Source organism: Pectobacterium carotovorum (genome assembly GCF_900129615.1).
In the GTDB taxonomy this organism is placed as follows: domain Bacteria; phylum Pseudomonadota; class Gammaproteobacteria; order Enterobacterales; family Enterobacteriaceae; genus Pectobacterium; species Pectobacterium carotovorum.
Genome location: NZ_FQWI01000004.1, coordinates 57,672 through 115,342 on the forward strand (window position 1 = coordinate 57,672; position 57,671 = coordinate 115,342).

A 57,671-nucleotide genomic window follows, 5' to 3' on the forward strand; every position below is an offset into this window, starting at 1 on the left:
TCCGCGTGCTGCTGCTGGCAGCCACCACAGCGGGTAAAATGCGGGCACGGCGGCGTAACGCGCTGCGGGCTAGGCGTCAGCAGGCGTTTAAGTTTTGCATGCGAAAACTGACGCTTCTCTTCCGTCAGTTGGATCTCGGCCTGCTCTCCCGGCAGTACACCCGTGACAAACACCGTCTTGCCTTCGTGACGCGCCACCCCCTGCCCAAACGGATCAAGCGACGTGACCGTAACAGTGAGGTTCTTAGCAGGAATTGCTTTCCGGGTCGTCACACGCCGGTTTGGAGAGTAGAATTGCGCCATAATGTACTATCGATTGATCTCTTGAGTTGAACGGCTGTAACCGGTACATGCAGTACCCGATAACTAATTACATCATTGGGTGCTCAGCATCCTCTAATTCTCCCACATTGGAACCCCATGACCAAATACAGTCTTCGTGCACGGATGTTGATACTGATTTTGGCACCGACGTTGATGATCGGGCTGCTGCTTAGTTCGTTCTTCGTCATCCATCGTTACAATCAGTTGCAGTCGCAATTGGCCGATTCGGGCACCAGCATCATTGAGCCGCTGGCGACCATCAGCGCTTATGCCATTACTCATCGCCAGATGGACACAATTCCCGCGTTAATCAATACGCTTCATCGCCGTCACTCCGCGATTATTCGTACCATTAGCGTGTTCGATGCGCGTAATCAGCTCCTCGCCACCACCAACGTCCGCAACAATGTAACCTTACAGTCGCTCAGCAGCGATGCGCTTGCACACAATAAGCTGCACCTGCATCACACGAATGACGCGCTGATTCTGCACATGCCGATCGTCACTGACAGCGAATTCATGCAGGGCGGAACAACGCCCGTGCTGCCCGGCACCGCGACACCTCTCGGCTATCTGGTGATCGAGCTGGATACCAGCACCATTCGGCTTCAGCAGTATCAGGAAATTTTCATTGCCGCGCTCTTGCTGCTGTTATCTTTGGGCGCCGCCGTCATCTTTGCCTATCGTCTAATGCGGGATGTCACCACCCCGATTCGCAATATGGTGGATACCGTCGATCGCATTCGTCGTGGGCAGTTGGATAGCCGGGTCGAAGGTTACATGCTCGGCGAGCTGGATATGCTGAAAAACGGCATCAACTCGATGGCGATGTCGCTGACCGCCTACCACGAAGAAATGCAGCAAAATATCGATCAGGCAACCTACGATCTGCGGGAAACGCTGGAGCAGATGGAGATCCAGAATGTCGAGCTGGATCTGGCTAAAAAACGCGCGCAGGAAGCCGCCCGCATCAAGTCTGAATTTCTGGCGAATATGTCGCACGAACTGAGAACGCCGCTGAATGGCGTGATCGGTTTCACCCGCCAGACGTTGAAAACGCCGCTGAACACGACACAGACGGACTATCTGCTCACCATCGAGCGGTCCGCCAATAACTTGCTGAATATTATTAACGATGTGCTGGATTTCTCGAAGCTAGAAGCAGGAAAGCTGGTGCTGGAGGATATTCCGTTCTCGCTGCACAACACGCTGGACGACGTTGTGATGCTGCTGGCGCACACGGCACATGAAAAAGGGTTGGAGCTGACGCTCAGTATTCAAAATGACGTGCCCGAACAGTTTGTCGGCGATCCGCTGCGGATACAGCAAATCATCACCAACCTGCTGGGCAACGCGATTAAATTTACCGAACAGGGCAACATCGATATTCGGGTGGAGAAGCGTCGTCAGGAACTTCATCAGGTGCAGTTAGAGGTGCAAATACGCGATACCGGCATCGGTATTGCCGAGTTGCAGCAATCGCAGCTGTTCCAGGCTTTCCGTCAGGCCGACACCAGCATTTCACGCCGTCATGGTGGTACAGGGCTCGGGCTGGTCATCACCCAACGTCTGGTCAAAGAAATGGGTGGCGACATCAGTTTTCAGAGCGAACTCAGCAAGGGATCGACCTTCTGGTTCCACATCACGCTACCGCTCAACCCGCACGCGATACCGACCGAACCCGCCTACACGATGCTGCAAGGCAAACATCTGGCCTATGTCGAATACCATCCCATCGCCGCACAGGCCACGCTGGATATCCTGAGTCAGACGCCGCTCATCGTGAGCTACAGCCCGACGTTTGAGCAACTGCCAGAAGGGGAATTTGATATCCTGCTGCTCGGTATTCCCGTGCAATACCGTAATACGCTGCTCGACTACACGCCCAGACTGCGCGATATCTGCCGCCGCTCGCCCTGTGTGATTCTGGCGCTGCCCAGCCTGGCGCAAATGGATGCCGAGCAGTTGAAAACCTTCGGCGTCCATGCCTGCCTGAGCAAACCGCTCGCCGCCTCACGCCTGCTGCCGCTGCTACAGGACAGCACGCTGTTCCAGTTCTCTTTTCTGCCGGACGATACTGCATCGCATCAGAGTGCCGCACGCCATCTAGCCCGTTTACCGTTGAGGGTGATGGCGGTGGATGACAATCCAGCTAATCTGAAACTGATCGGCACGCTGCTGGAAGAGCAGGTCGAGACGATTATCCTGTGCGAAAGCGGACAAGATGCGATTGCACAGGCAGAACTGAATCAGTGCGACATTATTCTCATGGATATTCAGATGCCGGGTATGGACGGCATTTGCGCCAGTGAGCTGATCCGTCAGATCCCTCACCATGCCACCACGCCTATCATCGCGGTGACGGCGCAGACCATGACGGGTGAACGTGAGCATCTGCTGCGTTCGGGTATGGATGACTATCTGGCGAAACCGATAGACGAACAGATGCTGAAAAGCGTGTTGACGCGTCATGCACGGCAAGATCCGTTGAAGCGCAATCGGGGCGAGATGACGGGATTACTGAACGAGCACGACGATAGCCAGCTATCACTCGACTGGGCGCTGGCGCAGCAACAGGCGGCCAACAAGCCGGAACTGGCGCGCGACCTGCTGCAAATGCTGTTGGATTTCTTGCCAGAGGTTCAGCGGAAGATAGAAAACGTGCTGAAGGGGCAGACGGATGATGACATCATCGAGCTGGTTCATAAACTGCACGGCAGTTGCAGCTACAGCGGCGTTCCGCGTCTGCAACGCATCTGCCGCTATCTGGAACAACAGCTGCGTAAAGGCATTCACGCCAGCGATCTGGAACCCGAATGGCTAGAGCTGCTGGACGAAATCGACAACGTTAACAAAGCCGCCCAGCCGCATATCAAACCTATGCATTCGTAATCAATATCCCCAGCATAGCCCTGTCTCTTCGTCATATTTTATGTGGCTGTGGAGACAGTTTCGTGCGCTTTGCTGTTATCAGGCGTAAAAAATTATGCTGAGGAGATAGCGGGCTTCGGATGAGCCGCAGGACGCGGCGAAAGCTTGCGCCACGTCGGGAACGTGTCGCAAGCGGTCCGTTAAGCCAGATACCGACGAAGGCACCGCGTTAGCGGCATAATTCCCGCCGAAAGCCTGGGGTCACGGGGCGGCGGCGACTGAGCGCCCCGTGTCGGGCGCGTGCTGCGAAGTAGCATGAAATAGCCGTATTGTGGCGCACGAAACCGTCCCTCAGTCTGATGTAGATAAAAGGTTCTAGACTAACCGTAGCGCCATCGCATTATCGCGACACAGACTGCGCCAGTCGGATCGTGGCGGCGATATTACGTGCCGTCATCCGCACATTCTCTGCCGCATTATCCAGCGCTTCTTCTAGTGAGCAGATGTTGTAAAGCACGCTAAATACTGCATCCAGGCCATGTTCATGCACCACCCCGACATCTGCCGTCAGGCTGCCAGCAATGCCAATCACCGGTTTGTTATACTGTTTGGCGATCCGCGCCACGCCAATCGGCACTTTACCGTGGATTGTCTGGCTGTCGATGCGCCCTTCCCCGGTAATCACCAGCGTGGCATCTCGTACCAGCGCATCCAACCCCAACGCTTCTGTAACAATCTCAATGCCCTGACGCAGCTCAGCGCCGCAAAAAGCCTGTAGCGCCGCCCCCATACCGCCCGCCGCCCCCGCACCGGGAACGTGTTCCACGTCCATGTCCAGATCGTGGCGAATCACCGCCGCATAATGCTTCAGCCCATTATCCAGCTGTTCAATCATCTCCGGCGTTGCCCCTTTCTGGGGGCCAAAAATCGCCGACGCGCCCTGTTTCCCCGTCAACGGGTTGGTCACATCGCAGGCCACTTCAAAGCGACAGTTTTTAATACGTTCATCCAGCTCGCTGATATCAATGCGAGCGAGTTTGTCGAGTTCCCCCCCGCCAAAACCGATCTGTTTGCCCTGCTTATCCAGCAACTTTGCGCCCAGCGCCTGCACCATGCCCGATCCGCCGTCATTGGTTGCACTCCCGCCAATGCCGATGATGCAGTGTCGAACACCGTGATCTAACGCGCAGCGAATCAACTCGCCCGTGCCATAGCTGGTCGTTTTTAACGGATTGCGCAGTTGCGAAGGCACTCGTTCCAGGCCGCTTGCCGCCGCCATCTCAATAAAAGCCGTTTTTTCATCGCCAGACAGGCCAAAGAACGCGTCGATGTTATCGCCTAACGGTCCTGTCACCTTAACATTCACAATTTTGCCATCGGTCGCAGCGACCATGGCTTCAACTGTGCCTTCCCCACCATCTGCAACGGGCAATTTGACATAGCAGGCATCGGGAAATATTTCACGAAATCCCTTTTCAATCTGCGTAGCAACATCTTGTGCAGACAGGCTTTCTTTATAAGAATCCGGTGCGATCACTATTTTCATAAACGATCCGATTTCATCAACGTTCCGATTGCATCAATAATCCGCGCGCTCATGAAACGGCGCTTATACCTGCCAACGTTCAGGGCAGCAGATCCTGAAATCCAGTAGGTAGATCAGAGTGATTATCTGCCAGTCGGCTGGCATCCTGTGCCAGCCTCGTGACTATCGCTTCACGGCTTATCGCGTAACTTCAACTTTGGCCAGCTTCTCGTAATAACACGCCAGCGCACTGTGGTCAGCCGATCCCAGATCGTCCGCTTTCAGCGCCTGCATCATTTCCATCACCGCCGCCGTTAATGGCAGCTGTGCGCCGACGCCGTGTGAGGTATCCAGCGCGTTCGCCAAATCTTTGATATGCAGATCGATGCGGAAACCCGGCTTAAAGTTACGATCCATCACCATCGGCGCTTTCGCATCCAGCACGGTGCTGCCCGCCAATCCACCGCGGATCGCCTGATAAACCAGATCCGGGTTAACCCCAGCTTTCGTCGCCAGCACCAGCGCTTCAGACATGGCGGCAATGTTCAGCGCCACAATCACCTGGTTCGCCAGTTTGGTCACGTTGCCCGCGCCGATATCACCGGTATGTACAACAGAACCCGCCATGGATTTCAGAATCTCAAAGCAGCGGTCAAACTGGGCTTTGTCACCACCGACCATCACGGACAGCGTGCCGTCGATCGCTTTCGGCTCACCGCCGCTGACTGGCGCGTCCAGCATAGCGATCTCTTTCGCCGCCAGTGCGGTAGCAATTTCACGGCTGGCAAGCGGGGCGATTGAACTCATATCCACCACAATGCTTCCGGCACGCGCACCGTCGATGACGCCGTTTTCACCCAGCACCACTTCTTTAACGTGTGGAGAGTTAGGCAGCATAGTGATGATGACATCGCACTGCTCCGCAACCTGTTTCGGCGTTTCAGCCGCCGTAGCGCCCGCCGCAACCACTTCCGCGACCGCGTCCAGATTTCGATCCATCACGACTAATGAGTAACCTGCTTTCAGCAGATTTTTACTCATCGGTTTTCCCATGATGCCCAATCCAATAAAACCAATTTTCATCGCCCTAACCTCATTGTCTGATGTAGATATCACTTCAATTCACGATGAACCCGCCTCATGGCGGATCCGATTCGCACGGAATGACTGAATTACTTCTTGTACTTGTCGCTCAGCGCCTGTGTTGCGCTGCGGAACACGCCCAGATCGCTACCGACCGCAACGAAGCTTGCGCCCCATTCCAGATAGCGACGCGCATCGGCTTCAACCGGAGCCAAAATGCCGCACGGCTTGTTATGCGCAGCAGTACGATCGAAGATGTGGCGGATCGCTTTCTGCACGTCAGGATGATTAGGCTGACCGAGGTAGCCCAGCGCCGCAGACAGGTCGCTCGGGCCAACAAACACGCCGTCTACGCCGTCTACGGCAATAATTGCATCCAGGTTGTCGAGGCCGTCCTGACTTTCGATTTGCACTACGACGGTAATGTTGTCGTTAATCTTGGCGAAATAGTCCGGTTCGGTGCCATAACAGTTGCTACGGTGCGCCACGGAAACGCCGCGGATACCCGCTGGCGGATAACGGGTTGACGCGACCGCACGCGCGGCTTCTTCCGCCGTTTCCACGAAAGGAATCAGGAAGTTATTGAACCCGATATCCAGCAGTCGCTTGATGATGATTGGCTCATTGCACGGCGGACGAACGACAGGCGCGCTGTGGCTGCCTTTCAGCGCCATGAGCTGAGGAATAAACGTCACGATATCGTTAGGCGCATGCTCTCCATCCAGCACCAGCCAGTCGAATCCCGCCAGCCCCAGCACTTCAGTTGAAATCGGGTTGCCCAGCGCACACCAGCAGCCAATCAACGTTTTCCCCTGCAGCAAATCTTGGCGAAAACGGTTAGGTAACAGCGGAGTCTTCATTTTTTATCCTCAGTCATTCCAGCGCCGCTTGCCTGAAGCGGCGCGCTCAAAAAACGGAAAATCAGAACGTTAGCGAACCAGACACGGACGTTTATTATCAAACGTCCACTCAGGAATAAGGTACTGCATTCCCATGGCGTCGTTACGTGCGCCTAATCCCATGTTTTTATACAGTTCGTGTGCTTTCATCACCTGATCCATATCCAGCTCAACGCCCAGACCCGGTTTCTTCGGCACTTCCACCATGCCGCCAACAATCTGCAACGGTTCTTTCGTCAGGCGTTGGTTACCTTCCTGCCAGATCCAATGCGTATCAATCGCCGTAATCTTGCCCGGAGCCGCCGCAGCGACCTGAGTAAACATGGCCAGTGAAATATCAAAGTGGTTATTGGAGTGAGACCCCCAGGTTAAGCCCCATTCGTGGCACATCTGCGCCACACGTACGGAACCTTGCATCGTCCAGAAGTGCGGATCGGCCAACGGGATATCGACCGATTGCAGCGAAATAGTGTGACCCATCTGCCGCCAGTCGGTGGCGATCATGTTGGTCGCGGTAGGCAGCCCCGTCGCACGGCGGAATTCCGCCATCACTTCACGACCGGAGAAGCCTTGTTCCGCGCCGCACGGATCTTCTGCATACGCCAGCACGCCGCGTAGCTGTTTACCCAGGCCGATAGCTTCATCCAGCGACCAGGCACCGTTCGGATCCAGCGTGATGCGAGCCTGTGGGAAGCGTTTCGCCAGCGCGGTCACCGCTTCGGCCTCTTCGCTACCAGCGAGTACGCCGCCTTTCAGTTTGAAATCGTTGAAACCGTATTTTTCGTACGCGGCTTCAGCCAGACGCACGATGGTTTCTGGCGTCAGGGCTTCTTCGTGACGCAGGCGATACCAGTCGCATTTCTCGTTAGCCTGACTCTGGTAAGGCAGATCGGTTTTATTACGATCGCCGATGTAGAACAGATAACCCAGCATCTCGACGGCATCACGCTGTTGACCATCGCCCAGCAGCGAGGCCACGCTGACGTTGAGGAATTGCCCCAGCAGATCGAGCATGGCGGCTTCGATCCCCGTGACGACATGGATAGTGGTACGTAGATCGAATGTCTGCAAACCGCGCCCGGAAGAATCGCGGTCGGCGAACTGCGCACGCACCGCCGTCATCACGTTTTTGTATTCGCCCAGCGTTTTGCCTACCACCAGCGCGGCAGCATCTTCCAGCGTCTGACGGATTTTCTCACCGCCGGGAATTTCTCCGACGCCGGTATTCCCGGCGTTATCTTTCAGAATCACAATGTTGCGAGTGAAATAAGGTGCATGTGCGCCACTCAGGTTGAGCAGCATACTGTCGTGACCTGCAACCGGAATAACCTGCATGTGGGTAATCACCGGAGTTGAACTTTGCAATGTCATTTTCTTATCCTTTCTCTCTAATTTTTCTATGTAGGGTTAGCGGCCAAAAACCGGGCGTTTACGATCAAATTTCCAACCAGGAATCAGGTACTGCATGGCGACGGCATCATTACGTGCCCCGCTCGGTAATTTTTTGTACAGATCGTGGGCTTTCATGACCTGTTCCATATCCAGCTCAATTCCCAGACCGGGACGATCCGGAACCTTAATTTTGCCGTTGACGATTTGCAGTGGCTCTTTGGTCAGATGCTGCCCTTCCTGCCAAATCCAGTGCGTATCAATCGCCGTCGGGTTACCCGGCGCCGCCGCCCCTACGTGCGTGAACATCGCCAGAGAAATATCGAAGTGGTTATTGGAGTGGCAGCCCCACGTCAGGCCCCACTCATCACACAGTTGGGCGACGCGCACCGCACCGTGCATCGTCCAGAAATGGGGATCGGCCAGCGGAATATCGACCGCCTGTAGCATCACGGCATGGTTCATTTCGCGCCAGTTGGTCGCAATCATGTTGGTTGCGACCGGTAGCCCAGTAGCACGACGGAATTCCGCCATCACTTCACGACCGGAGAAACCTTGTTCAGCACCACACGGGTCTTCCGCGTAAGTCAGAATGCCCTTCATGTCTTTGCACAGCCCGATCGCTTCATCCAGCAGCCAGGCACCGTTTGGATCGACGGTAATACGCGCATCCGGGAAACGCTTTTTCAGCGCTTTCACGGCATCGATTTCCTGCTCGCCGGGCAGTACACCACCTTTGAGTTTGAAATCTTTAAATCCGTAGCGGTCAGTTGTGGCTTCGGCCAAACGCACAATCGCGTCGCTGTCCATCGCCTGCTGGTGACGCAGGTGATACCACTCGTGCTTGCCTTTTTCGCCAGTTAAATAAGGTAGATCCGTCTTCGTGCGGTCGCCGATATAGAACAGATAACCGAGCACCGTGACTTCATCACGCTGTTTACCCGGTCCCAGCAGTTCGGCAACGGGGACACCCATGAATTGCCCCAGCAGATCGAGCAGCGCCGCTTCGAGTGCTGCCACCGCATTCACGCGCAGCTCAAACGTCCAGGCGCCTTTGCCGAAGGAATCAAAATCAGAAGACTGGTTGCCGACATGAATGTCATGAACCAGACGGTTCATGCGGGCGATTTGTTCGCCTTTCACACGAGGAATGGCTTCAACCAGCGTGTTGTAAATGACTTCACCACCGGGCGCTTCGCCGACACCGGTATGCCCGGCGCTGTCGGTTAGAATGACGAGATTACGCGTGAAGTAAGCACCATGTGCGCCGCCGATGTTCAGCAGCATGCTGTCATAGCCCGCAACGGGAATGACTTTCATGTCGGTAATAACTGGAGTCGCTGAAAGGTTACTCATTACAGGCTCCCGTCATGAATGGAGCGCACAGGATTGACGCTTAGGTTTCCGATAGTTGCCACAACGCAGGGGCGCGCAGAGGCGGATGAAAATAATTCAGTCATACAGAAATAAAAAACAGATGGTGCACCAGTAGATGATTTCATGTTGTTTTCCTACTTTATTAGCGCGACCTTGTTTTTACTCTGATTTGAACTGAACAATGCTTGTAGGGCTTGTAAGATTGTCAGAATAAAAACAGGTTATTACTGAAATAAACCAGTCAGGAATGCGGTGTTGTAATTCGTACCGCCTCACCAACCTCAGTAAAAAGTATAAGTTTTCTTATTTCACAACTCATTGGGCAATAGCACAGCATTCCCTGTCGAAATGCAGATTAAATATGTCATTATCACAGGCCAATGGGAGGTGTTTCACGAAAACCGTGAAAAGCGAATTTCCGTCTTATAAACACCGAAATACGCCCCTTTGGCACCCAATTTTGAAGAGGTAAAACCCGACGTTAAAGGGCATGAATAAATGACAAATTTATACCCTAAATAATTCGAGTTTCAGGCAGGCGGCAAGAGAAGGCATCCCGATGAGCTTACTCAGGTAAGTGATTCGGGTGCGTGAGCGCAGCCAACGCACATGCAACTTGAAGTATGACGGGTATATAGCGAAACGCTGCGCCATCATACTGATGGAACAGCGTTTTGTGTTATTGCCTATATCTAGACTAATACGATAACGACTGGCCTTAATTCTTAACGAACGGCTTCAATTCGATACGTTTAATATCTTGTACGATGAACAGGTAGCTGACGATGGCAACCAACGCATGAATCCCGACATACACCAGACCGCCATTGAACGAACCGGTCATGCCGATAATGTAGCCAATCGCAATCGGCGTCACGATACCAGACGCGTTACCGAACATATTGAACAGCCCGCCGCTTAACCCGCTGATTTCTTTCGGTGCAGTATCCGCCATAACCGCCCAGCCCAGCGCACCAATGCCTTTGCCGAAGAAGGCTGCAGACATCACCGCAATAACCACCCATTCGGTTTCAACGTAGTTACAAATCACCATCGACATGGAGAGCAACATACCGAGAACGATAGGCGTTTTACGGGCAAAGGTCAGGGAGTTAGTCCGACGCATCAGATAATCGGAAATGATGCCACCCAGAACGCCCCCGACAAAACCACAGATAGCAGGAACCGAGGCGACAAATCCCGCTTTGAGGATCGACATACCGCGAGCTTGAACCAGATAAAGCGGGAACCAGGTAATGAAGAAGTAGGTCAGTGCGTTAATACAGTATTGGCCGATATACACACCCAGCATCATACGGGACTGCATTAATTGCTTGATTTGGTGCCATTTTTCCCCTTTAACGACCTCTTTCTTCGTCCCTTTGGCATCCATATTAATCAGTGCACCACCGGCCTCAATGTAATCCAGCTCGGCCTGATTCACACTCGGGTGATCTTTTGGATCGTGGATCACTTTCAGCCAGACAAAGCTCAGAATGATCCCCAACCCGCCCATGAACCAGAACACATGTGCCCAACCCACGGCGTGCACCAGCCAGCCCATGATAGGAGCAAAAATCACAGTAGCGAAGTATTGCGCCGAGTTGAATATCGCGACGGCAGTACCACGTTCTTGTGCAGGGAACCAGGCCGCTACAATTCGGCTATTCCCCGGGAAGGAGGGTGATTCACACAAACCAACCATAAAGCGCAGCAAGAACAGGGAAATGACAATGCCAGCGCCGCTGAAGATATCGACAAAACCTTGTAATAAGGTAAAAATCGACCAGGTAAAAATACTATAGAAGTAGACTTTCTTTGAACCAAAGCGATCGAGCAGCCAGCCTCCGGGTATTTGCCCAATAACATATGCCCAAGAGAAAGCAGAGAAGATATAGCCCATCCCCACCGCATCCAGCCCAATTTCCTTAGACATTGCTGAACCAGCAATGGACAAGGTTGCGCGGTCCCCATAGTTAAATGACGTGACAATAAACAACATCACGACAATCCAGTAGCGGGCGTTTGTTCTCTTTTGTATCGCGCCAGCTGCTGAGCTTACTGTATTCATGATGAACTCCTGCTTCAATCGCGGTTCGCTCATTCATTCCGAATAACAGATAACGGTGTAGGGTTATCAGAATGAAGATTCAGTGGATAGTTAACATTCCCATTTTTATTTTTTTGCGAATAGCCAGGCTATATAGCATCAGAGTAATTAGCTGACATCTTCAACTCGCAGGAACATTATAATTTTTACCCACTGACTGCTCACTAGATAAAAGCACAACATTAAAAATGTCCTTTTGAATATGTTGGTGCACTTGCCCTATATAGTGCGAGGTGTTTCACGAAAAATGCCGCTATTCTCTTTTTACATTTACACACATTATTTTCATTTCTGGCTTAAAAACCGTGCGCTGGAAGAATGTGATCAAACTCACCAAAAATTGGGTCTTCGCCTGATAAATCAGAAACAAAAAGCGCTGGCTTAGGTCAATTGCATAATGTACGAGAAGGGAACCTCACGTATACTCATTAGCGAGCAATGAAGTAATAGCGTGGTAATAGTTACCACCGTGTTTCTGAGAAACCAATAATAAAGGCTTGCATCATGTCAGATAAATCAGAAAGTAATGCTGCACAAGAGCAGCCACTTTATATTAAGGTCCACGATTCTGATAATGTTGCCATTGTTGTTAATAATAATGGCTTACGTGCCGGAACCCGTTTTAATGATGATCTGGAATTAATTGAGCATGTTCCGCAAGGTCACAAAGTGGCCCTTGTGGATATCGCCAAATCAGGCGCCATCATCCGCTACGGTGAAATTATCGGGTATGCGCTGCGTGATATTGCCAAAGGAAGCTGGATCGATGAATCGCTGGTCGAGTTGCCACAGGCTCCCGCGCTGGAAACCCTGCCGTTAGCGACCAAAGTCCCCCCCGCGCTTCCTGCGTTGGAAGGTTATACCTTTGAAGGTTACCGCAACGCCGATGGCAGCGTAGGCACGAAAAACCTGTTGGGCATCAGCACCAGCGTGCACTGCGTCGCGGGCGTCGTGGACTATGTCGTTAAAATTATCGAACGCGATTTATTACCGAGATATCCCAACGTCGATGGCGTGGTCGCGCTCAACCATCTCTATGGCTGTGGCGTAGCAATCAATGCCCCTGCCGCGGTGGTTCCTATCCGTACCATTCACAACCTGGCGCTGAACCCGAATTTTGGCGGCGAGATACTGGTAGTGGGTCTGGGCTGTGAAAAATTGCAGCCGGAACGTCTGCTGGAAGGGACGTCTGATGTACAAGCCATCTCCCTTGACGACACCAGCATTGTCCGCTTACAGGATGAACACCACGTTGGTTTCAGATCGATGGTGGATGACATTCTGACGATGGCAGACAAGCACCTGCAGCGGCTGAACAAACGTCAGCGTGAAACCTGTCCAGCCTCTGAACTGGTTGTCGGCATGCAGTGTGGTGGCAGCGATGCGTTCTCCGGCGTCACCGCGAACCCAGCCGTTGGTTTTGCATCCGACCTGCTGGTACGCTGCGGCGCAACCGTCATGTTCTCCGAAGTGACCGAAGTACGCGACGCCATTCATCTGTTAACGCCACGCGTCATCAATGAAGAAGTCGGTAAACGCCTGCTGGAAGAAATGGCCTGGTACGATAACTACCTCGACAGCGGTCAGACCGACCGTAGCGCTAATCCATCGCCGGGCAACAAAAAAGGCGGCCTCGCGAACGTGGTAGAAAAAGCGCTCGGCTCCATCGCCAAATCCGGCACCAGCGCAATTGTCGAAGTCCTGTCCCCCGGTCAGCGCCCAACCAAACGTGGCTTGATTTACGCCGCCACACCGGCCAGCGACTTTGTGTGCGGCACGCAGCAGCTTGCTTCTGGTATCACCGTGCAGGTCTTCACCACCGGTCGTGGCACACCCTATGGCCTGCTGGCTGTACCCGTCATCAAAATGGCAACCCGTACCGCATTGGCAAACCGCTGGCACGATCTGATGGATATTGATGCCGGTACCATTGCTACCGGAGAGGCCACGATCGAAGACGTAGGCTGGCAGCTTTTCCACTTCATTTTGGATATCGCCAGCGGCAAGAAAAAAACCTGGTCCGATCAGTGGGGGCTTCATAACGCACTGGCCGTTTTCAATCCGGCGCCAGTAACCTGATTACCGTTCTCCGCAGGCCAGAATCATTATCTGGTCTGCGGATAGCGTTATTTGATCTACAATAAATTCAGCATAAATAAAAATGGAAGAAAGGCCGTAATTAAAAGAATAAACAGCAGGACAGCAACATTTAATTTCATTCATGCAAAGAAAAGATAAAAAAAACTTAACAAGTTATTCTTCTTAGCGTCACCTTCGTCAATTCTAAAATACTTTTTAAGAAAAATCCCTATTTTACTTCCTGCCTATTTTTAATCATTTTTTACCAATTATTTATTGCCAATAAAATGAATCAATTGACAGATAATCGTCCTCATCATAGATTTACGCGTGCTGAAAAAGCGTGCTAACACTGATGACATATTTGTTACAAAAATATATATCCTAAATAATTCGAGTTTCAGGAAGGCGGCAAGCGAAGGAGTCCGATGAGCTTACTTGAGTAAGTGATTCGGGTGACTGAACGCAGCCAACGCTCATGCAACTTGAGGTATGACGGATACAGTTACAAAATCTCCATCACGCACAATATAGGGTCAATAGCCCGCTCATAAATAATGCATAACATTATTTTATATAAATGAGTAAGCCACCCAAAAAATTTCAGTATACCCATTTGAATAACTTGAATATTTACACAGCAATATGCCTGACAGATTTCACGGGACTAACCATTCGGCAGCGACACTGCGTTTCAGCCTCTGTAATAACCAGAGCGGCAGAGACGAGAAAAGCGGCCAGCGTGGCTGAACCTGGAAACTGAGCGGGATACGTATGCCGGGGTTTCTAATGAGATTGAATACACCTGTTACACAGCAGGAGTATCTGTTAGACATGGACACCATATTGATGTCCACGACAAATATTCACAGCCACATTACCTATGCCAACTCTGCCTTCATTACGGTTAGCGGTTTTTCCGAAGAGCAGCTCATCAACCAGCCTCACAATATTGTGCGCCATCCCGACATGCCCGTTGAAGCCTATGCCGACATGTGGTTTACGCTGAAACAAGGCGATAGCTGGACTGGGTTAGTTAAAAATCGTCGCAACAACGGTGACTACTACTGGGTTCGCGCCAACGTTACGCCGGTTTATCAGCAGGAGCAGCTCGCAGGCTATATCTCAGTACGTAACACACCCAACGCCGAAGAAATCAAGCATGCCGAAGCGCTGTATAGCGCTGTGCAGAAAAAACAGGCGGGCAGCCGTAAGTTCTACAAAGGGTTAGTCGTTCGCACCGGACTCTTTTCGCCACTGTCGCTCTTGCAGAAATTGTCAGTCCGCTGGCGCTTGCGCGTGGCAGTAGTGTCGGTGGGCCTCATTCCCGCACTGTTTGCTTTCAGCGGCATGAATCCGCTGTGGCTGCTGGCACTGACGCTGTTACTCATCGTCATCATGGATCAGTTTCTGCAAAAGCAAATTGCACAGCCAATCAGGATGATACTCAAGCAGGCTCAGCATGTGGTATCAGGCCGTAAAGTAAAGCATGTCCACCTGAACCGAGTCGACGAAATCGGCTTGCTTCTCCGCTCCGTTAACCAGTTTGCCCTGAACCTGCATTCACTGGTCGACGACGTCAGTACACAGGTAAACGGCATCACCAACGTCAGCCATAAGCTGGCGGAAAACAATGTCGATCTGAATACCCGCACGGAAGAGACATCGGCCAATCTGCAACAAACTGCCGCCGCCATTGAAGAAATTACCGTTGCCGTACAGCAGAGTGCAGAAACGGCGGCACAGGCCACCACCATGGCAGAAGCCGCCAGCAACACCGCGTTTAAAGGTGGCAATATCATGAAGGAAACCATCGGTATGATGGATTCCATCTCCAGCGCCAGCGATAAAATCGTTGATATCATTGGCGTGATAGACAGTATTGCCTTCCAGACTAATATCCTTGCGCTGAATGCGGCCGTTGAAGCCGCTCGTGCGGGCGTACAAGGGCGCGGATTTGCGGTGGTAGCCGCCGAGGTTCGCAATCTGGCACAGCATTCCGCCTCTGCGGCCAAAGAGATTAAAACGTTGATCGACGCCAACGTCGAAAGTGTAAAACAGGGCAGCACAATGGTCGAAAACGCGGGCAAACATATCAGCGATATCGTTGATGAAGTCTTGCAGGTCTCCACCATGATCAAAGAGATCAGCAACGCAACGCATGAGCAAACCTCGGCATTGGGCCTGATCAATACCTCTATTGCACAGATAGAACAAATGACACAGCGCAACACCGATATGGTTACGCACTCTACAGAAGCCGCTGAAGGGCTCAACCTTCAGGCCAGACGACTGAATAGCGCAATTAACGTGTACGGCAGTTAACTAACGTCATCTCATCCATTGTGGCAAGGGAGTAGAAAAGCGCCCTTGCCCCCCTTTCTTTCCCTCCAGCAAGCGCATATCATCCTCGTAGTTTTGTAAATTTTTCGTAAAGAAAAGGGCGAGACTGCCGATAATAACTGCAGAACTGACTTATTTCAGGAGGAAGTGATGTCCATTACAATGAATACGGTGTCAAACGTAGCAGCGGCCTCTACGGCCAATAAGTCTGCAGCGAATAAGGCTTCATCTAATACAGAGAGTAAAGCTGCCTCTACCGCCAATACGGGTAGTGGCGCTCAACAAAAAATCGCTGCAATACAAAATCAAATCAAGCAGCTGACTAACAAGCTAAAAGAGCTGGGTACATCCGCCGAAAAAGCGGAAAGCGAAGCCGAGCGTAAACTCATCAAACAACAGCAGCAGATGATCCAGGCGCAGATCCAAGCGCTCTATGCCGAAATTGCCCGCATCCAAAAAGAAGAAGCGGAAAAGAAAGCGATGGAAGAAGCATCAAAAAAAACATCACAACAAACTGAAAATAAAGACAAAAAAGGCGGTGTTGATATCTACGTCTAACTGCAATATCTGACGCATTCCCTTCTTTCTTTCTCTCTCTTTCCTGATTGATATATTTTGTTACATGAGCTATCAGGAAAGTGAGTATTTCATGTTTCATTGCCAACAATATCCCCTTCGAGAAAGTGCTTAAATTGCCGATATAACGGCTTGTACCCCGAATAATTCGGGTATATCGGCATCTTTTCAGGAGGGAAAATGTCAAACACCATCAGCAGTATCAGCGTATCGACAACAACAGCAAGCAGCAGTAAAAGCAGCAACACCTCAGAGCAGCAGATTGCGCAGCTCACCAAGCAGGTTCAGGCGCTTACCAAACAGGTCACTAAACTGACCGAATCCGCTTCCAGCGCAGAAAGCGACGAAGAACGTAAGCTGATCGAACAACAACAACAGGCAATTCAGGCACAGATTCAGGCGTTACAAGCACAAATTGCCCGCTTGCAGAGTGAAAAATCGGAACAACAGTCCGGCTCATCTTCTTCTGCTTCTACTCAATATGCTAAAGAAGAAGGCGTTAACCGCCCGACAGCAGATAACCAGATTAATATCTACGTCTAATCTACGTCAGGGATGGGGTAGCCAGTAAACGTGAAAGGTCGCTTCAATGAAGCGACCTTTTTTCATCAAGGGTTACGACAGGAAATGGATAATCAGGGACGGGGCCGTTTCAGCGGCGTGACCAACCCTTGCAGACCCTCTATCTTGATTGCCAGCGTAATCTGCATCAATTCACCTAAGCGACCTTTAGGAAATTCATCCTTGCGGGAGAACCACAGCAGGTACTCTTCCGGTAAATCAATCAGCGCTCGCCCTTTGTATTTACCAAACGGCATCTGCATCCTGGCAATGTCTATCAGGTCTTCTTTTTCCATCCGTTTACTCCCCCAATAGTCGGATCATTTCCGCCTCATCGATCACTGGGATCCCCAATTCTTGCGCCTTCGCCAGTTTAGAACCTGCGGCTTCACCAGCAATCACCATATCGGTTTTCTTCGAGACGCTGCCGCTCACTTTTGCCCCTAACGCCGTTAGCCGATCTTTGGCTTCATCGCGGGACAGAATACTCAGCGATCCGGTCAATACCACGGTTTTCCCTGCAAATGGGCTGTCGATCTCTTCCGCATTGACCACCTGAACCTCAGGCCAGTGAATGTTGATGCCTGCGGGATCGGTCAATTCGCGGATCACGGTTTGGTTGTGTTCTTCCTCAAGAAAATGACGCACATGCGCGGCAACGACTTTACCGACATCCGGCACCTCCAGCAGCGCGTCTTCATCGGCAGCAAAAAGGGCTTCCAGCGAACCAAAATGGGCAGCCAGATTAGCCGCCGTCGATTCGCCAACGTCACGGATCCCCAATGCATAGAGGAAACGTGCCAGCGTGGTGCTTTTCGCCTTTTCCAACGCATTGACGAGGTTCATCGCGGATTTCGGCCCCATGCGATCCAGCCCCGTCATGATCCCAGCGCTCAGACGAAACAGATCGGCTGGCGTCTTGACGTACTCTTTTTCCACCAGTTGATCGATGATCTTATCGCCCATGCCTTCCACATCCAACGCGCGACGAGAAACAAAATGCTTCAGTGCCTCTTTGCGCTGGGCACCGCAGATCAGGCCAGCGGTACAGCGCGTGACGGCCTCGCCTTCCACACGCTCAACGTCAGATCCACACACGGGACAAACCGGAGGGAAAACGATCGGGCGCACCGTTTCTGGGCGCTCAGATTCCACGATGCCAACGATCTGCGGGATCACATCCCCTGCTCGACGCACAATCACGCGATCGCCAATCTGCAAACCTAGCCGCTCAATTTCATCGGCATTATGCAGCGTGGCGTTGCTGACGATCACCCCAGCCACGGCGACGGGTTCCAGACGCGCGACGGGCGTAATCGCGCCAGTCCGCCCAACCTGAAACTCGACATCGCGCACCCAGGTCAGCTGTTCCTGTGCCGGGAATTTAAAGGCCACCGCCCAGCGCGGCGCACGAGCAACGAACCCTAACCGCTCCTGCAGCTCCAACGAGTCAACTTTGACAACGACGCCGTCGATATCAAAGCCTAACGAACTGCGGGTCTGCTCAACCTGACGATAAAAATCAAGTACCTCAGCCGGACCAGTGCATAGCTTAATTCTGTCGCTAACCGGCAGCCCCCAAGCCTTGAACTGCATCAGGCGCTCCCAGTGGCTGGCGGGCAACTCACCGCCTTCCAGCAGACCAACGCCATAGCAGAAGAAGGTCAGCGGACGCGTAGCCGTAATGCGCGGGTCAAGCTGGCGCAGCGATCCGGCGGCAGCATTGCGCGGGTTGGCAAAGACTTTGCTGCCCGTACGACGGGCTTCTTCGTTCAGCTTTTCAAAGCCGCTGTGCTTCATAAACACTTCGCCGCGCACTTCAACACGACGCGGAATATTGTCACCCTCAAGGCGCAGTGGGATCGCCGCAACGGTACGAATGTTACTGGTGATATTTTCCCCAGTCGTGCCGTCCCCGCGCGTGGCCGCCTGTACCAAAACGCCCTCTTCATACAACAGGCTGACGGCTAACCCATCCAGTTTCAGCTCGCAGCAGAATGTCAGATCGTCACCGTTTTTCAGCCTGTCGCCAATTCGCTTGCTGAAGGCCAGATAACTCTCTTCATCAAATACGTTATCCAGCGATAACATTGGCACTTCATGACGAACCTGTTCAAATGCCGCCAGCGGTGCCGCGCCTACGCGCTGCGTCGGAGAGTCGCTGGTCACCAGCTCGGGGTGATCCGCCTCTAACGATTTCAGTTCCTGCATGAGTTTGTCATATTCGACATCAGGAATTTCGGGCGCATCTTCAACGTGATATTTGTATTCGTGATGGCGTAAGACCCGGCGCAACTCCGCTACCCGCAGTGCGGCCGCATTCACTTCGGCTGGTTCTTTCTTCACTGGTTTCATACCTGTTTTATCTGACGTGTCGCCCTGTCGGCATCGTGATTGTTATGATTCTCGCCCGTGATGTGCCAGAGCGAGAATCATTAGCTTGCGGACTAACGGCGTCGAAACCTTTCGAGCACCGTCAGTTTTATTTCGTTTAAGATTTAGACGTGTTGGCTTTAATCGTGTTGATGATGTTCGTCGTGGAGCAACCATCCTCAAAGTTCAGGACTTTCACTTCACCACCGTTGGCCCAGACTTCTTCACTACCGGCGATTTCATGTGGCTGGTAGTCCCCGCCTTTCACCAGAATGTCCGGCAGAATGCTGGCAATCAGGCGCTGCGGCGTATCTTCTTCAAACAGCACGACCCAATCGACAGCTTCCAACGCACCCAGCACGATCATCCGCTGAGGCAGCGGGTTGACGGGACGAGTCGGCCCCTTCAGACGCTTGGTTGAGGCATCGCTGTTTACCGCAACGATTAACCGGTCGCCAAGTTTGCGAGCGTTTGCCAAGTAAGACACATGTCCGGCGTGCAGAATATCGAAGCAGCCGTTGGTCATCACAATCTTTTCGCCACGCTGACGCGCCAGTTCAACAGCATGTTTCAGCTGTTCTTCGGTCATCACACCAAATCCGGTTTCGGCACGGCCGCGGATAGCATTTTCCAATTCAATCGGCGTGACAGTTGACGTACCCAGCTTGCCAACGACGACGCCTGCGGCGGCATTCGCCAGGAAGCAGGCCTCTTCCAGCGGGTTACCTGCCGCCAGCGCAGCGGCCAACACACCAATGACGGTATCGCCCGCACCAGTCACGTCGTACACTTCCTGCGCCTGCGTCGGCAAATGCAGTGGCGCTTTGCCCGGCTGTAACAGCGTCATCCCTTGCTCGGAACGGGTAATCAGCAACGCGGACAGATCATAATCGGCCACCAGTTGCATACCGCGCTCGACCAGCTCTTCTTCCGTTTTGCAACGCCCTGCGACCGCTTCAAACTCAGACAGGTTCGGCGTCAGCAATGTCGCGCCACGGTAGCGGGAAAAATCCGTGCCTTTCGGGTCGATCAGCACCGGAACACCAGCCGCTTTTGCCGTCTGAATCATGGTTTGCACATGCGCTAATGCGCCTTTTGCATAGTCAGACAGCACCAGTGCGCCAATTTTTGGCAGCGCCAGTTGAATACGTTCGATAATCGGCTGAGGATCAATCCCCTCAAAGCCCTCTTCAAAATCCAGTCGGATCAACTGCTGATTGCGCGACAGCACGCGCAGCTTGGTGATCGTCGGGTGCGTAGGAACAGCGACAAAGTCACACTTCACATTCACTTCGCCAAGTTTGGCATTCAGTGCGCGAGCAGCATCGTCAATGCCCGTTAACCCCACCAGACGCGATCCCGCGCCCAATGCAGCGATGTTCATGGCGACGTTCGCCGCGCCGCCTGGGCGCTCTTCGATCGTATCAACCTTGACCACAGGCACGGGTGCCTCTGGTGAAATTCGGCTGGTCGGCCCATACCAATAACGATCCAGCATGACATCACCCACCACTAATACACCCGCTTGACGGAAATCAGGCAGCGTCACTTTCATCCTCTACTCCAGGCTTATTTCGCATAATGCGCGTAATAATATCATAGGCACGTATCATTACACGTCACTGCCGCGCGGCTCTAAACCGCACGGCACATTTGACCATTAGATAGGAGGAACTTACGCTCCCACTAACCACTTATTCCAACTCACCAGTACCTGCTCCCGCTCCGCAACAAACCGATCTTTGCTGACCCGACCGGACAACTCCTGCAAGGCCAGATGGTGCAGTTCATTGCGCATGGTGACGTAGGCCAGCTTAAGCGCGTTGGCTTCGCTCTCTTCCATCACGCCATATTGCGCCATCAGCTCCAGAATACGCACATTGTCTGACCAACGGGTCAAACGCGGTTCCTGAGCGGCGTAACGTAGCATCAGATACTGGGCAATGAATTCAATGTCCGTAATGCCGCCCGCATCCGTTTTGATGTCAAAGAGTGCTTTATCTTTGTTCGCCAGATGCTGACGCATTTTTTCCCGCATTTCTCGCACTTCGGTTCGCAAAGTCTCCGCGTCACGCTCAGCACATAGAATATTGCGGCGGATAGACTCAAAGGTCTGCTGCACGCCGCTTTCGCCATACACCATACGCGCACGTACCAGCGCCTGATGCTCCCACGTCCATGCCTCATTGCGCTGATAGTCATCAAACGCTTCTACCGTACTCACCAACATCCCCGCCGCGCCCGATGGCCGCAGACGGGCATCGACTTCATACAAAATGCCTGATGACGTCCGGGTGCTAAACAGATGCATCACCCGCTGTGCGAGGCGCAGGTAAAACTGGCGGCCATCAATACTGCGTTCGCCATCCGTCATCACGTCCGATGGACAGTCCAACAAGAACACCAAATCCAGATCGGAGCTGTATCCCAACTCCCACCCGCCGAGTTTGCCATAGGCAATCACGGCAAACCCACGGCCTTCACGATGCTGCAAATGCGACGGCTGACCATAGCGTGCAACCATCTGCCCCCACGCCTGTTGAACCACGGCCGAGATAATCGCTTCCGCCAAATACGTTAAGTGATCGCTCACTTTCATCACGGGCAGTACGCCGCCGATATCCCCTGCGGCGATACGCAGTTGCTGCGACTGCTTGAACTGGCGAACCGCTTCTAACTGCTGTTCTTCATCATCCTCAGGGACGCGCATCAAATACTGACGTAGCTCATCGGCATACGCGCCCGGTGCCGTCGGCTGATACAGCGTTGACGCATCGAGCAATTCATCCAGCAGCAAGGGATAGCGTGCCAGTTGGCTGGCAACCATTGGCGACGCCGCACACAGGCGAATCAGTTGGCCGAGCGCAGCGCGAGACTCCAGCAGCAGTTCGAGATAGGTGGTGCGTGTGACGATCCCCAGCAGCAGCGGTGTCAGACGAGACAGCACCGTATCCGCTTCCTGACGAGCGCAGACTTCCGCCAGCAAACACGGCATGAGCTGATCCAGCACGTCTCGCCCGCGCGGCCCTATGGTGCGTTTCGCCACGTCGTGACGGAATTCCACAATCGTCCGCATCAGCTTTTCGCGCACGCTTTCCGAGAGATGCGGCGTCAGCGGAGCCAGTTCGCCGTCATCCAGCGTGTCCTGCCATAGGCTGCTATAGCTGCTATGTTCGGGAATGTCATTATTGTCCGGCGCATCATCGCCAATCAGGTCATCAAATACGTGACGCACCGCCTGCATATGCTGTTCCAGCATGGATTGCAGCGTGTCCCAGTTGTCAAAACCCATTCCCCATGCCAGCCGCTGCTGATTCAGCTCATCACCCGGCAGCGTTTGTGTCTGCTCATCGGCAATGGCCTGCAACAGGTTCTCTAAACGACGCAGAAACAGGTAAGAGGTACTGAGGTCAAGCACCTGCTGTGGCGTTAATAACCCCAGCGCTCCCACATGCTGGAGCGTAGGCAACAGCGAACGCCCCTGCAATCCTGGTTCACGTCCGCCACGAATCAGCTGGAAAACCTGCGTGATAAATTCGATTTCACGAATGCCGCCCGCCCCCAGCTTGATGTTATTGCGCAGATCCCGGCGACGCACTTCGCGGGCAATCATGCCTTTCATATTCCGCAGCGACTGGATCACGCTGAAATCGATATAGCGACGGAAGACAAAAGGCTTCAACGTACTGCGCAGTTCCTGACTGTAAGCATCGTCCATTCCCCCCATCAGGCGCGCTTTGACCATCGCATAGCGTTCCCAATCGCGGCCCTGCTCCTGATAATAATCTTCCATCGCCGCAAAGCTGAGCACCAGCGGACCGCTGTCACCAAAGGGACGTAGTCGCATATCCACACGGTACACAAAACCATCGACGGTCGGCTGATCCAGCACCTTAATGAGCCGCTGCCCCAGACGCGTGAAGAACTGCGCGTTATCCAGCTCGCGCCGCCCGCCTTGCGTATGACCATTTTCGGGATAGACGAAGATTAGATCGATATCCGAAGAGAAGTTAAGTTCTCCCCCACCCAATTTTCCCATGCCAAGAATCAGCAGAGGCTGAGCCACGCCCTGCGCATTGCAAGGTGTCCCCCACTCGCGACAACAGGCCTGATATAGCCAGCTTCTGGCCGCCACGATCACTACCTCGGCCAGCTCACTGAGCTGACGCAGCGTGTGTTCCGTCGTACTGGTTTGCAGCGCCTGCGACCACGCAATCCGCGTCAGCATATGTCGGCGAAACCGACGCAATGCCGCCATCAACGCATTTTCATCGTTAACATCGGCCAGTGCGTTACTTAACCAGTCGGCGTAGTGCTGCCACTCTTCGGGCTGCGGCGGTTGCTGATGAATCCCTTGCCACCAGTCAGGATGCAGCGCAAGCGCATCGCTGACAAAATCGCTCAATGCCAAAACAGCGGCGTCGCTGTCGGTTATCGGTTCATCAGGTGCGGCTTCCCGCAAACGCAAGATCGCACGCTGAGAGTGTTCCGTCAGAAGCACAGGTAAAGCAGGCAAAGGAAGTATCGGCATGGGGGTTCCCTTGATGCGCCGCCTATCTTCACTGACAAGCGGCAGTTAACGGTTACTGTGATGGTCCGCCGCTATGTAGCCAGAACGGAGACAAGGCAAGCGCCTCTTTACGGTAGGCTTCCAGATAGGCAGAAGGAGCCTTCCCAGCAGCGAGTCGCTCAATTTCCTGAAGTAACACCCGCCAATGTTCAACGTAGGCTTCCACCTGCTCCGCCGGATACGCACCGGATAAGAGAAGAAACGCGTAGATATTACGTTGCAGACGAGGGATTTGCTGTTCGTACTGCGCTTCCGTCAATTTAGAAGAAAAGGCGCTTTTCAGATCCGCCGTGCTACGACTTAGCATAATGTCAGCAAAGCGTTTGAACGACCCCTGTAGCTTAATGCGATCTTTACTATCCATATGGTCACGCCAGCCAGACTCGATCAGCCAGGAAGTCAGTACCAACTTACTTTGCAGGTAGTCGACGCTGTAGCACACTTCCGCGCCATCGGGGCTTTGTAGCCGAGCTTCCAAAGTGGCGAGCGCAGAGCGAAAAAGCGTGGTGACCTTACGTAACACGACGCCCCCCACCAGCACCAGCATTTCGCGCATTAACGCACTGGCCTCTGGCAGAGCATCACGGGCAGAGGCATTTCCTCTTACCCACAGTTCTTCGTGGTATTGCCAATGGCTCAATCCCAGTTCCAGCGCCGCGCGGATGGCCTGATCGATATTGGTCTTTGGATCCACAACCAGTCGATTGAGAGGCTGACACTCGCGAACCGGGTTACCTTTAGCCAGATGGTATCCGCGCGCCGCCTTACTCAGACTACCCTGCCGCATACCACCAAACTCTGCGATTTCCTTTGCCAGCTCCAGCAGGTGGGTAGTCTGCCCAATCTTAAGTTCCATCTCCAATTCGCACAGCGGTTCACTCAGATCGCCAGCACGAATTTCACCGCGATCTAACGCAACCTCAATCACGCTTTGATAGTAAGTAAACACCCACTTTTCACGCGTAAAATCCGTGCTAAACAGCGGTTTTAGCGACGATTGCAGCGTATCGACATCGCAACCTTCTGGCCAGACTTCCGCCGGAAACAGGCTGAGATCCAGCTCGGCTTTCTCCAGCTCAACGTTATATTCTGGGTGTTGATGCAGCCCGCCAATCACTTTGCCGGCCGTTTTTGCCGTCATTTCGTAGCGTTCATTTTCGCCGCGAATACGCAGGCCGATGCCGTTACGGCGCAGGTAATTATCCGCCGTTTCATAATAGGTATTGCTCAGACGCTGAGCACGCATGTGCTCATACTGACTGTAATCACTCTCCCAGTCAGCCAGTTGCGTCAGCAGCGATTCAACGCTGTCGGGATGAACAATAAACTTCAGCTCAATTTCTTCACTCATAGCATTCACAACACCAAGACCACATTCATTATCATGTCAGTAAATAACATTTTACTTCACCTTACTACTCTTACCGCACACACTCTTTTTCACCTGCGAACAAGCGCGCATTTCTTATGCAAACCTGCCATCAACAACACCACTTTCCCCGTTTAAACACGCCGCCCGCTGCCTTCTAAGACTGTTCTCATTTCGGTTTATACATTGCCTCGTCAGACTTAAGCCTCTACTATCAGACCACCATTAACGCAACATGATGATCTTATGCAGAAATTAGGCTTACTCTGTTTTACTTTATTTTCTCTCACGCTGAGCTGGACCGCACAGGCGGAAGAAAAACGCTATATTTCCGATGAGTTATTGACGTATGTCCACAGCGGCCCGGGCAATCAATATCGTATCGTCGGCACCGTGAATGCTGGCGCTGAAGTCACGCTACTCAGCGTTAATGAAAACGCGGGCTATGCGCAGATCCGTGATGACAAAAACCGCACCACTTGGATTCCTCTCGACCAGCTTAGCAATACGCCGAGCCTGCGCACGCGGGTACCGGAGCTGGAAAATCAGGTTAAAGACCTGACTGACAAACTGAATAATATCGATCAGACCTGGAACCAGCGCACCGCTGATATGCAGCAGAAAGTCGCTGCTAGCGATAGTGTTATCAATGGATTACGCCAGGAAAATCAGGATCTGAAAACTCAGCTTATTGTTGCGCAGAAGAAAGTCAGCGCGGCGAATGTCCAGCTTGATGATAAGCAGCGCACCATCATTCTACAGTGGTTTATGTATGGCGGCGGCGTTGCTGGCATCGGCTTGCTGCTGGGTCTGCTGTTGCCGCACATCATCCCGCGTAAAAAGAAAAATGACCGCTGGATGAGCTAATCGGAACACGTGCCTGCTTCTTGCAGGCATTTTTCTTTGCGGCCAACGCAGCGGCGCAAAGATGGTAGTATGTGGTGAAGTATTGGTTATTGATTCAGGAGCCCGACGTTGAAGATCTACCTTGTCGGCGGCGCTGTTCGGGACAGCCTGCTGGGTTTACCCGTCACCGAGAAAGATTGGGTGGTGGTCGGCGCAACGCCGGAGAATCTGCTTGCGCAGGGTTACCAGCAGGTTGGAAAGGATTTTCCCGTCTTCTTACACCCCGTTAGCCGCGATGAATACGCTCTCGCACGTACCGAACGCAAATCTGGCAAAGGCTATACCGGGTTTGTCTGCCATGCTGCACCCGATGTCACGTTAGAGCAGGATTTGCTGCGCCGCGATTTGACCATCAATGCCATTGCCCGCACCGAGCGGGGCGACCTTATCGATCCCTATCACGGCCGTCGCGATCTTGAGAATCGCCTGCTGCGTCACGTTTCCGACGCATTCAGCGAAGATCCGTTACGGGTGCTGCGCGTCGCGCGTTTTGCCGCACGTTTTGCTCATCTCGGCTTCCAGATTGCAGAAGAAACCATGGCGCTGATGCAAAAAATGACGCATGAGGACGAGCTGGCTTACCTGACGCCAGAGCGCGTCTGGAAAGAGACGGAAAAAGCGCTCGGCACATCGTCGCCAGATGTCTATTTTCAGGTGCTGCGAGACTGCGGCGCACTGGCCGTGCTGTTCCCTGAAATCGATAATCTGTACGGCGTGCCCGCCCCCGCCAAATGGCATCCGGAAATTGATACCGGTATTCATACGATGATGACGGTGGCAATGGCCGCCCGCCTCAGCCCCGAGATTGACGTACGTTTTGCTACGCTGTGCCACGATTTAGGAAAAGGGCTGACGCCGCCTGAACTCTGGCCGCGTCATCACGGTCATGGCCCAGCGGGCGTCAAACTGGTTGAAGCACTGTGCCAGCGCCTGCGCGTGCCGAATCCGATTCGCGATCTGGCAAAGCTGGTTGCGGAATATCATGACCTGGTTCATACCGTGCAGGTGCTGCAACCCAAAACCCTGCTGAAGTTATTTGATGCGATTGACGTCTGGCGCAAACCACAGCGTCTGGAACAGTTAGCGCTCACGAGCGAAGCCGATGCCAGAGGCCGTGCCGGTTTTGAAGAGAACCCTTATCCACAAGGTGATTACCTGCGTGAAGCCTTCCGCGTCGCCAGTCAGGTCAGCAGTGCGGCCGTCGTCGCCGATGGTTTTAAAGGCATTGACGTGCGTAACGAACTGGCACGTCGTCGCATTCATGCATTGGCAGACTGGAAAGCACAGCAGCCGGATAACTCGGGCACGTCCTGAAACAAAGAGGCCACGCTAATGCGTGGCCTCTTCTCTCTATAACGGTCTACCTAAAATCGACGTTCTCAGTCTTACATAAACACCATGTAAACCACGCCCGCGACGATAAAACGATAAATCGCGAACGGGACAAACGAGATGCGTTTGATGATTTTCAGGAAGGTTGTAATCGCAATCAGCGCCACGACAAACGCCGTCACGAAGCCCACGGCAAACATCGGCACATCGGCCAGCGACAGGAAATGCCAGCTTTTATACAGATCCAGAACGGTCGCGCCCATCATCATGGGAACCGCCAGAATAAAAGAGAACTCAGAAGCCGCGTAGCGGCTGACGCCCATCAGCATCCCGCCGGAAATGGTCGCCCCTGAACGTGAAAAGCCGGGCCACAGCGCCAGACATTGAAAACAGCCAATCATAAATGCCTGACGATGCGTGATGTCATCCAGCCCGACAGCACGCGGCTGTTTTGGCTTGAACCATTCCGCCGCTAACAGCAGGAAGCCACCGATCACCAGCGCATACATCACGTTCTGTGGATAAAACAGCGACTTGATGAAGTCATGAAAAATCAGCCCAAGCACCACTGCGGGAATCATTGCCAGCAAGATGTGCGTCAGTTTCAGACGCCCGGAGGTTTTCCCCTCGTGCGGAACTTCGCCGAAGTGAATCCCTATCAGACCAAAGAGGCGGCGCCAGAACATCACGACAACGGCAAGAATCGAGCCAAGCTGAATGATGACTTCAAACGTCTTGGCTTTCTCATCAGCAAACCCTAACCAATGACCAACAATAATCATATGCCCTGTAGACGATACGGGCAAAAACTCGGTCAGTCCTTCGACCACGCCAAGAATAAATGCGATTAGCAATGAATGCAGGTCAGTCATCTAAAAATCCTTGCCTCTAATAAAAACGAAAATGCAGCGCACAAAAAAGCGGCTGCGTACTTCCGCGAGCCGCTATAACTGGCTTATAGACTATTTGGGTTACGGTTTAGTTGCACGTAAAGCCGTATTTATTCTGTTAAACCAGATTTATCGTATGCCGCGCTCAATAATCACTCCAACCTGACGCGCCTGCGCGACGGCGCCCGGCTTGCTGAGCTTGATCCGCAGCCAGGGAATCGAGAAGCGCTGCATCAGCATGTGCGCGACTTCTTCAGCAACGCGTTCCACCAGCGCAAAACGCTGGTTTGCCACGTGGGCAATCACCGCCTCGCTGACATCGGCATAGCTCAGGCAGTCATTAACATCGTCACTGGCGGCTGCCTGACGGTTATCCCAGCCCATTTCGATATCGAACACCAGTTTCTGCTGGATGGTCTGTTCCCAATCGTAAACACCAATAGTAGTGATTACAGTAAGTTCTTCAATAAATACGATATCCATCACGCCATTCTCTGTTTTTGTCGCTGTCGGATACCACTTCCGACGGAATGTGCGTATTATCCACAGATGAGAAGAGTAAAACGACCCTTATTAAACGTCTCTCTATACAAACTAAACGGAATAGCGTTATGAGTGTTACCGCGCTTGGTATGATGTTAATCGCGTATCTGTGTGGCTCTATTTCCAGTGCGATTTTGTTTTGCAGAATTGCTGGGCTACCCGATCCGCGCCAGCATGGTTCTGGGAACCCCGGGGCCACTAACGTATTGCGTATTGGCGGCAAAGCGGCCGCTGCAACCGTATTGGTGTTTGATATCCTGAAAGGCATGCTGCCAGTCTGGGCCGCTTACGCGCTAGGCGTTGCCCCGCTGTATCTCGGGCTAACCGCCATCGCCGCCTGCCTCGGCCATATCTATCCGGTCTTTTTCCACTTTCGCGGCGGCAAAGGTGTGGCAACGGCTTTGGGCGCCATCGCCCCGATCGGCTGGGATCTAACGGGCCTGATGACCGGCACCTGGCTACTGACCGTGCTACTGAGCGGCTATTCCTCGCTTGGCGCGATTGTCAGTGCGCTCATCGCGCCGTTTTATGTCTGGTGGTTCAAGCCACAGTTTACCTTCCCCGTCGCGATGCTCTCTTGCCTGATACTGATGCGTCATCATGACAATATCCAACGCCTCTGGCGCGGACAGGAAAGTAAAATCTGGAATAAGCTGCGTAAGAAAAAACAGCCGGAAGACGAACAAACCTCCCCCGAAGAGTAAGGCAAAAAAATTCCCGTTTTCACGGGAATTTTTTTATGAAGTATATCCCTAAATAATTCGAGTTGCAGGCAGGCGGCAACGCAGTGAATCCCCAGGAGCTTACTCAAGTAAGTGACTGGGGTGAGCGAGGACAAATCGGCTTAGTCGATTTGAACGCCGCTTGCGGCGGCCCTTCAGGGCGAGGCTCAGAGAGGAGCCGAGTATTGCCAACGCACATGCAGCTTGAAGTATGACGGCGATATTAGAATCGGCCGATGGCGGCAAGCTCCTGCGACTGCACTTTAAACTGTGACATGCTTTCTGCCAGCAGGCGCGCCTGATCCTCCAGTGAGCGCGTGGCCGCGGCGGACTCTTCTACCAGAGACGCATTTTGCTGCGCGACTTCATCCATCTGCGATACCGCCAGATTTACCTGCCCAATGCCATTACTCTGCTCACGCGTTGCCGTTGAGATCTCACGCATCAGGGACGTCACGCGCGCCACCGCGTCAGAAACGTCATTCATCGTTTCACCCGCCATTTTCGCCATCACGGTGCCTTCACTGACGCGACTTTGAGACTCTTCCATCAGCATTTTGATCTCTTTGGCCGATTGCGCACTGCGCTGTGCCAGACTGCGGACTTCACCTGCCACCACGGCAAATCCACGCCCCTGCTCACCCGCACGTGCAGCTTCAACCGCCGCATTCAGCGCCAGAATATTGGTCTGGAACGCAATACCGTCGATCACCGCCAGAATATCGCCAATGCGTGCTGAACTGCTGGAGATCATCTGCATTTTCTCAATCATGCTCCCCACGGTTTCACTGCCTTTATTGGCAATGTCGGACACATTTTGCGCCAGCGTATGCGCTTGTTCCGCACTCTCCGCGTTCAGCGTCACCGTAGCGGTCAACTGCTCCATGCTGGCTGCGGTTTCTTCCAGCGAGGAAGCGGACTCTTCCGTACGCGCGGCTAAATGCGTATTGCCGGAAGACAGCTCGCGCGTACCGACGTCAATCTGCATACCCGCATCGCGGACGCGGCCCACTGCGGTTGCCAACGAATGCTGCATTGCCTTCATCGCTTGAATCAGGCGGCCAATTTCATTATTGCCGCCATCGGCGATGCGCTGAGTCAAATCACCACGGGCAATAAACTCCAGTTGGCCGACGGTCTCTTCAAGCGGAGACAGAATGGAACGCTTCAACGCAATCCAGGCAGCCAACACCAACAGCAGCACGGATATACAGGCAATACCAATAATCATCAAACGGTTGAACGCGAAGCTTTCCGCTTCTGCGAGCATGTTTTCCCCGACTTCCAGGCCGAAATCACGGAATTCGTTCGCGACCTTATCCATCTTAACGCTGAGCGGCGGTAGTACGTCCTGCAACAGCACGTAATAGGCAGCGACATCGCCACGCTTCAGCGCATCGACCATCGGCTGAACACCAAGATTCATGTATTGCTCGTAGTTGCTTTTAACTTCTGCGGCCATTTTGGCACCGCGCTCTGTTACGGTCCCGTAGGAAAGAAAGCGTGCCATTTCTTTGTGGGAAAGCGCCGTGTAGGCTTCTGCTCGCGCGACCGATGCATTCGCCAGATCGGTCAGCCCGCTTTCCATCTGACGAGCGGCCAACGCCGCCCCTGTTCTTGCACGCAGTGAAGCGGTATAGCTCCCCGCCAGCGCCGTAACTTCTTTGCCCTGAATCTTGTCGATTGTCGTAAGAGACGTGATTCCCTGATTGATTGAGGTGATGCCGATTCCGCACACCAGTAGTAGGAGCAGTACCATCGTTCCTAACAAAGCAATCAAGCTCGTCTTGATGGTGATATTTCTTAACATTTTCGTTTCCCTGGAATTACAAATGATAAATAAATGCGGAGAAAAGCTCTGCATAACGTGATCTTGATCATGTTCCCTATCGGTAACAAACCTGCTTTCTTTAAAGAAACTTTAGTAACGAAAGTATTTTTACTTAAACGACTCGTGCAAGCGCATCGCGCCTTGCACACGCTAAAAATCGGGGACATTAAACGCTTTTTGGCTATAATGACGGCCACGCTATTTCAGGTTTAAGAGAAGGAAACCGACATGAGTCTGAACAATGTCCCGGCGGGTAAAGATCTGCCGGAAGATATCTATGTAGTGATTGAAATTCCCGCGAACGCCGATCCGATCAAATATGAAATTGATAAAGATACCGGTGCGCTGTTTGTAGACCGTTTCATGTCTACGGCCATGTTCTACCCGTGCAACTACGGCTACATCAACCACACGCTGTCTCTGGATGGTGATCCGGTTGACGTTCTGGTTCCGACCCCGTATCCGTTGCAGCCGGGCTCAGTGATCCGTTGCCGTCCTGTTGGCGTGCTGAAAATGACTGACGAAGCGGGCGAAGATGCCAAGCTGGTTGCCGTTCCGCACAGCAAGCTGACTAAAGAATACGATCACATTAAAGACGTTAACGACCTGCCTGAACTGCTGCGTGCACAGATCGGCCACTTCTTTGAACACTACAAAGATCTGGAAAAAGGCAAATGGGTTAAAGTTGAAGGTTGGGATAACGCTGCTGCGGCAAAAGCCGAGATCGTTGCTTCCTTCGAGCGCGCGAAAAACAAATAAGCGCCACACGATATGCATTAAAGCCCTTATGGGCTCAAGATATCGCATGATCAAAAACACCGCCTTGCGCGGTGTTTTTATTTATGGCGACCATGACTTGATTGGCTACTCGGCCTCAAGCCTCTTCTTCATCTTCTTCGCTGCGCTTTAGCCAGTCACCGCTGGCAATACGCGTCAGCCCTACAACAGGATGTTTGTACAGATAGATCCAGGCACTGCCCAGAGGCGTACGAATCAGCTCACGTTGGTATTCGTGGCCGTCCCGCTTTAAAGCATCCAGCTCAGTCAAAATCGACGAACTAATGCGATAGACCTCACAATGGATTTCTCCATCACCGGGTACGACTGCCGGATAATGGCCGAGATCGTACAGCTCGAAACCCGCGAGCTGACAGTCCCCTAACCATTGCGCATTTGTCATCCAATGACTGTTTCCCTGTTTGCGTCGTAAACTGCCGTAAACAATAATTCGCATCGCTAGAACTCAAACTGATAGAGCACATCTAATGCCTGGCTAATTCCAGACACCGCTTCCAAGTATAGTTTTGGCATCAGGCGATAACGTAGCGTTAACGTTGCCAAAGAATCGAATATGCCAACACCATATTTTACTTGCAGACCCGGAAGGACGTAGCCGCTGACGACAACCTGAGAATTATCGCCAACACCCTGTGTATCCAGAGCTAAATTACTTACGCCAAAGGCCTCGCCGATTTTACCCACAACTTGACCACTTTGTGCAACCCCTAAACCGACTAACATTGAGGTCATTGCCGAGCTATCTGCTCCGCCGCTGTCCAAACCCTGTCCGCGCAGCAGATAAGAGAGCGCTTCCTGCTGTGACATGGCCGGATCGGAGAAGACTTCCAGCTTCGGTGTCGCGGCCATGCCAGTGACGCGCACGCCGGCAATGACGTCATTCGCCGTGTTGTCTGGGTTACGAATGGCTTCGATATTCAGGATCGGCTGATCCGGTGGGCCGGAGAACAGAATCAACCCTTTGCGGACGATCAGATCCTGCCCGTAGGCTTTAAAGCGGCCAGACGGAATGTCGATCTGGCCGTTCAGCCCTAATCCGCGCTCGTCCTGAACCATTTTCAGGTCGCCCTGTAGGCGAGCAGCCAGCCCGAACGCATCCAGTTGCACATCATTACCGACGCGGATCGTCAGGTTGCTGTTAATCGGAATCCCGGCGCTGGCTTTCTTCAGCGGCTGACGCTGGGCATCCAGCATCACTTCATCCGATGACACCGCCACCGCGCTTTCCGGCATGTCTTTAACGACAATGCGCGCCCACGGAATACTGACCGATCCGTTTAGCGCAAACAGCTGCGGCGTGGCCTCGAAGACAATATCCGGCGAGACATCCAGCCGCGCCATCGGCGGAACCGTCACCCGCAGCTTCTGGCCTTTCGCTGCGATCCGCGCACGCCAGGCATCAGGCCGTGACCAGTCTGCGTTCCCGCCGAGATTCAACTGCCCGTTATTCGTTTTCAGGAAGCCTTGCAGCGTTGACGACATCCCGCTGAAATTCACCGCCAGCCGCCCGTTGGTCAGATCGATCGGCATCCAGTTGCCATCAATATCCAACCGCTCCAGCACCATCTGACCGAAGAGCTGAGGACGCGCCGCATCCCCCGCCAGACGCAGGTTCGCATTCAGTATCCCCGCCGCTTTTTCTCCTTTACTCAACGCAGGGTTGAGCAAGGCCAACGAAATAGTGTTGATCGTGACGCTACCGCCGAGATTGCGCCGGCCCTGTGGATCGGTCACCTGAATATCACCGCTGAAGCGTCCGTTCTCGCGAATCGCCATCAGCCAGCCGAGCTGCGCCCGCCCGCGATCGAGCCCGGCATTCAGCGTAAAGGTATCAAAATCAATCGGCAGTGTGTTGCCCTGCATCTGCTGGCGAACGCTGACGCCGTTACCCACCAGCGACACTTTCGCCTGCGGTAAACCTTGCCCTGCCTGCCAGCTGATATCCACACCACCGGTGAACGTCCCGGCTAGCACCGTCTCCGCCGTCAGGAACGGTTTCAGCATAGCGAGATCGAAGCGGTTCAGTCGAATGCTCGCCTGTCCGCTCGGCCCAGCTTCAATTGCTTTTGGTACGCAAAGCTCTGCGTTCGGATTCCGCCAGCAGTGCGTGCCGATGGTGATCTTCTGCTGCGCATTCAGGTAATCCAACGCCATATCCTGCGTCAGACGCCATTCCCCCACCGGCGTGTCGAAGCGGGTATTGTTCAGCGTGCCGCGCCAGCGCTGTTCCTGACGATCGAAACTGCCCGAAAGTGCCAGTTGCCCGGCAACCGGTTCGCCCTGCATAGTCAGCCGGAGCTGATGCTGTTTCTCGTTACCGCTGGCATCCAGCGTCAGCAGCGCAATATTCAGGCCTTCTTGCTTCAGTGCCTCGAGGCGTACGGTCAGCTTGCCCTGAATCTGCTGCTCGGAGCGCACATCGCCTTCCACCCTCACACTGCTAATCGTCATCGCCTGCCAGCGCAGGCCAGAAGCCGTGATATCCGCCAGCATCTGCGGTTCACGCAGATTGCCACGTAATTTAAGTGTGCCGATGGCGCGCCCTGCCAGACCGGGCAACATGCCGTCCAGCGACGGCGCATTGATGTCTGCATCCAACTGCCACTTATCGCTCAGGTCGCCTTTGACGTTCAACTGGTTGCGGCCTAACGCCAGATTCAGCGCTGGAATTGTCCACTGGCCCGCCGCGTTACCGCGCAGTTCACCTCTGGCCGTGAGCTTATTCGCTTTCACGTTGCCGTCCAGACGCAATTCCGGCACCTGTAACTGCCAGCTACCGCCATAGACGCTGCCACGCGTCGTAATCTTGCCGTCTACTTTCGCGGGCCATTCAGGCCACTGTTTCGCGGTGTTAATCCCGTTCAGCACCAGCTCACTGCGCCAGCTTATGGCTTTGCTCCAGTCGATAAGCGCACTCAGATCGGCATTACCCTGCAACGCCGCCAGCCGCAGGCGGCTCAGCGTAAACTGCTGCTCGTTGCCTTTACCATCCAGCAGCAGCGTTGCGGGAGGAATATCCGCGCCGCTCAGATCGCCGCGCAGCGACAGCGCATAGTCGGTCACTTTGCCGTTAAAACGCAGCCTGATGTTGTCAGCCTGATATTGCGTCGCACCCGTCAGCGGCCAACGCACACGTTCGGTTTGCAGCGTCAACGCCAGCGGCAGCCCGGCTTCCGCCAGTTGAGTTTGCAGATCCAACTGCGCACGCTGCGGTCCCGAAAGGTTCAGCGCCACATTCAGTTGTTCGCGCAGGCCGCCATCAACCGTCAGTTTCAGCTTCTCGCCTTTGAGCGGATCAACGTTTAGCACGCCGTTCGCCGTCAACGAGACAGGCCAGTTATCGCTAAGCGTCGCTTCACCGCGCACATTCAATCCACCCTGTGGCGATTGCACGATCAACTTGTCCAGACGCAAATGCTGTTGCTGGGTCGATGCCTGTACGAAAAGGTTATTAATCAAAATGTCCTGATCGCCCGTCAGCCGTAGCTGTTCACCGTGAATCTCGACAATGTTCAGATCCAGCGGTAGCGTGAACTGCGGTAAATCAGGTAATAGCGGTTTGGAGAACAGCTCGCTCAGGCGCTCACCCAATGGCTGTTCAGGCACGGCAGGCTTGTCAGAGGCGCTATCCGTTTTTGGTGTCGATGCTGTCGGTACCGGAGCTGTCGTCGTGGCTGCCGCTACCGTATTATTTGCTTCTAGCACTTTATCAATTTGAAGCGTTTGCGAGGAGCCTTGCTCGGCCGCATCACGTACGTTTGCCACGGTTTCTTTGATGACAGACGCCATTTCCGCCGCCGTCACTTTGCCATCTTCCAGCACATCGACGGGGGTCTTCGGCAAGGCCACCAGCAGCGCGCTGATTTTGGTTGGCAGCAGCGTCAACGCGCGCCCTTCCCACTGCATTCCCGTGCGGAACTCGCCCAGTGAAATCGCCATGTCATCCACGGTAACCTGAACGTTGCTGAGCGTTAACTGACGCAGTGAAATCGGGAAGGGTGTTGAAATTTCCGTTACTGGCGTTGAAGGCGGCGGTGGTTCTGCCGCCACAGGCAAGGCTTTGGTATCCACAACCACATCGACACGGTTTGCCGACAGGTCATTGATGCACAGCTGACTTTTGCGCAGACAGCCCAGCGCGAGCGAGAGATGAAACTCATCGCTCTTTACCGTCACGCCCGGCATTTCGTAGCTGACGTTTTTCAGCGTTAAATCACGCCAGCCGCCGCTCACGCTGGCAATGTCCAGCCCCGGCACCACGCGTGCGGCGGTATTCAGCAACAGATGCAGGCCCGGCGTGGTTCCCACCAGCAATCCTAGCCCAACAACGAGAAGCAGTAAGAAGGCGACGATGCCAATACCGACTCTTTTCCACCAGCGCCCTTTCCGCGCAGGCGTCATCGGCACGTTGTCGTGCGCGACGTTTTCTTCCGCCACCGAATCCTGTACTTTTTTTTCGTTTTTCTCATCCATCATAATTCAGGCCCCAGTGCGATATAGAACTGAACATCGTTCTTCTTCTCTGCATCGCCGATCGGCATAGCAACATCGAGTTTCACCGGACCAATCGGCGAGGCCCAGCGGACACCGACGCCCGTACCGGTCTTGAAGTTACTCCGTTTGATGTCATTCACTGCTTCACCTGAATCAACAAAAACAGCGCCCCACCATTTTCCCGTCACGTTGTATTGGTATTCGAGCGAGCCAGTCGCCAACTTGGACGCACCGGTCAGTTTGCCGTCGCTGTCGCGCGGCGAAATAGATTTGTACTTATACCCACGAATGCTGCGATCGCCACCGGCAAAGAAACGCAGTGAAGGCGGAACGCGGGAGAAATTATTGGTCTCAATCCAGCCCAGATTGCCACGCGCCACAAAACGGTGTTTATCCGCCAGCGTACGAATCCAGACGTTTTGTGCCTGAACCACGGCAAAGTCGATATCCGATCCCCAGGTGGTGTCGGAAATGTCGATAGAATAACGTTGCGTATCGCCCCACACCGGCATCAGACCGCCGCGTTGGCGGGTTCGGTTAATGCTCACGCCCGGATAGATCAGCATCGTGGTATCCGTCACGCTTGCCTGCGTAAAGTGGTCGAGACTCCAGCGCAGGTTAATCGCGCGTTGCCAGCCGCTGGAGAGATCCCAGTAGCGCGCCACGTTCAGCGTGGTGCCATCGGATTTGGTATCGTTGAGATCTTCGCGCTTGAAACCACCTTGCAGCAGGTAATACTGCTCAAGCGGGTTCTTCAACAAGGGAATTTTGTAGCTAAAATCGAGCGATTGCTCCGGCGCAGACACGCTCAGGCTGCTTTCCAGACTGTGTCCCCGAGAGTTTACCCAAGGCTTATTCCAGGTCGTTTTAAAGCGGGGGCCAACATCCGTGGCATAGCCGACCCCGGTTTCAATCCGGTTACGGGTTCGCGGCGTCACTACGGCTTCCAGCGGCAGCACCTTGGAGCTTTTCGACTGTTCGAAATCAGGCGACACCACCACAGAGTTAAACCACCCCGTCGCAGAAAGGCGGCGGTTTAACTCACCAAGATCTTCACTGGTATAAGCATCGCCTTCGTGAAACGGCACCAGATTTTGCAGATAATCATCGCGGATTTGTGCGCCCTGAAAGTGTACGGCGCCAAAGCGATAGCGTTCACCGCTATCAAAGTCGATATCCCAAAACGCTTCTCTCTCTTCCCGCATCACGCCAAGCTGGCTTTGCTGGAAGCGCGCATCGAAATAGCCTTTGCGTAATGACAAACCGTTCAGCCCGCTTTTAAAACGATCGAAATCACCGTGATTCAACACCGAACCGATTTCGGGTCGATCGTCTTTAACCAGCTGTTGGTAGTCTTTATCGTCATGCGCACCGCCGCGCAGGGTGATGTTCACCCCGGCAATTTTTACCGGTTCACCGGGCGTGACGGTGGCAATCAATACGGGTCGTCCGCCATTAACGGCAGGCCGGAATTCGAAACCAATCTGTGGATCGTAGTAGCCGAGCGCGCGCAATCCCTGACGGATCGCTTCATCGACGCGTGATCGGAAACGCCCGTCGGCATTAACCTCATCGACCGCAATGGTAGATAAGCGCGCCCGTACATTCTTTTGTAACTGCCCTTCCAGCCCCATGACTTGCAGACGCACATTCGCCGCCTGGCTCTCTGGGGCCAGCATAAGCAGTGCGCACATCAGGCCAAGAACCCGGTATCGTGGCGCACCGCAGCCAGCAAAGCTATTTTTTTGTCCTGCTATGCCTTTTTGCCCGGTAACGCTTTTTTTTCCAATGAAACTTTTCGTTGAGATGAAAATAGTCACTGAGCTCCCTGATAAAATCGGTCTGTCGCCTAAAACCTATATCCCCGTCATACTTCAAGCTGCATGTGCGTTGGCTTCCCTTACTCACCCCAGTCACTTACTGATGTAAGCTCCTGAGGATTCGTGCGGTTGCCGCCTGCCTGCAACTCGAATTATTTAGGGTATAGCATGGCTTTTATCACTTCGCCCGCCGCATTGACGGCCGTCGTTGTACGCTTACCTGACAATCCGCCACGCAGCGCCGAAATCTCCTACCAACTTTGCATGATATTAGTGATAAATACTAATTTTCCATCTTAAGAATAGATTTTCACCTACAAACATCAATATGCGGCATTACAGATAAACATTACCTTAACATTAAACACCATGAAGATATAAAGACAGCCCCCTGCTTCTTGGTTATGCTTTCCATGAAAGCGGGTTATTTACCCAGTCTAGCTGGAGTTAACAACGTGATGAGTTCAATTGATAAAACACAGCGGATTACGCAATCCGATGCTCTACCCGGGCGTTCCACCCCCATGCCCGTCGCCAGGCTGCATGTCGTTCATGAACATTCCATGACGCATGTGCCGGACCCGATGTCTGTCGCTATTTTCGCGATGGGCTGTTTCTGGGGCGCTGAGCGTTTGTTCTGGCAACAGCCGGGCGTCTACAGCACCGCAGCAGGTTATATCGGGGGTTACACACCTAACCCGACCTACCGTGAAGTATGCAGCGGGCAAACCGACCACGCCGAAGCCGTGCGCGTCGTTTTCGATCCTGCGGTGATCAGCTATGAGCAGTTGCTGCGACTGTTTTGGGAAAATCACGACCCCGCGCAGGGTATGCGTCAGGGGGGCGATATCGGCAGCCAATACCGCTCTGCTATCTATACGCTCACGCCCGAGCAGGAACAGGCGGCACAAGAAAGCCTTCAGCGCTTTCAGCAGGCGATGAGGGAGAGCGGCGACGGTCGTGCTATCAGCACAGAAATCGAGCCTGCGGGCCCGTTCTATTATGCGGAAGACGACCACCAGCAATACCTGCACAAGAACCCGAACGGCTACTGTGGGTTAGGTGGCATCAGCATCTGTCTGCCGCCTCCGCGTTGACTGCTGGCGGTAATTTCACCGCTCCTGCTATAATGCCCCCGAACCGGGCTAATCCTCGCCCGGTTATGACCTTCAATAATGATCATAATGTGTTCACTTTTATGTGCTCACCTTTCTGAGGATCGCTGCGTCAATCTCGGCTCATGCGAAAACTTACCTAAAGTAAAAACTATGTTAAACAGTCTATTACTGATTCTTTGTCTTATTGCCATCAGTGCGTTTTTCTCGATTTCGGAGATCTCGCTGGCGGCGTCTCGTAAAATTAAACTCAAACTGATGGCCGATGAGGGAAACCTCAACGCCGATCTGGTGCTCAAGTTTCAAGAAACGCCGGGCATTTTCTTTACCGTGATTCAAATTGGCGTCAACGCCGTCGCGATTCTGGCCGGTATCATCGGCGATGCGGCATTTTCTCCGACCTTCTCCATGCTGTTTGAACGCTTCATGTCACCCGAAGCCGCAGATAAAGTCAGTTTCATCTGCTCATTCGTACTCGTCACCAGTCTGTTTATCCTGTTTGGCGATCTCACCCCGAAACGCATTGGTATGATTGCGCCGGAAACCGTCGCGGTCCGCATAATCAACCCCATGCGCTTCTGCCTGTTCCTCTTCCGTCCGCTGGTTTGGATCTTTAACGGTCTGGCTAACGTCATTTTCCGCCTGCTCAAGCTACCGATGGTGCGTAAAGATGACATCACGTCTGATGATATTTACGCCGTGGTGGAAGCCGGTGCGCTGGCTGGCGTACTGCGTAAGCAAGAACATGAGCTGATCGAGAATGTGTTTGAGCTGGAATCCCGTACCGTGCCGTCTTCGATGACCTCACGCGAAAGCGTGGTCTATTTCGATCTGCGCGAGCAGGAAGACAGCATTAAGGAAAAGATCGCCCAGCAGCCGCATTCCAAGTTTCTGGTTTGTGATGGCACGATCGATCAGATCGTCGGCTACGTGGATTCCAAAGACTTGCTGATTCGAGTGCTGGGAAATCAAAGCCTGACGCTCAGTAGCGGCGTGCAGATTCGTCCTGCGCTGATCGTACCGGATACGCTGACGCTGTCCGAAGCGTTAGAAAGCTTTAAAACCGCGGGCGAAGATTTCGCGGTCATTCTGAACGAATACGCGCTGATCGTCGGCATCATCACCCTTAACGATGTCATGACCACGCTGATGGGCGATCTCGTCGGTCAGGGAATGGAAGAGCAGATTGTCGCGCGCGATGAGAATTCCTGGCTGGTTGAAGGCGGTACGCCAATAGAAGACGTGATGCGTGCGCTGAATATTGATGATTTCCCGCATTCCGGCAACTACGAAACCATCGGCGGCTTCATGATGTATACGCTGCGGAAAATCCCGAAACGTACCGATGCGGTGCGCTTCTCTGGCTATAAATTTGAAGTGGTGGATATCGATAGCTACAAGATCGATCAGCTGCTGGTGACTCGTCTGGAAGACCGCCCGATTGTCTCATCAAGCGTGAAGATTGATAGCGACGATTAACCGCTAAAAGGCATGCATAAAAAACCAGAACGGCCCGCTACGGGCCGTTTCTTTATCACTCATCCCATCTCGGCCTGAAGCCGGATGACCTGGCGATTCACTTCGGACATCACCAGAAGATGCTGCTTATCCTGTTTCTTTGGCAATAGAATTTTGCCGTAGTCGAACTCAAAAGCACCAACCCCTTTTATGTACAGCCGCCCACGAAACAGGGTTTTCACATACTTGGCGACTTTCAAAGGATTGTAACGTTCGAAGATCCTCATCGTTTTACTCTCCCGTTTTATTTTTTACGCTCTCCCTTTCGCCAACATGGCTGAGGTTCTGGAGCGCTAATGAGATAACGGATACTGCTAGTTAGTGCTGTAAAACGGCATTTAGTTCCCCACTATTCAGTATTCTTAACTGCTTTTACAGATTTTTACAGAGTAGTGTTTAAGGAAACCCCTAGTCATCAGTATAAACCTTCAAAAATAAGGGTTTTGTGCACTCGGGCACAAACCGTTTTATCGCGGAGCAGGACAGACCAGTTTCCTGAATCTACGCTTATTCCATAGCCCGATATTTTCCATCATTGACATCGCATCGGGCCCCACACTGAAGGACATACCATGATAAAAATACGCCACCTGCTCCTCGCGCTCTCTATCACACCTCTGTTGGGTATCCCAGCCTTAGCCCATACGCTGGTGCTCAACCAATTGGTTCCTCCCGTCGGTGTCGCAGACAAGGGAGAACTTCAGTACCTTAATAATCAGTTTAGTTATAAAAACTGGAACAGTGCGCAATTGCCCGGAAAAGTGCGGGTGATACAACATATTGCTGGCCGCACCTCAGCCAAAGAGATGAACGATCCGCTCATCTCCGCACTGAAGGCCGCTAACCTACCGCATGATTATTACCAAACGACGACAATCGTGAATACCGACGATGCCATCATCGGCACCAGCATGTTTGTGCGCAGTAGCCTTGAGGACAACAAGAAAGCCTTCCCGTGGTCGCAGTTTATTGTCGACAGTAACGGCAACGTGCGGAAAACCTGGCAGCTCCAGCCACAAAGCTCAGCTATCGCCGTGCTGGATAAACAAGGGAAAGTCCGTTTCGTGAAGGATAGCGCGTTGAGCGGACAGGAAGTGCAGCAGGTGATGTCCCTGCTGCGCCAGTTGCTGGAAGAGAAATAGCGCTAAAGCAGTTAAAACAGGGAGACGCGAAAACCGGGGTTGAGGAAAGATTCACGCGGCGTGTAAGACAGAGTCTGTCCTTGCCAATCGTGAATCTGCGCCCCGGCTGCCACCGCCACCGCATGGCCTGCTGCGGTGTCCCAAATGTTGGTCGGCCCGAAGCGTGGGTAAAGCTGCGCTTCACCTTCCGCCACCAGACAAAATTTTAGCGATGACCCAATCGCCACCGTCTGGTGCTCACCCAGTTGATTGAGATAGTCCTTTAATTCGCGATCGGCATGAGAGCGGCTGACCACCACCAAAGGAGGCCGAGCCTGTTTCACCGTAATTTGCCGACGCTGGCCGTTCTCTTCTTTCCAGGCTTTACCCTCCGCCGCGGAGTACATCACGCCCGTAACCGGTACGTAAACCACGCCGAGTACGGCCTGACCGTTCTCGATCAGCGCAATATTCACCGTAAACTCGCCATTGCGGCTGAGGAACTCTTTGGTGCCATCCAACGGATCGACCAGCCAATAGCGCTGCCAGTGCCGACGGATTTCCCATTCAGGCGGATCTTCTTCTGACAGCAAAGGGATATCAGGATACGCCGCAGCCAAGCCATCCTTAATGACCCGATGCGCAGCAAGATCGGCGGCGGTTACTGGCGAATCATCTTTCTTGTGCGCGACATCTACGGGATGCTGCCCGTCATAAACCTGCATAATGGCAGCACCAGCATCACGGGCCAGTTGGCAAATAGGTTCTAGCATGATCTACCTCGTCGTTATCGGTTACGCGACGATAGCGTAACGCAGACTTCATCTCTGTCATTCATTATACATCTGTGAGGCAATCTACGATTATTGCCATTATTGATGTCATCCTCAGCATTTAGAGACGATAATCACTTTAACTTCATCATGATATGAAAGACACCCCCCGATCGCCTCACGCGTCGACAATTACCTCACAAGGAGTTACGCAATGAAGCATTCACTGGCACTCAGCCTGCTTGCTACGCTGGTCGCCACGACCGTTCATGCCGCTACCGTTGATCTACGGGTATTGGAAACCACCGATCTGCACAGCAATATGATGGACTTCGACTATTACAAGGATACGCCTACCGATAAATTTGGTCTGGTGCGTACCGCCAGCCTGATTCACGCCGCGCGCGAACAAGCCACCAACAGCGTGCTGGTGGATAACGGCGATTTGATCCAAGGCAGCCCGTTAGGGGATTACATGGCGGCGAAGGGGCTGAAGGCAGGCGATGTACATCCGGTTTATCAGGCGATGAACACGCTGGATTATTCCGTCGGCAATATCGGTAACCACGAATTCAACTATGGCCTGGACTATCTGCACAAGGCGCTGTCCGGCGCGAAATTCCCTTATGTGAACGCCAACGTGCTGGATGCGAAAACGGGCAAACCGCTGTTTACGCCTTACCACATTGAAAACAAGTCGGTCACCGACCGCGACGGCAAACAGCATACCCTGCGCATCGGCTATATTGGCTTCGTCCCGCCGCAGGTCATGGTGTGGGATAAAGCTAATCTGACCGGAAAAGTCACCGTAGAAGACATCACGGAGAGTGCCAAAAAGTGGGTACCGGAAATGCGCAAGCAAGGTGCCGATCTGGTGATTGTGATCCCTCACTCCGGTCTTTCTGCCGAGCCGTACAAAGCGATGGCGGAAAACTCCGTTTACTACCTCAGCCAAATTCCTGGCGTTGACGCGATCATGTTCGGTCATGCTCATGCAGTTTTCCCCAGCAATGACTTTGTGAACATCAAGGGCGCTGACATCAAACAGGGAACACTCAACGGCGTGCCTGCGGTGATGCCGGGGCAATGGGGTGACCACCTTGGCGTCGTCGATTTCACGCTGAATAACGACAGCGGCACATGGAAGGTAGAACAGGCGAAAGCGGAAGCCAGACCGATCTATGACAAAGCGCAGAAGAAATCACTGGCGGCGGAAGACGACAAGCTGGTGAAAGTACTGTCCGATGCCCACCAAAATACGCGCGAGTTTGTCAGCAAACCGATCGGTAAATCCGCAGACAACATGTATAGCTACCTGTCGCTGATTCAGGACGATCCGACCGTGCAGATCGTCAACAATGCCCAGCGCGCCTATGTAGAACACTTTATTCAGGGCGATCCCGATCTGGCCGATCTTCCCGTGCTGTCCGCTGCCGCGCCATTTAAAGCCGGTGGACGTAAAAACGATCCGGCCAGCTATGTCGAAGTAGAAAAAGGTCAACTCACCTTCCGTAACGCTGCCGATCTGTATCTCTACCCGAATACGCTGGTGGTAGTGAAAGTCAACGGACAGCAGGTGCAGGAGTGGCTGGAGTGCTCTGCGGGTCAGTTCAAACAAATCGATCCAAGCAAGCGTGAGCCGCAATCCCTGCTCAACTGGGACGGCTTCCGCACGTATAACTTCGACGTGATCGATGGCGTCAATTATCAGATTGATGTGACGCAGCCTGCCCGCTACGACAGCGAATGTGCGTTAATCAACGATAAATCACACCGTATCAAAGGGCTGACGTTTAACGGCAAACCGATCGATCCCAAAGCGACCTTCCTGATCGCCACCAATAACTACCGCGCCTACGGCGAGAAATTTGCCGGTACGGGTGAGAAGTACGTGGCCTTCGCCTCACCGGATGAAAACCGCTCCGTTCTGGCGGCCTACATCAGCGCGGAAACGCAAAAGTCGGGAGAAGTGAAACCGCAGGCCGATAACAACTGGCGTCTTGCCCCTATCGTCAGCGATACGCCGCTGGATATCCGCTTTGAAACATCACCGTCAGAGAAAGCCACGGCGTTTATCAAAGAGAAAGCGCAGTACCCGATGACGTCCGTCGGCAATGATGAAACGGGCTTTGCGGTTTATCGCCTTGACCTGCAACACGCGAAATAAGAGCTGACTGCCTTGTGATCCACAGGCTCCTGCTTCGGCAGGAGCCTGAACCACAGCGGTTATAGCGGTTCAACCGTGTTATTTGCGGAGGCATCAAACTTCTGTTGGGACAACAGCACGTTATCCATATTCTGCTCCGCCCAATAGGTAAGCTCAGCAATCGGCTTAGCCAGCGTTTTTCCCATTACGGTCGAGGCGTATTCCACCGTCACCGGAATGGTTGGAAAGACCGTGCGTTCGACGAAACCGTCACGCACCAGATTCTTCAGCGTTTGCGACAGAACCTTTTGTGAGATCCCTTCCACGTCGCGTTTTAACTGATTAAAGCGCATCGGTCGTTCAACCAGAATGTTCAGAATCAGTAACGTCCATTTATCCGCGACACGATCCAAAATCATGCGGGTCGGGCAGTTTTGCGCATAAACATCATAGCGTTTACTCATTATCGAGTTTCCACGTGGTTACCTTGAAGATACCAACTCACTTAAAAGTGCTTTCTTAACAGAACCATGAGGCTCCGATATAGTCCTCACATTATAAAGTTAGTATCTATTAGAAAGCACGTATCACTCGCAACGCCCGATTATCGGTCACCTGCGAGCCATTGATAAACACAGAAAAACGAGGATTTTTTATGTCAAAAGCAGTCGTTATTTACCATTCAGGCTACGGCCACACCCAGCGTTTGGCTACTGCCGTAGCCGAAGGCGCTAACGCCGAGCTGATTGCTATCGATGCGGAAGGAAATATCAGCGATGCCGAGTGGGAAAAACTCGCCGCCGCCGACGCCATTATTTTCGGTACACCGACCTACATGGGCGGCCCGACCTGGCAGTTCAAGAAATTTGCGGATGCCAGCTCTAAAGCCTGGTTTACCCGTGCCTGGAGCAACAAAGTGTTTGGCGGTTTTACTAACAGCGCCAGCCTGAACGGCGACAAGCAGGTCACCCTGATTTATCTGCAAACGCTGGCTTCACAGCACGGCGGAATTTGGGTCAGTCTGAATCAACTGCCTTCCAATGCCAAAGCGGCAAAACGCGATGATTTGAATAACCTCGGTGGTTCCGTCGGTCTGCTGGCACAGACGCCGTCTGACGCCAGCGTAGATGAAGTGGTCGCGGGCGATCTGGCGACCGGTAAGCTGTATGGTCAGCGCATTGCTGACATCGCTGCAAAACTGGCTAACTAAACGTTATCCCCCAACGAACAAGCGCCGCTTTTCGCGGCGCTTTTTTATTTAGCTAGTCGCGAAACGATCCTCGCCCATTGCGATAGTAACCATTCCCCCGCTCATGCCCGCGCCTGTCCCACTCGCCGCGACGCGGCCCGCGATCGTCAACATAGCGTGGCGGATCAAAACGACGGTTGTCATAATCACGTCTATCGCGCTGGCTCTCACGCCACCAGCGGGCATCGCGCCAGCGCCAGCCATCCCAATAGTAACCGTGCCGATTACGTTCACCACGATGGTAACCCCGGTGCTCCTGCCACCAGCGCTCACTGCGCCAGTCGTAGCCATCCCAGTAATTACCTCGTCTGTCACGCTCGCCGATATTCAACGTGACACCGGGCATCAGATCGATGCTGGCACCCTTAGCCTCTGGCGCTGGCATGACCGCAAACATTCCCACAAACAGGGCACTGATGACGAGTGGCTTAAACATAGGGTAACTCCTTGCTCACCGCGACTGCGGCCTGACAGAGATATACGGGGAAATCCTCTGCACCACTATCAGATAAATGCGCATTTTCCTGATTTTACCGTTCTTAACGTTTCGCTAACGACAGCGCACGCTATTCATCAGCTAACTACTAATTAATTCATTAATAAATTTAATACTAAAAACCCTCTCAAGCACGAATAGATGCAGAGTTAAGGATTAACCATAGGGAATAAATATTAGAAATATTCACCTTAGCGCTAATACTTAATTGCAGAATATCCGTCATTCATAGAGGAAACAGCGATGGGCGAAAACTATACGGTGGGCGATTATTTACTGGATCGTCTGACACAAATTGGTATTCAGCATCTCTTCGGGGTGCCGGGCGATTACAACCTGCATTTTCTCGATCATGTCATCAGGCACCCGGAGATCGCCTGGGTAGGCTGTGCAAACGAGTTAAACGCCGCTTACGCCGCCGATGGCTATGCGCGATGCCGTCCGGCGGCGGCCCTGCTCACCACCTTCGGTGTCGGCGAACTCAGCGCGATTAACGGTATTGCAGGCAGCTACGCGGAATGCCTGCCCGTCATTCACATTGCCGCTGCGCCCAGTCTCGCGTCACAACACAACGGCGAATTACTCCATCACACATTAGGCGACGGCGACTTTAGCCACTTTTCCCGCATGGCAGCGGAAGTTACCGTTGCGCAAGCCAGCCTCACCGTCGAGAACGCCACCACAGAGATCGACAGGGTTATTGGAGAAGCGCTTGCGCAGCACAAGCCGGTATACCTGTTTCTGCCATTGGACGTGGCGGCGGCACCGGCTGGAACACGACCGTATTCGCTCGTTATCCCTGAACCATTACGCTCTGATGAATCGCTGCAAGCTTTTACCGCAGCCGCCACCACGATGCTCAGCGAGGCAAGATCAGTCTCCTTGCTGGCTGACTTTCTGGCTCAGCGCGCTGGTGTTGCAGGGCAAATCCAACGCTGGCTTGATAAAACCCCGCTCCCCCACGCCACCTTGCTGATGGGGAAAGGCACGCTAAACGAACAGCATCGCAGTTTTACCGGCACCTACGCGGGTGGCGGCAGTCACGAAGCGATCCGGGCACACATCGAAGACGCGGATGTCATCATCAGCATTGGCGTGCGTTATACCGATACGATTACCGCTGGCTTCAGCCACCAGATTTCCAGCGAAAAAAACATCGATATCCAGCCCACGCTGGCGCGCGTTGGAGGCCAGGTTTTCCCTGCTGTTCCGATGTCAGACGCCATCACCGCGCTGGAAAACATCACCGCGATGCTCTCGCCCCGTTGGGATCACCGCACCATTACGCCTCCGGCCTTACCGCAGTCAGAGCACACCGACACACTCAATCAGCGGGAGTTTTGGCAACAGATGCAACGTTTCCTACGCTCTGGCGATATTCTCGTGACCGACCAAGGCACTTCCTGTTTTGGGGCCGCCACGCTCCGGTTACCAGCGGGCTGTCATTTCATCGTGCAACCACTGTGGGGGTCGATAGGCTATTCTCTGCCCGCCGCATTCGGCGCACAGATTGCCGAACCGGAACGACGCGTGGTGCTGTTGATCGGCGACGGCTCACTTCAACTCACCGTGCAGGAACTAGGCTCGATCATTCGGGATCGCTTGAATATGGTCATTGTGGTGCTGAATAACGAAGGCTACACCGTTGAACGCGCGATTCACGGCCCCGAACAGCGCTACAACGACATTGCCGCCTGGAACTGGACACAGCTTCCTGCCGCGCTAGGGGCGAATGAAGACGAGATACTCTGCGAACAGGTATGTTCACCGGCCGCACTCGCGCAGGTGCTTGAGCAAGTGAACGCCGTGTCGCGTTTGTCGCTCATTGAGGTGGTATTACCGAGAATGGATATTCCCGCGCTTTTACACACCATCACGCAGTCGCTTGAGACCCGCAATACCGTGCAGTAGCACGGTATACTTTATGCCGCCTACCTCGTAAGTGGTATATTCAACGAATAAAGATGCATTTAAAATGCAATTTATAAACTGCATTCGTTGAGAGGCATCATCATGGCATACCGCGATCAATCCCTGGGTGAGTTGGCTATCGCTATTCCGCGCGCAACCAAACTCTTTCGTGAACTCAATCTGGACTTCTGCTGCGGCGGAAAGCAAACGCTCAGCCGCGCGGCGGGCAAAAAAGATCTCAACATCGACGAGCTGGAAGCACAGCTAGAAAAACTGGCCGCGCAGCCTTCTGACGCGCGCGACTGGCGTGAAGCACCGCTGGCCGACATTATCGCGTACATCATCCCTCGCTTTCACGATCGCCACCGCGAACAACTGCCGGAACTGATTCTGATGGCAGAAAAAGTCGAGCGCGTGCATCACGATAAAGCCGACTGCCCGCACGGCCTCGCAAACCAGCTGACCGCCATCTATAACGAGCTGTCTCAGCATATGATGAAAGAAGAACGCATCCTCTTCCCGATGATCAGTCAGGGAATGGGCGCGAATGCTGCCGCTCCGATTTCCGTGATGGAGCATGAGCACGATGACGCTGGACGTGATGTGGAAGTGGTCAAAGAGCTGACCAACGGTGTCGTACCGCCAGAAGGGGCCTGCAACACCTGGCGTGCGCTGTACTCCGGTATCAACGAGTTCATTACCGACCTGATGGAACACATCCATCTGGAAAACAATTTGCTGTTCCCACGCGCGCTGCGCGGTGAGTAATGTCGCTTCAATAAAAAAAGAAAGTCAGTAGAAACCATTCCGTAGAAATAACAAAGGCGCTCAGTGAGCGCCTTTCTTTTTGTCTGGAGATTACAGAATTTCCAGCAGTTCCACTTCAAAAATCAGCGCGCTGAACGGAGGAATGGAAGCCCCTGCGCCACGTTCGCCATACGCCAGATTGTGCGGAATATAGAGTTCCCACTTGGAACCGACTGGCATCAGCGTCAACGCTTCAATCCAGCCTGGAATCACGCCGCTTACCGGGAATTCAGCAGGTTGACCACGCTGGACGGAGCTGTCGAACACGCTGCCGTCAGTCAGGCGACCAGTGTAATGTACACGTACGCGATCCTGACGAGCAGGAATCGAACCTTCACCCTGCGTCAACACGCGGAATTGCAGACCAGATTCCGTGCTGTTCACGCCTTCTTTCTGCGCGTTTTCGGCCAGGAACTGCTGACCTTCTACCGCCAGCACCTGTTGGCGATCGCGACGAACCGCATCAGCACGCTCATGAATTTCACGTAGCGCACGATGAACCACATCCACAGGCACCGCTGGCGCATTACCTTCCAGCGCATCGCGTAGACCAGCAAGCAGGGCTTCTGGGATCAGACCTTCAAGACCTGATTCCTGTAACTGTTGACCAACCTGTAAGCCGATGCCGTAACTTGCCTGCGCTTCGACGCTATCAAAAGAAGGAGTTGTCATGGATGTTCCTTTTAATCTGTAAAAAACTGAAAGCGCAGCATAACAGCGACGGGGATTGGGGTAAAATCCTGTGTGTAGGTAATCACGTTAACCGCACGCCAGCCAAGCCATTCCGGGAAGCTGGCCTATACTGGTAGTTCTGATGTTTCTATCGCACTGGTTGCCTTAATCATCAACGCGTTAACTGGTCAGCCCATGCGGGTTATCGGTATACTGGATTGCGTTATCATCCTGATACTGTTTTTATGCCGACGCCGTCTGGCTAGTGAGATAGCTTAGTTACCGACATCGTTTTAGTTACTGGCATAGCGTTGTTAATGACACCATTTTTATATGATGCTGTTTTTATACTGATTTTTTATACTGAACTGTTTTTATATTAAACCGTAGTAAGAGAGGTCACCATGGGCAGAATTGCGCCCAGGAAGCGGAAAACCACCTGGGATTATCAAACGCTAGTACGCTTCTGCCAGCGAATCATCCAGCGGCAGCCCTCACATGCTGTAGCCGTAGAAAACGACGGGGAACGCGAAGAGCAGGAACAGCTGCCCTCTCCTTCCCTGCGCGAGCGTCTTGGTGCCATGCTACAGAAAGTCTGGCATCTGCCCGACGGCTATCACTGGATGGAACCGTTGCCGTTCCTCCATCGTCGCTGGATTTTAATCGCTATCGCACTGCTGCTCGTCGTGTTGCTCTGGCCTTACAGCGCGCAACATCCGCAGCCTGCCCGTACCACGCCCGTCCCTCTTACCCAGGCAGATAATCAGGCTGCGATGCAGGCCGTGATTATTGAAAGCCAACCTTTAACACCACAGCAGCAGCCTACGGCCACCGAGCCTCCAACGTCGTCATCAGCACCGTGGCGACAGTATGAAATCGCCTCGGGGCAAACACTGGCTCAGCTTTTTCGCGATAACAATCTGCCAGTCAGCGATGTGTTCGCGATGGCTCAGGTGGAAGGCAGGGATAAACCGCTCAGCAATTTACGAGCAGGTCAGGCAGTCAAATTACAGTTGAATGCACAAGGTATGGTTGCAGAACTGGAGATCGAAACCACGGCGAACCAGACGATTCGATTCACCCGCGGTGCGGACGGTGCCTTTACTCGTACGCGCTAACGAGCCAGCCGTTCCAAAAGAAAATCGCGCAGGACGATAGCATGATTGTGCTGCGCGTCTTTACTGCCATAAAGCAGCGTGATTGCCTGCTTCTGCTCAAGTAACGTCAACAGCCTGCCGCACGCCGAACCCTGCGCTAACTCATTACGATAGTAATCCACAAATTCCGCCCAGCGTTCAGGTTCGGCGTGAAACCATTTCCGTAACTCGCTACTCGGCGCGATGTCTTTAAACCACTCAACGCCCTCCAGACGCGCTTTGCTGATGCCGCGCGGCCACAGACGGTCAATCAGAAAGGTGGGAGAAGAGAAAGGCGCGTGCGCGTCATAGACGCGGATGAGGTGAATCAAGTCAGACATGCGGCCTCCGGCCTGCTTTTTAGGTATAGGTAATGATAGGTCATTTCCCGATCCCTAAAATGCAAAACGCTGGCACAAGGCCAGCGTTTCACATGTTAACTAAAGTATTAATTCAACGATAAACGTGAATTATGCTTCAGCAACAACAACGACATTCAGTTCAGCAAAGACATCGCTGTGTACCTGGAAGCTCACTTCGTGCTCACCCAGAGTACGCAGAACGCCGTTCGGCAGGCGAACTTCGCTCTTAGCAATGTCAACACCGGCAGCCGTTACCGCATCAGCGATATCGCGAGTACCGATGGAACCGAACAGTTTACCTTCGTCGCCTGCTTTAGACGCGATGGTAACGCTACCCAGTTCTTTGATCTTAGCAGCGCGAGCTTCAGCAGCAGCCAGAACGTCAGCCAGTTTGGCTTCCAGTTCAGCACGGCGTGCTTCGAAGAACTCAACGTTTTTCTTGGTTGCCGGGACAGCTTTGCCCTGTGGAACCAGGAAGTTACGAGCATAGCCCGCTTTAACGTTTACCTGATCACCCAGGCTGCCCAGGTTTGCTACTTTATCAAGCAGAATAACTTGCATTACTTTATCCTCTCAAAGTCTCGTTAATGGACAGTGGCCGATTACTGATGACGGTCAGTGTACGGCAACAAAGACAAGTAACGCGCACGCTTGATAGCGCGGGCCAGCTGACGCTGGTATTTTGCACGAGTACCGGTGATACGGCTCGGAACAATCTTGCCGCTTTCAGTGATATAGTTTTTCAGCGTAGCGATATCTTTATAATCAATCTCTACAACGCCTTCCGCGGTGAAACGGCAGAATTTGCGACGACGGAAATAACGTGCCATGTGGCTAGTCTCCAGAATCTATCAATTCAATCTGCTCGGCATGTAACACTATCTTGCTCAAGCCATTGCGCCCTTGATGGCAGCTAATGAACCCGTGCACGGTAAGTTGCGTGCCGACCGTTATACTGTGGGTAACTGCTTGTGACGAGAGTCCGCTGACAATCACGGGCATACGACACCATGCTTGCCGACTCAATCCGGCTTCCTCCTGTGTCGAGCGGTGCTCAAGCACAAACTGACAGTGAGGAATGCCTGACGGGCTGACTTTACGAATGGGCGTCTTGCACACTGTGCCGGACAACACCAGACGGTTCACCGTCACCACAACAATTACTCTTCAGAATCCCCTGCATCCACATCATCGCCAGCTTCAGCGAAATCTTCACGACGCTCACGGCGTTCGTCTTTCGCTTTCACCATTGGAGATGCTTCAGTTACCGCGTGCTTAACGCGCATAACCATGCTGCGGATAACGGCATCGTTAAAGCGGAAGTTTGTTTCCAGCTCATCGATCGCTTCCTGCGGCGCTTCAACGTTCAGCAGAACGTAGTGTGCCTTGTGCAGTTTGTTGATCGGGTAAGCCAGCTGACGGCGGCCCCAGTCTTCAAGACGGTGGATCGTGCCCTGCGCACCAGTGATAGTGGCAGTGTAGCGCTCGATCATGCCCGGAACCTGTTCGCTCTGGTCAGGATGAACCATAAATACGATTTCGTAATGACGCATCGAATTGCTCCTTACGGATTATTCAGCCTCCTGTCTGGGTCAACCGCGGCCCGTGGAGGCAAGGAACGTGTGTATGTGCGGCTGAAAAAATGACGCGTAAGTATAGTGCCCGACATTAAAGAACACAAGGAAGAAACACAGGAGTATTCTGCGCGGCGATATTTAAACAGTCGGGCAAGAATTACAGCGTCCGCTGGAAGAAATCAGCGCCTGCCTGCAGCGCCGTTGGCGTAATGCGATGCCCTACGCCCGGTTCGGTCAAATACGTCAGATTAGCCAGCTTATCGCGCGCCTGTAGTGCCTGATAGAGGCGTGCGCTTTCTGCCGCCGGCACGACATCATCCGCTTCACCGTGCCACACCAGCAGCGGCCGATCGGACAGCGCATCCAGACGCGTCGTGACATCATAATTAGCCAGTTTGCTCGCTAACGTCTGTAACACCGCTTGATTTTCCTCACTATCGGCCGGAACCGGAGGAAACAGCGCGGACGATAGCGTAGAGAAATAGCCGGATCCCATAAATGCCGCTACCGCAGTAATCCAGGGATAACGCGCCATACACCCAAGCGCACTCATTCCGCCGAGCGACGCGCCGCAAACGCCAATCCGTGCCCCGTCGATCAGGCCACGCTGCCGATATTCCGCGACATAATCGGGAAGTTCTTCAATATTCGATTGCAGAATATCCCAGAAATGGCGCAATCGATGCGCTTCATCACCGTTATAGCGCGCACCGTGCATGGCCGCATCGGCCAAAATCACCCGAAATCCAGCCTGAGCCAACGCATAGCCAAAATACGAATACACCTCTTTTGATGACGTGTAACCATGAAAGAAGAAAATCGTCGGGAGGGGCTGCTCTCGCTTTCCCGCAGGTACCGCGTGAATCGTTTCAATACCGCTACCGAGTTTATCCAGTGACATTTCGACCATATTTCCCTCGTTTTCCGTTCTGTCAGCCTATTTTTATGTAGCGAAATCGTATTTAGCAGAAAGGGGACGACCTTTTACGATAACCCCACTCACAGCCATTTCTTATCTCCGTGTCGTCCTTGATTCCGTTCGGGTTTAATCGGCGCATTTATGTAAATAAAAAAATCACATTGATCTAGATCAATAACTGAAATGAATGTTTACACTCCGTGATTAATTTTTTTCCATTTACTGCCGTTAACGCATGTGAAGCAAGACTAAAAAATAACCTTTTTTATTATAAGAGACACACATATGTTGGGACTTTCTTTTAAACACTGGGGCCTGGGTATCAAGCTATCAGCCATCGCTTCACTGAGCGTGGCGATACTTTTTATCGCATTCACCCTATCCCTTACCCGATCAGCAGGCAATCAGCTCAAAGCTCTGACCCTTAACGACATGCAGAGCCAGGTGAATGGCGTCACCGACATGATCAACATGTACGATGCCAGCCTACAAGCCGAGGTCAGCAACTATACGCGGCTGCTGGCAAGCTTTCTGCCAACTCGGTTTTCACTGGATACCGTTAACCGCACGCCTTTCGGCAGCACCTCTCACCCAACGCTTAAGGCTGGCGATACGGTATTGAACCTCAACACCGAAGTGCCGGACGACTTTCTAACCCGTACCCACGCGATCTCAACGATTTTTGTCCGCGATGGAGAGGATTTTACGCGCATCACCACTTCACTGAAAAAAGAAGATGGATCGCGTGCAATAGGCACCAAACTCGATCGTGAAAGCCCGGCCTATGCGCCCGTGATGAAAGGTGACACCTATAGTGGTTTAGCCACACTGTTTGGCAAACAGTACATCACCCAGTATCAACCGATACGCGATAGTGAAAACAAGGTGATCGGTATTCTGTTCGTTGGTGTCGACATCACGAAGCAATTTACCGAGATGCAACAAACTATCCTGAACAAGAAAATCGGTGAAACCGGCCATTTCTTTGTCCTTAGCACGAAAAAAGGAAAGGATGCGGGTAACTATCTTTATCACCAAAGCAATGCCAACCAACGCCCTGACTGGTCAGAAGGTGCGTTAGAGAACGTGCTGGCAACCGGTAATGGTACGCTCGAATACGACAACAACACGATGACGGGCGAAGAAAGAACCCGAATCATGGTGTACCGCAGCATTCCGCAGTGGAACTGGATTGTTGCAGGCGCAGTGAGCAAAGAAAGCCTAATGGCAGAGGTTAATCACACCCGTAACTTGTTTTTGGGCGGCGGCATTATTCTGGTTCTGCTCTTCGCTGGATTCTTTGTCGTGCTGACGCGCAAATGGCTGAGCCAGCCGCTGGTTGAAATCGTCAAAGTGGCGGAACAGTTCTCTGCCGGTAATCTGACCGCGACACTTTCAAGCAACCGTTACGATGAAGTTGGCCGCCTTATCGATGCCATTAACGGCATCGGACAAGGGCTAACGACCATCGTGTCGCAGGTCAGAAATTCATCCGAAGAAATCAGTGCCAGCACCGATGCACTGGCTGCAGATAGCGAAAACATCAGCGAGCAGATTGCCCGTCAGGCCAGTAGCGTCGAAGAGACGTCTGCCAGCATGGAGCAACTCTCCGCCAGCGTGAAGCAGAACGCCGATAACGTCTCCGCCGCCAAAGAGCTGGCAGAGCAGAGCGCCGCAGCAGCACGAAACGGTAGCCAGACCGTCACCGACTCCGTTTCGACGATGAGCGATATCAAAAATTCATCCCAGCGGATTGCCGATATCACGACGGTGATCGAGTCCATCGCTTTCCAGACCAATATTCTGGCACTGAATGCCGCAGTAGAAGCCGCTCGTGCAGGTGAACACGGCAGAGGTTTCGCCGTAGTTGCTGCTGAAGTGCGGGCGCTGGCACAGCGCAGTTCTACCGCCGTGAAAGAGATTGAAACCCTGATTGATGAATCACTGGAGAAAATCGAAGCGGGTTATCATTTCTCAGAAAAAACGCAGGCGGTAATGGACGATTTGCGTAACCGCATCTTGCAGGTCAGCACCATCGTGAACGATATCGATATCGCCTCACGCGAGCAGTCCGCGGGTATCAGCCAAGTGAACATCGCGATTGTACAGATTGGTCAGGCAACACAGGAAAACGCCATTCTGGTCAACAATTCGGAAGACACCGCGCAGAGCCTGCGCCAGAAAGGCCGCCACCTCAGCGAGCTGGTCAGCGTCTTCCGTATTTAACATTCACACATACCCTAAATAATTCGAGTTGCAGGTAGGCGGCAAGAGAAGGTATCCCGATGAGCTTACTCAGGTAAGTGATTCGGGTAACTAAGCGTAGCCAACACACCTGCAGCTTGAAGTATGACGGGTATAACGGCCATCGTGTCGCAGGTATTGCACGATGGCCGCCACTTGCGTATTATGCCGACGTTTTTTCACCCATCCCCCACACTGACAAAGGAGACGACATCATGACAACATTTACTCTGATTCTTTGCAGGACATCTCGGGACTAATTCCGCATTCTTTTCCGCTTTGCGTTATCCCCCCAGCTGTAGCCTGCCTTACCCTATTTTTAAATTGATCAGCAGGATGATCTATGGGCAATGCTATTCGCTCTATTTCGGCGCGCGTCAGTGTGATCGCGACGGAAAATACCTGGATTGAAGATAAAGCAATCCAACAGCTTCAAATTACATCACAACTTCCCGATATGGTTCGCGTGGCCGGCATGCCAGATTTGCATCCGGGCCGCGGTTACCCTATCGGTGCCGCCTTTTTTTCACAACAGCGCTTCTATCCGGCGCTGGTCGGAAACGACATCGGCTGCGGCATGGCGCTATGGCGCACGAGCCTGAATGCCAACAAAATTTCGCTGGATAAGCTGGAAAAACGTCTTGGTAATATCGATGGGCCACTGGAAGACGATATCGATATTCCCCCATCGCTGGCGGATTTTCGCTATTCACTGGGCACCATCGGCGGCGGTAATCATTTTGCGGAATTGCAGCAGCTTGATGAAATTTATCAGCCAGAGACGCTGCACGCTCTGCACATCGATCCTAAACAGCTACTGCTGCTTGTGCATAGCGGCTCG

At 53.1% G+C, this 57,671-nt stretch carries 48 protein-coding genes (2 of these 48 cut by a window edge); 19 read left to right on the plus strand and 29 right to left on the minus strand.

Features of this window, described 5'->3' with window-relative positions; genetic code table 11:
* Nucleotides 1–302: the 5' end (the start) of a 23S rRNA (uracil(1939)-C(5))-methyltransferase RlmD gene (rlmD, locus tag BUB06_RS09905; RefSeq protein ID WP_039470250.1), read on the minus strand. 1,048 nt of this gene lie to the left of the window's left edge; only the first 302 of its 1,350 coding nucleotides appear in the window; the start codon lies at nucleotides 300–302; its stop codon lies off the left edge, out of view.
* A 117-nt stretch (nucleotides 303–419) separates the two neighbouring features.
* Here rlmD and barA point away from each other — a divergent pair, with 117 nt between their 5' ends.
* Nucleotides 420–3,215 (plus strand): two-component sensor histidine kinase BarA, encoded by a 2,796-nt coding sequence (barA, locus tag BUB06_RS09910; protein ID WP_039470249.1) that lies wholly within the window; start codon nucleotides 420–422, stop codon nucleotides 3,213–3,215.
* A 379-nt stretch (nucleotides 3,216–3,594) separates the two neighbouring features.
* On the opposite strand, the gene BUB06_RS09915 is transcribed toward barA, so the two are convergent.
* The 6 genes from BUB06_RS09915 to BUB06_RS09940 form a co-directional block, all read right to left on the minus strand.
* Complete coding sequence (locus BUB06_RS09915; protein ID WP_039470248.1) at nucleotides 3,595–4,740, minus strand: glycerate kinase; 1,146 nt, start codon at nucleotides 4,738–4,740, stop codon at nucleotides 3,595–3,597.
* A gap of 177 nt (nucleotides 4,741–4,917) precedes the next feature.
* Entirely contained in the window at nucleotides 4,918–5,832 is a 915-nt protein-coding gene (gene garR, locus BUB06_RS09920) for a 2-hydroxy-3-oxopropionate reductase (protein ID WP_256712453.1), read from the minus strand.
* A 59-nt stretch (nucleotides 5,833–5,891) separates the two neighbouring features.
* A complete protein-coding gene (gene garL / locus BUB06_RS09925) occupies nucleotides 5,892–6,662 on the minus strand; it encodes a 2-dehydro-3-deoxyglucarate aldolase (protein WP_010309153.1) in 771 nt (256 codons plus the stop codon).
* A gap of 69 nt (nucleotides 6,663–6,731) precedes the next feature.
* Entirely contained in the window at nucleotides 6,732–8,072 is a 1,341-nt protein-coding gene (gudD, locus tag BUB06_RS09930) for a glucarate dehydratase (protein ID WP_039470246.1), read from the minus strand.
* Nucleotides 8,073–8,108: 36 nt separating this feature from the next.
* Nucleotides 8,109–9,446 carry an enolase C-terminal domain-like protein gene (locus BUB06_RS09935; RefSeq protein ID WP_039470244.1) on the minus strand — a complete coding sequence of 446 codons (1,338 nt, stop codon included), beginning with the start codon at nucleotides 9,444–9,446 and terminating at the stop codon, nucleotides 8,109–8,111.
* A 739-nt stretch (nucleotides 9,447–10,185) separates the two neighbouring features.
* Nucleotides 10,186–11,538: an MFS transporter gene (locus BUB06_RS09940; RefSeq protein WP_010305087.1), complete on the minus strand. Its 1,353-nt coding sequence runs from the start codon at nucleotides 11,536–11,538 to the stop codon at nucleotides 10,186–10,188.
* 543 nt (nucleotides 11,539–12,081) lie between these two features.
* Between BUB06_RS09940 and garD the strand changes: the two genes are divergently transcribed.
* The 4 genes from garD (at nucleotide 12,082) to BUB06_RS09960 (ending at nucleotide 17,118) form a co-directional block, all read left to right on the plus strand.
* Entirely contained in the window at nucleotides 12,082–13,656 is a 1,575-nt protein-coding gene (gene garD, locus BUB06_RS09945) for a galactarate dehydratase (RefSeq protein WP_010305090.1), read from the plus strand.
* 789 nt (nucleotides 13,657–14,445) lie between these two features.
* Nucleotides 14,446–15,981 carry a methyl-accepting chemotaxis protein gene (locus BUB06_RS09950; RefSeq protein WP_039470242.1) on the plus strand — a complete coding sequence of 512 codons (1,536 nt, stop codon included), beginning with the start codon at nucleotides 14,446–14,448 and terminating at the stop codon, nucleotides 15,979–15,981.
* A gap of 168 nt (nucleotides 15,982–16,149) precedes the next feature.
* Complete coding sequence (locus tag BUB06_RS09955; RefSeq protein ID WP_039470239.1) at nucleotides 16,150–16,557, plus strand: FlxA-like family protein; 408 nt, start codon at nucleotides 16,150–16,152, stop codon at nucleotides 16,555–16,557.
* Nucleotides 16,558–16,755: 198 nt separating this feature from the next.
* Nucleotides 16,756–17,118 carry a FlxA-like family protein gene (locus tag BUB06_RS09960; RefSeq protein WP_039470238.1) on the plus strand — a complete coding sequence of 121 codons (363 nt, stop codon included), beginning with the start codon at nucleotides 16,756–16,758 and terminating at the stop codon, nucleotides 17,116–17,118.
* Between the two features lie 92 nt (nucleotides 17,119–17,210).
* Here the strand turns inward: BUB06_RS09960 and BUB06_RS09965 are convergent, their stop codons facing one another.
* The 5 genes from BUB06_RS09965 to BUB06_RS09985 form a co-directional block, all read right to left on the minus strand.
* Nucleotides 17,211–17,432, minus strand: coding sequence for a DUF3820 family protein (locus BUB06_RS09965; protein ID WP_010305118.1), 222 nt, complete (start codon nucleotides 17,430–17,432; stop codon nucleotides 17,211–17,213).
* A 4-nt stretch (nucleotides 17,433–17,436) separates the two neighbouring features.
* The gene (ligA, locus tag BUB06_RS09970) at nucleotides 17,437–19,491 is read right to left on the minus strand and encodes an NAD-dependent DNA ligase LigA (RefSeq protein ID WP_048329377.1); all 2,055 of its coding nucleotides are present in this window, start codon (nucleotides 19,489–19,491) and stop codon (nucleotides 17,437–17,439) included.
* 136 nt (nucleotides 19,492–19,627) lie between these two features.
* A complete protein-coding gene (gene hldE, locus BUB06_RS09975; protein ID WP_039470235.1) occupies nucleotides 19,628–21,064 on the minus strand; it encodes a bifunctional D-glycero-beta-D-manno-heptose-7-phosphate kinase/D-glycero-beta-D-manno-heptose 1-phosphate adenylyltransferase HldE in 1,437 nt (478 codons plus the stop codon).
* A gap of 120 nt (nucleotides 21,065–21,184) precedes the next feature.
* Entirely contained in the window at nucleotides 21,185–24,040 is a 2,856-nt protein-coding gene (gene glnE, locus BUB06_RS09980) for a bifunctional [glutamate--ammonia ligase]-adenylyl-L-tyrosine phosphorylase/[glutamate--ammonia-ligase] adenylyltransferase (protein WP_039470234.1), read from the minus strand.
* Nucleotides 24,041–24,092: 52 nt separating this feature from the next.
* The gene (locus BUB06_RS09985; RefSeq protein WP_039470232.1) at nucleotides 24,093–25,430 is read right to left on the minus strand and encodes a CYTH domain-containing protein; all 1,338 of its coding nucleotides are present in this window, start codon (nucleotides 25,428–25,430) and stop codon (nucleotides 24,093–24,095) included.
* 264 nt (nucleotides 25,431–25,694) lie between these two features.
* Here BUB06_RS09985 and BUB06_RS09990 point away from each other — a divergent pair, with 264 nt between their 5' ends.
* Both BUB06_RS09990 and BUB06_RS09995 read left to right on the plus strand, forming a co-directional pair.
* Entirely contained in the window at nucleotides 25,695–26,315 is a 621-nt protein-coding gene (locus BUB06_RS09990; protein ID WP_010305136.1) for a TIGR04211 family SH3 domain-containing protein, read from the plus strand.
* Between the two features lie 108 nt (nucleotides 26,316–26,423).
* Complete coding sequence (locus tag BUB06_RS09995) at nucleotides 26,424–27,668, plus strand: multifunctional CCA addition/repair protein (RefSeq protein WP_039470231.1); 1,245 nt, start codon at nucleotides 26,424–26,426, stop codon at nucleotides 27,666–27,668.
* 71 nt (nucleotides 27,669–27,739) lie between these two features.
* Here BUB06_RS09995 and bacA read toward each other — a convergent pair whose 3' ends face one another.
* Both bacA and folB read right to left on the minus strand, forming a co-directional pair.
* The gene (gene bacA, locus BUB06_RS10000; protein ID WP_039470230.1) at nucleotides 27,740–28,558 is read right to left on the minus strand and encodes an undecaprenyl-diphosphate phosphatase; all 819 of its coding nucleotides are present in this window, start codon (nucleotides 28,556–28,558) and stop codon (nucleotides 27,740–27,742) included.
* Nucleotides 28,559–28,705: 147 nt separating this feature from the next.
* Nucleotides 28,706–29,059, minus strand: coding sequence for a bifunctional dihydroneopterin aldolase/7,8-dihydroneopterin epimerase (gene folB / locus BUB06_RS10005; protein ID WP_039470228.1), 354 nt, complete (start codon nucleotides 29,057–29,059; stop codon nucleotides 28,706–28,708).
* Nucleotides 29,060–29,187: 128 nt separating this feature from the next.
* Here folB and plsY point away from each other — a divergent pair, with 128 nt between their 5' ends.
* Entirely contained in the window at nucleotides 29,188–29,823 is a 636-nt protein-coding gene (gene plsY, locus BUB06_RS10010; protein WP_039470226.1) for a glycerol-3-phosphate 1-O-acyltransferase PlsY, read from the plus strand.
* A 241-nt stretch (nucleotides 29,824–30,064) separates the two neighbouring features.
* On the opposite strand, the gene BUB06_RS10020 is transcribed toward plsY, so the two are convergent.
* Nucleotides 30,065–31,651: a methyl-accepting chemotaxis protein gene (locus tag BUB06_RS10020; protein WP_039470225.1), complete on the minus strand. Its 1,587-nt coding sequence runs from the start codon at nucleotides 31,649–31,651 to the stop codon at nucleotides 30,065–30,067.
* Between the two features lie 249 nt (nucleotides 31,652–31,900).
* On the opposite strand from BUB06_RS10020, the gene ppa reads away from it, so the two are divergent.
* Nucleotides 31,901–32,431: an inorganic diphosphatase gene (gene ppa / locus BUB06_RS10030; protein WP_010278977.1), complete on the plus strand. Its 531-nt coding sequence runs from the start codon at nucleotides 31,901–31,903 to the stop codon at nucleotides 32,429–32,431.
* A gap of 115 nt (nucleotides 32,432–32,546) precedes the next feature.
* On the opposite strand, the gene BUB06_RS10035 is transcribed toward ppa, so the two are convergent.
* From BUB06_RS10035 to tamA, 3 genes are read right to left on the minus strand one after another with little or no spacing between them, the layout of a single operon-like run.
* On the minus strand, nucleotides 32,547–32,906 hold the full coding sequence (locus BUB06_RS10035; RefSeq protein ID WP_039470221.1) for a gamma-glutamylcyclotransferase family protein: 360 nt from the start codon (nucleotides 32,904–32,906) through the stop codon (nucleotides 32,547–32,549).
* Nucleotides 32,907–32,908: 2 nt separating this feature from the next.
* Entirely contained in the window at nucleotides 32,909–36,946 is a 4,038-nt protein-coding gene (tamB, locus tag BUB06_RS10040; protein WP_039470219.1) for an autotransporter assembly complex protein TamB, read from the minus strand.
* Entirely contained in the window at nucleotides 36,943–38,658 is a 1,716-nt protein-coding gene (tamA, locus tag BUB06_RS10045; RefSeq protein ID WP_029368859.1) for an autotransporter assembly complex protein TamA, read from the minus strand. The genes tamB and tamA overlap by 4 nt, the downstream gene beginning before the upstream one ends.
* Nucleotides 38,659–39,242: 584 nt before the next feature.
* On the opposite strand from tamA, the gene msrA reads away from it, so the two are divergent.
* Together msrA and paeA are read left to right on the plus strand one after the other, a co-directional pair.
* On the plus strand, nucleotides 39,243–39,881 hold the full coding sequence (msrA, locus tag BUB06_RS10050; RefSeq protein ID WP_039470217.1) for a peptide-methionine (S)-S-oxide reductase MsrA: 639 nt from the start codon (nucleotides 39,243–39,245) through the stop codon (nucleotides 39,879–39,881).
* Between the two features lie 171 nt (nucleotides 39,882–40,052).
* Nucleotides 40,053–41,378 (plus strand): polyamine export protein PaeA, encoded by a 1,326-nt coding sequence (gene paeA, locus BUB06_RS10055; protein WP_010306471.1) that lies wholly within the window; start codon nucleotides 40,053–40,055, stop codon nucleotides 41,376–41,378.
* Nucleotides 41,379–41,437: 59 nt separating this feature from the next.
* On the opposite strand, the gene BUB06_RS10060 is transcribed toward paeA, so the two are convergent.
* Complete coding sequence (locus BUB06_RS10060; RefSeq protein WP_005974755.1) at nucleotides 41,438–41,644, minus strand: DUF1107 domain-containing protein; 207 nt, start codon at nucleotides 41,642–41,644, stop codon at nucleotides 41,438–41,440.
* Nucleotides 41,645–41,989: 345 nt separating this feature from the next.
* On the opposite strand from BUB06_RS10060, the gene BUB06_RS10065 reads away from it, so the two are divergent.
* Complete coding sequence (locus BUB06_RS10065) at nucleotides 41,990–42,559, plus strand: YtfJ family protein (protein WP_039470216.1); 570 nt, start codon at nucleotides 41,990–41,992, stop codon at nucleotides 42,557–42,559.
* 11 nt (nucleotides 42,560–42,570) lie between these two features.
* Here the strand turns inward: BUB06_RS10065 and cysQ are convergent, their stop codons facing one another.
* Nucleotides 42,571–43,311 (minus strand): 3'(2'),5'-bisphosphate nucleotidase CysQ, encoded by a 741-nt coding sequence (gene cysQ / locus BUB06_RS10070; RefSeq protein WP_039470215.1) that lies wholly within the window; start codon nucleotides 43,309–43,311, stop codon nucleotides 42,571–42,573.
* Nucleotides 43,312–43,525: 214 nt separating this feature from the next.
* On the opposite strand from cysQ, the gene BUB06_RS10075 reads away from it, so the two are divergent.
* On the plus strand, nucleotides 43,526–45,478 hold the full coding sequence (locus BUB06_RS10075) for a bifunctional 2',3'-cyclic-nucleotide 2'-phosphodiesterase/3'-nucleotidase (RefSeq protein WP_039470214.1): 1,953 nt from the start codon (nucleotides 43,526–43,528) through the stop codon (nucleotides 45,476–45,478).
* Between the two features lie 59 nt (nucleotides 45,479–45,537).
* Here the strand turns inward: BUB06_RS10075 and BUB06_RS10080 are convergent, their stop codons facing one another.
* Nucleotides 45,538–45,921 carry a winged helix-turn-helix transcriptional regulator gene (locus BUB06_RS10080; RefSeq protein ID WP_010306479.1) on the minus strand — a complete coding sequence of 128 codons (384 nt, stop codon included), beginning with the start codon at nucleotides 45,919–45,921 and terminating at the stop codon, nucleotides 45,538–45,540.
* A gap of 191 nt (nucleotides 45,922–46,112) precedes the next feature.
* Here BUB06_RS10080 and BUB06_RS10085 point away from each other — a divergent pair, with 191 nt between their 5' ends.
* A complete protein-coding gene (locus BUB06_RS10085) occupies nucleotides 46,113–46,667 on the plus strand; it encodes a flavodoxin family protein (RefSeq protein WP_039470212.1) in 555 nt (184 codons plus the stop codon).
* A gap of 52 nt (nucleotides 46,668–46,719) precedes the next feature.
* On the opposite strand, the gene BUB06_RS10090 is transcribed toward BUB06_RS10085, so the two are convergent.
* Nucleotides 46,720–47,142 carry a DUF2502 domain-containing protein gene (locus tag BUB06_RS10090; RefSeq protein WP_039470210.1) on the minus strand — a complete coding sequence of 141 codons (423 nt, stop codon included), beginning with the start codon at nucleotides 47,140–47,142 and terminating at the stop codon, nucleotides 46,720–46,722.
* A gap of 303 nt (nucleotides 47,143–47,445) precedes the next feature.
* Here BUB06_RS10090 and ipdC point away from each other — a divergent pair, with 303 nt between their 5' ends.
* Both ipdC and ytfE read left to right on the plus strand, forming a co-directional pair.
* On the plus strand, nucleotides 47,446–49,113 hold the full coding sequence (ipdC, locus tag BUB06_RS10095) for an indolepyruvate decarboxylase (protein ID WP_039470209.1): 1,668 nt from the start codon (nucleotides 47,446–47,448) through the stop codon (nucleotides 49,111–49,113).
* A 102-nt stretch (nucleotides 49,114–49,215) separates the two neighbouring features.
* Nucleotides 49,216–49,881, plus strand: coding sequence for an iron-sulfur cluster repair protein YtfE (gene ytfE, locus BUB06_RS10100; RefSeq protein WP_010279034.1), 666 nt, complete (start codon nucleotides 49,216–49,218; stop codon nucleotides 49,879–49,881).
* 90 nt (nucleotides 49,882–49,971) lie between these two features.
* Here the strand turns inward: ytfE and fklB are convergent, their stop codons facing one another.
* Nucleotides 49,972–50,592, minus strand: a complete 621-nt coding sequence (gene fklB, locus BUB06_RS10105) for a BamJ family beta-barrel-assembly machinery protein (protein ID WP_039470208.1) — start codon at nucleotides 50,590–50,592, stop codon at nucleotides 49,972–49,974.
* A gap of 404 nt (nucleotides 50,593–50,996) precedes the next feature.
* Here fklB and BUB06_RS10110 point away from each other — a divergent pair, with 404 nt between their 5' ends.
* Nucleotides 50,997–51,710, plus strand: a complete 714-nt coding sequence (locus tag BUB06_RS10110; protein ID WP_039470206.1) for a LysM-like peptidoglycan-binding domain-containing protein — start codon at nucleotides 50,997–50,999, stop codon at nucleotides 51,708–51,710.
* On the opposite strand, the gene BUB06_RS10115 is transcribed toward BUB06_RS10110, so the two are convergent.
* From BUB06_RS10115 to yjfP, 6 genes are all read right to left on the minus strand, one after another.
* Nucleotides 51,707–52,069, minus strand: a complete 363-nt coding sequence (locus tag BUB06_RS10115; protein WP_039470205.1) for a DUF488 domain-containing protein — start codon at nucleotides 52,067–52,069, stop codon at nucleotides 51,707–51,709. The two genes, BUB06_RS10110 and BUB06_RS10115, sit on opposite strands and share 4 nt — an antisense overlap.
* A 129-nt stretch (nucleotides 52,070–52,198) precedes the next feature.
* Nucleotides 52,199–52,651 (minus strand): 50S ribosomal protein L9, encoded by a 453-nt coding sequence (gene rplI / locus BUB06_RS10120; RefSeq protein WP_010279043.1) that lies wholly within the window; start codon nucleotides 52,649–52,651, stop codon nucleotides 52,199–52,201.
* 41 nt (nucleotides 52,652–52,692) lie between these two features.
* Complete coding sequence (gene rpsR / locus BUB06_RS10125; protein WP_005974788.1) at nucleotides 52,693–52,920, minus strand: 30S ribosomal protein S18; 228 nt, start codon at nucleotides 52,918–52,920, stop codon at nucleotides 52,693–52,695.
* A 4-nt stretch (nucleotides 52,921–52,924) separates the two neighbouring features.
* Entirely contained in the window at nucleotides 52,925–53,245 is a 321-nt protein-coding gene (priB, locus tag BUB06_RS10130) for a primosomal replication protein N (RefSeq protein ID WP_015841576.1), read from the minus strand.
* A gap of 5 nt (nucleotides 53,246–53,250) precedes the next feature.
* On the minus strand, nucleotides 53,251–53,643 hold the full coding sequence (gene rpsF, locus BUB06_RS10135; RefSeq protein WP_005974793.1) for a 30S ribosomal protein S6: 393 nt from the start codon (nucleotides 53,641–53,643) through the stop codon (nucleotides 53,251–53,253).
* 181 nt (nucleotides 53,644–53,824) lie between these two features.
* The gene (gene yjfP / locus BUB06_RS10140) at nucleotides 53,825–54,577 is read right to left on the minus strand and encodes an esterase (protein ID WP_039470204.1); all 753 of its coding nucleotides are present in this window, start codon (nucleotides 54,575–54,577) and stop codon (nucleotides 53,825–53,827) included.
* A gap of 294 nt (nucleotides 54,578–54,871) precedes the next feature.
* Here yjfP and BUB06_RS10145 point away from each other — a divergent pair, with 294 nt between their 5' ends.
* Nucleotides 54,872–56,812 carry a methyl-accepting chemotaxis protein gene (locus tag BUB06_RS10145; protein ID WP_039470202.1) on the plus strand — a complete coding sequence of 647 codons (1,941 nt, stop codon included), beginning with the start codon at nucleotides 54,872–54,874 and terminating at the stop codon, nucleotides 56,810–56,812.
* 361 nt (nucleotides 56,813–57,173) lie between these two features.
* Nucleotides 57,174–57,671, plus strand: the beginning of a protein-coding gene (locus tag BUB06_RS10150) for an RNA ligase RtcB family protein (protein WP_039470200.1). Its footprint extends 624 nt past the window's final position; only the first 498 of its 1,122 coding nucleotides appear in the window; the start codon lies at nucleotides 57,174–57,176; its stop codon lies beyond the right edge, outside the window.

Excerpts from the sequence above, each read along its gene's own strand:
- barA (WP_039470249.1), top strand. The coding sequence starts at position 420 with ATGACCAAATACAGTCTTCGTGCACGGATGTTGATACTGATTTTGGCA.
- BUB06_RS09915 (WP_039470248.1), bottom strand. The coding sequence starts at position 4,740 with ATGAAAATAGTGATCGCACCGGATTCTTATAAAGAAAGCCTGTCTGCA.
- garL (WP_010309153.1), bottom strand. The coding sequence starts at position 6,662 with ATGAAGACTCCGCTGTTACCTAACCGTTTTCGCCAAGATTTGCTGCAG.
- gudD (WP_039470246.1), bottom strand. The coding sequence starts at position 8,072 with ATGACATTGCAAAGTTCAACTCCGGTGATTACCCACATGCAGGTTATT.
- BUB06_RS09935 (WP_039470244.1), bottom strand. The coding sequence starts at position 9,446 with ATGAGTAACCTTTCAGCGACTCCAGTTATTACCGACATGAAAGTCATT.
- BUB06_RS09940 (WP_010305087.1), bottom strand. The coding sequence starts at position 11,538 with ATGAATACAGTAAGCTCAGCAGCTGGCGCGATACAAAAGAGAACAAAC.
- garD (WP_010305090.1), top strand. The coding sequence starts at position 12,082 with ATGTCAGATAAATCAGAAAGTAATGCTGCACAAGAGCAGCCACTTTAT.
- BUB06_RS09950 (WP_039470242.1), top strand. The coding sequence starts at position 14,446 with ATGAGATTGAATACACCTGTTACACAGCAGGAGTATCTGTTAGACATG.
- BUB06_RS09955 (WP_039470239.1), top strand. The coding sequence starts at position 16,150 with ATGTCCATTACAATGAATACGGTGTCAAACGTAGCAGCGGCCTCTACG.
- BUB06_RS09960 (WP_039470238.1), top strand. The coding sequence starts at position 16,756 with ATGTCAAACACCATCAGCAGTATCAGCGTATCGACAACAACAGCAAGC.
- BUB06_RS09965 (WP_010305118.1), bottom strand. The coding sequence starts at position 17,432 with ATGGAAAAAGAAGACCTGATAGACATTGCCAGGATGCAGATGCCGTTT.
- ligA (WP_048329377.1), bottom strand. The coding sequence starts at position 19,491 with ATGAAACCAGTGAAGAAAGAACCAGCCGAAGTGAATGCGGCCGCACTG.
- hldE (WP_039470235.1), bottom strand. The coding sequence starts at position 21,064 with ATGAAAGTGACGCTGCCTGATTTCCGTCAAGCGGGTGTATTAGTGGTG.
- glnE (WP_039470234.1), bottom strand. The coding sequence starts at position 24,040 with ATGCCGATACTTCCTTTGCCTGCTTTACCTGTGCTTCTGACGGAACAC.
- BUB06_RS09985 (WP_039470232.1), bottom strand. The coding sequence starts at position 25,430 with ATGAGTGAAGAAATTGAGCTGAAGTTTATTGTTCATCCCGACAGCGTT.
- BUB06_RS09990 (WP_010305136.1), top strand. The coding sequence starts at position 25,695 with ATGCAGAAATTAGGCTTACTCTGTTTTACTTTATTTTCTCTCACGCTG.
- bacA (WP_039470230.1), bottom strand. The coding sequence starts at position 28,558 with ATGACTGACCTGCATTCATTGCTAATCGCATTTATTCTTGGCGTGGTC.
- folB (WP_039470228.1), bottom strand. The coding sequence starts at position 29,059 with ATGGATATCGTATTTATTGAAGAACTTACTGTAATCACTACTATTGGT.
- plsY (WP_039470226.1), top strand. The coding sequence starts at position 29,188 with ATGAGTGTTACCGCGCTTGGTATGATGTTAATCGCGTATCTGTGTGGC.
- BUB06_RS10020 (WP_039470225.1), bottom strand. The coding sequence starts at position 31,651 with ATGTTAAGAAATATCACCATCAAGACGAGCTTGATTGCTTTGTTAGGA.
- ppa (WP_010278977.1), top strand. The coding sequence starts at position 31,901 with ATGAGTCTGAACAATGTCCCGGCGGGTAAAGATCTGCCGGAAGATATC.
- BUB06_RS10035 (WP_039470221.1), bottom strand. The coding sequence starts at position 32,906 with ATGCGAATTATTGTTTACGGCAGTTTACGACGCAAACAGGGAAACAGT.
- tamB (WP_039470219.1), bottom strand. The coding sequence starts at position 36,946 with ATGATGGATGAGAAAAACGAAAAAAAAGTACAGGATTCGGTGGCGGAA.
- tamA (WP_029368859.1), bottom strand. The coding sequence starts at position 38,658 with ATGTGCGCACTGCTTATGCTGGCCCCAGAGAGCCAGGCGGCGAATGTG.
- msrA (WP_039470217.1), top strand. The coding sequence starts at position 39,243 with ATGAGTTCAATTGATAAAACACAGCGGATTACGCAATCCGATGCTCTA.
- paeA (WP_010306471.1), top strand. The coding sequence starts at position 40,053 with ATGTTAAACAGTCTATTACTGATTCTTTGTCTTATTGCCATCAGTGCG.
- BUB06_RS10060 (WP_005974755.1), bottom strand. The coding sequence starts at position 41,644 with ATGAGGATCTTCGAACGTTACAATCCTTTGAAAGTCGCCAAGTATGTG.
- BUB06_RS10065 (WP_039470216.1), top strand. The coding sequence starts at position 41,990 with ATGATAAAAATACGCCACCTGCTCCTCGCGCTCTCTATCACACCTCTG.
- cysQ (WP_039470215.1), bottom strand. The coding sequence starts at position 43,311 with ATGCTAGAACCTATTTGCCAACTGGCCCGTGATGCTGGTGCTGCCATT.
- BUB06_RS10075 (WP_039470214.1), top strand. The coding sequence starts at position 43,526 with ATGAAGCATTCACTGGCACTCAGCCTGCTTGCTACGCTGGTCGCCACG.
- BUB06_RS10080 (WP_010306479.1), bottom strand. The coding sequence starts at position 45,921 with ATGAGTAAACGCTATGATGTTTATGCGCAAAACTGCCCGACCCGCATG.
- BUB06_RS10085 (WP_039470212.1), top strand. The coding sequence starts at position 46,113 with ATGTCAAAAGCAGTCGTTATTTACCATTCAGGCTACGGCCACACCCAG.
- BUB06_RS10090 (WP_039470210.1), bottom strand. The coding sequence starts at position 47,142 with ATGTTTAAGCCACTCGTCATCAGTGCCCTGTTTGTGGGAATGTTTGCG.
- ipdC (WP_039470209.1), top strand. The coding sequence starts at position 47,446 with ATGGGCGAAAACTATACGGTGGGCGATTATTTACTGGATCGTCTGACA.
- ytfE (WP_010279034.1), top strand. The coding sequence starts at position 49,216 with ATGGCATACCGCGATCAATCCCTGGGTGAGTTGGCTATCGCTATTCCG.
- fklB (WP_039470208.1), bottom strand. The coding sequence starts at position 50,592 with ATGACAACTCCTTCTTTTGATAGCGTCGAAGCGCAGGCAAGTTACGGC.
- BUB06_RS10110 (WP_039470206.1), top strand. The coding sequence starts at position 50,997 with ATGGGCAGAATTGCGCCCAGGAAGCGGAAAACCACCTGGGATTATCAA.
- BUB06_RS10115 (WP_039470205.1), bottom strand. The coding sequence starts at position 52,069 with ATGTCTGACTTGATTCACCTCATCCGCGTCTATGACGCGCACGCGCCT.
- rplI (WP_010279043.1), bottom strand. The coding sequence starts at position 52,651 with ATGCAAGTTATTCTGCTTGATAAAGTAGCAAACCTGGGCAGCCTGGGT.
- rpsR (WP_005974788.1), bottom strand. The coding sequence starts at position 52,920 with ATGGCACGTTATTTCCGTCGTCGCAAATTCTGCCGTTTCACCGCGGAA.
- rpsF (WP_005974793.1), bottom strand. The coding sequence starts at position 53,643 with ATGCGTCATTACGAAATCGTATTTATGGTTCATCCTGACCAGAGCGAA.
- yjfP (WP_039470204.1), bottom strand. The coding sequence starts at position 54,577 with ATGGTCGAAATGTCACTGGATAAACTCGGTAGCGGTATTGAAACGATT.
- BUB06_RS10145 (WP_039470202.1), top strand. The coding sequence starts at position 54,872 with ATGTTGGGACTTTCTTTTAAACACTGGGGCCTGGGTATCAAGCTATCA.